The organism is Amycolatopsis sp. NPDC114478 (genome assembly GCF_055633805.1).
On the sequence record NZ_JBVKDO010000010.1, the window covers coordinates 112796 to 170466 of the forward strand.

At 69.8% G+C, this 57671-nt stretch carries 50 protein-coding genes and 3 pseudogenes (2 of these 53 running past the window's edge); 34 read left to right on the forward strand and 19 right to left on the reverse strand.

Annotated features, from left to right (window positions below):
- Together ACZ7OH_RS26700 and ACZ7OH_RS26705 are read right to left on the reverse strand one after the other, a co-directional pair.
- Positions 1–805: the 5' portion of an alpha/beta fold hydrolase gene (locus tag ACZ7OH_RS26700; RefSeq protein ID WP_470283286.1), read on the reverse strand. The gene continues 41 nt to the left of window position 1, outside the view; 805 of the gene's 846 nt are visible here — the first part of the coding sequence; it begins with the start codon at positions 803–805; the stop codon falls past the left edge of the window.
- Positions 802–1800 (reverse strand): VOC family protein, encoded by a 999-nt coding sequence (locus tag ACZ7OH_RS26705; protein ID WP_470283287.1) that lies wholly within the window; start codon positions 1798–1800, stop codon positions 802–804. The genes ACZ7OH_RS26700 and ACZ7OH_RS26705 overlap by 4 nt, the downstream gene beginning before the upstream one ends.
- Before the next feature lie 220 nt (positions 1801–2020).
- Here ACZ7OH_RS26705 and ACZ7OH_RS26710 point away from each other — a divergent pair, with 220 nt between their 5' ends.
- Both ACZ7OH_RS26710 and ACZ7OH_RS26715 read left to right on the forward strand, forming a co-directional pair.
- Positions 2021–3619: an FAD-dependent oxidoreductase gene (locus ACZ7OH_RS26710; RefSeq protein WP_470283288.1), complete on the forward strand. Its 1599-nt coding sequence runs from the start codon at positions 2021–2023 to the stop codon at positions 3617–3619.
- Between the two features lie 25 nt (positions 3620–3644).
- A complete protein-coding gene (locus ACZ7OH_RS26715; protein ID WP_470283289.1) occupies positions 3645–4376 on the forward strand; it encodes a hypothetical protein in 732 nt (243 codons plus the stop codon).
- Here the strand turns inward: ACZ7OH_RS26715 and ACZ7OH_RS26720 are convergent.
- Complete coding sequence (locus ACZ7OH_RS26720; RefSeq protein WP_470283290.1) at positions 4373–6022, reverse strand: thiolase C-terminal domain-containing protein; 1650 nt, start codon at positions 6020–6022, stop codon at positions 4373–4375. The two genes, ACZ7OH_RS26715 and ACZ7OH_RS26720, sit on opposite strands and share 4 nt — an antisense overlap.
- Before the next feature lie 119 nt (positions 6023–6141).
- Between ACZ7OH_RS26720 and ACZ7OH_RS26725 the strand changes: the two genes are divergently transcribed.
- Genes ACZ7OH_RS26725 through ACZ7OH_RS26770 form a run of 10 tightly spaced genes read left to right on the forward strand, consistent with a single transcriptional unit; the run spans position 6142 to position 15181 of the window.
- Positions 6142–7290, forward strand: coding sequence for an amidohydrolase family protein (locus ACZ7OH_RS26725; protein WP_470283291.1), 1149 nt, complete (start codon positions 6142–6144; stop codon positions 7288–7290).
- Positions 7287–7487, forward strand: a complete 201-nt coding sequence (locus ACZ7OH_RS26730; RefSeq protein WP_470283292.1) for a hypothetical protein — start codon at positions 7287–7289, stop codon at positions 7485–7487. The genes ACZ7OH_RS26725 and ACZ7OH_RS26730 overlap by 4 nt, the downstream gene beginning before the upstream one ends.
- Positions 7484–8302 (forward strand): mycofactocin-coupled SDR family oxidoreductase, encoded by an 819-nt coding sequence (locus ACZ7OH_RS26735; protein ID WP_470283293.1) that lies wholly within the window; start codon positions 7484–7486, stop codon positions 8300–8302. The genes ACZ7OH_RS26730 and ACZ7OH_RS26735 overlap by 4 nt, the downstream gene beginning before the upstream one ends.
- Entirely contained in the window at positions 8299–9078 is a 780-nt protein-coding gene (locus ACZ7OH_RS26740) for an NAD(P)-dependent oxidoreductase (protein ID WP_470283294.1), read from the forward strand. The genes ACZ7OH_RS26735 and ACZ7OH_RS26740 overlap by 4 nt, the downstream gene beginning before the upstream one ends.
- Positions 9075–9263 (forward strand): ferredoxin, encoded by a 189-nt coding sequence (locus tag ACZ7OH_RS26745; RefSeq protein ID WP_470283295.1) that lies wholly within the window; start codon positions 9075–9077, stop codon positions 9261–9263. Before ACZ7OH_RS26740 ends, ACZ7OH_RS26745 begins: the two co-directional genes overlap by 4 nt.
- A 17-nt stretch (positions 9264–9280) precedes the next feature.
- A complete protein-coding gene (locus ACZ7OH_RS26750) occupies positions 9281–10513 on the forward strand; it encodes a CaiB/BaiF CoA transferase family protein (protein WP_470283296.1) in 1233 nt (410 codons plus the stop codon).
- Between the two features lie 12 nt (positions 10514–10525).
- Entirely contained in the window at positions 10526–11725 is a 1200-nt protein-coding gene (locus tag ACZ7OH_RS26755) for a cytochrome P450 (RefSeq protein WP_470283297.1), read from the forward strand.
- Complete coding sequence (locus ACZ7OH_RS26760; RefSeq protein WP_470283298.1) at positions 11719–12810, forward strand: acyl-CoA dehydrogenase family protein; 1092 nt, start codon at positions 11719–11721, stop codon at positions 12808–12810. The genes ACZ7OH_RS26755 and ACZ7OH_RS26760 overlap by 7 nt, the downstream gene beginning before the upstream one ends.
- A complete protein-coding gene (locus ACZ7OH_RS26765) occupies positions 12807–13967 on the forward strand; it encodes an acyl-CoA dehydrogenase family protein (RefSeq protein WP_470283299.1) in 1161 nt (386 codons plus the stop codon). Before ACZ7OH_RS26760 ends, ACZ7OH_RS26765 begins: the two co-directional genes overlap by 4 nt.
- A complete protein-coding gene (locus tag ACZ7OH_RS26770; RefSeq protein WP_470283300.1) occupies positions 13964–15181 on the forward strand; it encodes an FAS1-like dehydratase domain-containing protein in 1218 nt (405 codons plus the stop codon). The genes ACZ7OH_RS26765 and ACZ7OH_RS26770 overlap by 4 nt, the downstream gene beginning before the upstream one ends.
- Here ACZ7OH_RS26770 and ACZ7OH_RS26775 read toward each other — a convergent pair.
- The 3 genes from ACZ7OH_RS26775 to ACZ7OH_RS26785 form a co-directional block, all read right to left on the reverse strand.
- Positions 15178–16638, reverse strand: a complete 1461-nt coding sequence (locus ACZ7OH_RS26775) for a FadR/GntR family transcriptional regulator (RefSeq protein ID WP_470283301.1) — start codon at positions 16636–16638, stop codon at positions 15178–15180. The two genes, ACZ7OH_RS26770 and ACZ7OH_RS26775, sit on opposite strands and share 4 nt — an antisense overlap.
- 101 nt (positions 16639–16739) lie before the next feature.
- Positions 16740–17504 carry an SDR family NAD(P)-dependent oxidoreductase gene (locus tag ACZ7OH_RS26780; RefSeq protein ID WP_470283302.1) on the reverse strand — a complete coding sequence of 255 codons (765 nt, stop codon included), beginning with the start codon at positions 17502–17504 and terminating at the stop codon, positions 16740–16742.
- 16 nt (positions 17505–17520) lie between these two features.
- The gene (locus tag ACZ7OH_RS26785; RefSeq protein WP_470283303.1) at positions 17521–18636 is read right to left on the reverse strand and encodes an acyl-CoA dehydrogenase family protein; all 1116 of its coding nucleotides are present in this window, start codon (positions 18634–18636) and stop codon (positions 17521–17523) included.
- A 95-nt stretch (positions 18637–18731) separates the two neighbouring features.
- On the opposite strand from ACZ7OH_RS26785, the gene ACZ7OH_RS26790 reads away from it, so the two are divergent.
- The 5 genes and pseudogenes from ACZ7OH_RS26790 (at position 18732) to ACZ7OH_RS26810 (ending at position 22877) form a co-directional block, all read left to right on the forward strand.
- A complete protein-coding gene (locus ACZ7OH_RS26790; RefSeq protein WP_470283304.1) occupies positions 18732–19901 on the forward strand; it encodes an acyl-CoA dehydrogenase family protein in 1170 nt (389 codons plus the stop codon).
- A gap of 20 nt (positions 19902–19921) precedes the next feature.
- A pseudogene (locus tag ACZ7OH_RS26795) lies at positions 19922–20140 on the forward strand (SDR family oxidoreductase); the annotation flags it as partial.
- Positions 20130–20957, forward strand: a complete 828-nt coding sequence (locus tag ACZ7OH_RS26800) for an MFS transporter (protein WP_470283305.1) — start codon at positions 20130–20132, stop codon at positions 20955–20957. The pseudogene ACZ7OH_RS26795 and the gene ACZ7OH_RS26800, both read left to right, overlap by 11 nt.
- 25 nt (positions 20958–20982) lie before the next feature.
- Entirely contained in the window at positions 20983–21993 is a 1011-nt protein-coding gene (locus tag ACZ7OH_RS26805; RefSeq protein ID WP_470283306.1) for an SDR family NAD(P)-dependent oxidoreductase, read from the forward strand.
- A gap of 11 nt (positions 21994–22004) precedes the next feature.
- On the forward strand, positions 22005–22877 hold the full coding sequence (locus tag ACZ7OH_RS26810; protein ID WP_470283307.1) for an alpha/beta hydrolase: 873 nt from the start codon (positions 22005–22007) through the stop codon (positions 22875–22877).
- Between the two features lie 297 nt (positions 22878–23174).
- Here the strand turns inward: ACZ7OH_RS26810 and ACZ7OH_RS26815 are convergent.
- The 4 genes and pseudogenes from ACZ7OH_RS26815 to ACZ7OH_RS26830 form a co-directional block, all read right to left on the reverse strand.
- Positions 23175–23672, reverse strand: a pseudogene (locus ACZ7OH_RS26815) (hypothetical protein); the annotation flags it as partial.
- A 148-nt stretch (positions 23673–23820) separates the two neighbouring features.
- A complete protein-coding gene (locus tag ACZ7OH_RS26820) occupies positions 23821–24243 on the reverse strand; it encodes an enediyne antibiotic chromoprotein (protein WP_470283308.1) in 423 nt (140 codons plus the stop codon).
- A gap of 176 nt (positions 24244–24419) precedes the next feature.
- On the reverse strand, positions 24420–25154 hold the full coding sequence (locus ACZ7OH_RS26825; RefSeq protein ID WP_470283309.1) for a class I SAM-dependent methyltransferase: 735 nt from the start codon (positions 25152–25154) through the stop codon (positions 24420–24422).
- Complete coding sequence (locus ACZ7OH_RS26830; protein WP_470283310.1) at positions 25151–26308, reverse strand: glycosyltransferase family 4 protein; 1158 nt, start codon at positions 26306–26308, stop codon at positions 25151–25153. Before ACZ7OH_RS26830 ends, ACZ7OH_RS26825 begins: the two co-directional genes overlap by 4 nt.
- 496 nt (positions 26309–26804) lie before the next feature.
- Between ACZ7OH_RS26830 and pgfA the strand changes: the two genes are divergently transcribed.
- The 7 genes from pgfA to ACZ7OH_RS26865 all read left to right on the forward strand — a co-directional run bounded on the left by pgfA (position 26805) and on the right by ACZ7OH_RS26865 (position 36022).
- Positions 26805–27806: a cell envelope lipid trafficking protein PgfA gene (gene pgfA / locus ACZ7OH_RS26835; protein WP_470283311.1), complete on the forward strand. Its 1002-nt coding sequence runs from the start codon at positions 26805–26807 to the stop codon at positions 27804–27806.
- Positions 27803–28552 carry a class I SAM-dependent methyltransferase gene (locus tag ACZ7OH_RS26840; protein WP_470283312.1) on the forward strand — a complete coding sequence of 250 codons (750 nt, stop codon included), beginning with the start codon at positions 27803–27805 and terminating at the stop codon, positions 28550–28552. Before pgfA ends, ACZ7OH_RS26840 begins: the two co-directional genes overlap by 4 nt.
- A 116-nt stretch (positions 28553–28668) precedes the next feature.
- Positions 28669–32769, forward strand: a complete 4101-nt coding sequence (locus ACZ7OH_RS26845) for an alpha-(1->3)-arabinofuranosyltransferase domain-containing protein (protein WP_470283313.1) — start codon at positions 28669–28671, stop codon at positions 32767–32769.
- 137 nt (positions 32770–32906) lie between these two features.
- Entirely contained in the window at positions 32907–34046 is a 1140-nt protein-coding gene (locus tag ACZ7OH_RS26850; protein WP_470283314.1) for a condensation domain-containing protein, read from the forward strand.
- The gene (locus ACZ7OH_RS26855; RefSeq protein ID WP_470283315.1) at positions 34043–34303 is read left to right on the forward strand and encodes a Trm112 family protein; all 261 of its coding nucleotides are present in this window, start codon (positions 34043–34045) and stop codon (positions 34301–34303) included. The genes ACZ7OH_RS26850 and ACZ7OH_RS26855 overlap by 4 nt, the downstream gene beginning before the upstream one ends.
- A gap of 639 nt (positions 34304–34942) precedes the next feature.
- Complete coding sequence (locus ACZ7OH_RS26860; RefSeq protein ID WP_470283316.1) at positions 34943–35596, forward strand: hypothetical protein; 654 nt, start codon at positions 34943–34945, stop codon at positions 35594–35596.
- A 15-nt stretch (positions 35597–35611) separates the two neighbouring features.
- Entirely contained in the window at positions 35612–36022 is a 411-nt protein-coding gene (locus ACZ7OH_RS26865) for a bacterial transcriptional activator domain-containing protein (protein WP_470283476.1), read from the forward strand.
- Positions 36023–36113: 91 nt separating this feature from the next.
- On the opposite strand, the gene ACZ7OH_RS26870 is transcribed toward ACZ7OH_RS26865, so the two are convergent.
- Positions 36114–37478: a sensor histidine kinase gene (locus ACZ7OH_RS26870; protein ID WP_470283317.1), complete on the reverse strand. Its 1365-nt coding sequence runs from the start codon at positions 37476–37478 to the stop codon at positions 36114–36116.
- A complete protein-coding gene (locus ACZ7OH_RS26875) occupies positions 37475–38170 on the reverse strand; it encodes a response regulator transcription factor (protein WP_470283318.1) in 696 nt (231 codons plus the stop codon). Before ACZ7OH_RS26875 ends, ACZ7OH_RS26870 begins: the two co-directional genes overlap by 4 nt.
- A gap of 184 nt (positions 38171–38354) precedes the next feature.
- On the opposite strand from ACZ7OH_RS26875, the gene ACZ7OH_RS26880 reads away from it, so the two are divergent.
- Together ACZ7OH_RS26880 and ACZ7OH_RS26885 are read left to right on the forward strand one after the other, a co-directional pair.
- Positions 38355–39608: a bifunctional glycosyltransferase family 2/GtrA family protein gene (locus ACZ7OH_RS26880; RefSeq protein ID WP_470283319.1), complete on the forward strand. Its 1254-nt coding sequence runs from the start codon at positions 38355–38357 to the stop codon at positions 39606–39608.
- Positions 39609–39658: 50 nt separating this feature from the next.
- Entirely contained in the window at positions 39659–41701 is a 2043-nt protein-coding gene (locus ACZ7OH_RS26885) for an ArnT family glycosyltransferase (protein ID WP_470283320.1), read from the forward strand.
- A 526-nt stretch (positions 41702–42227) separates the two neighbouring features.
- Here ACZ7OH_RS26885 and ACZ7OH_RS26890 read toward each other — a convergent pair.
- Genes ACZ7OH_RS26890 through ACZ7OH_RS26915 form a run of 6 tightly spaced genes read right to left on the reverse strand, consistent with a single transcriptional unit; the run spans position 42228 to position 47664 of the window.
- The gene (locus tag ACZ7OH_RS26890) at positions 42228–42875 is read right to left on the reverse strand and encodes a TetR/AcrR family transcriptional regulator (protein ID WP_470283321.1); all 648 of its coding nucleotides are present in this window, start codon (positions 42873–42875) and stop codon (positions 42228–42230) included.
- A 35-nt stretch (positions 42876–42910) separates the two neighbouring features.
- The gene (locus ACZ7OH_RS26895) at positions 42911–43585 is read right to left on the reverse strand and encodes a TetR/AcrR family transcriptional regulator (protein ID WP_470283322.1); all 675 of its coding nucleotides are present in this window, start codon (positions 43583–43585) and stop codon (positions 42911–42913) included.
- Positions 43586–43611: 26 nt separating this feature from the next.
- Complete coding sequence (locus tag ACZ7OH_RS26900) at positions 43612–44814, reverse strand: MFS transporter (RefSeq protein WP_470283323.1); 1203 nt, start codon at positions 44812–44814, stop codon at positions 43612–43614.
- A gap of 5 nt (positions 44815–44819) precedes the next feature.
- Complete coding sequence (locus ACZ7OH_RS26905) at positions 44820–45416, reverse strand: NADPH-dependent FMN reductase (RefSeq protein ID WP_470283324.1); 597 nt, start codon at positions 45414–45416, stop codon at positions 44820–44822.
- Between the two features lie 10 nt (positions 45417–45426).
- On the reverse strand, positions 45427–46413 hold the full coding sequence (locus tag ACZ7OH_RS26910; RefSeq protein WP_470283325.1) for an alpha/beta hydrolase fold domain-containing protein: 987 nt from the start codon (positions 46411–46413) through the stop codon (positions 45427–45429).
- A gap of 33 nt (positions 46414–46446) precedes the next feature.
- Positions 46447–47664, reverse strand: a complete 1218-nt coding sequence (locus ACZ7OH_RS26915) for an acyl-CoA dehydrogenase family protein (RefSeq protein WP_470283326.1) — start codon at positions 47662–47664, stop codon at positions 46447–46449.
- 390 nt (positions 47665–48054) lie between these two features.
- Here ACZ7OH_RS26915 and ACZ7OH_RS26920 point away from each other — a divergent pair, with 390 nt between their 5' ends.
- From ACZ7OH_RS26920 to ACZ7OH_RS26935, 4 genes and pseudogenes are all read left to right on the forward strand, one after another.
- Complete coding sequence (locus ACZ7OH_RS26920) at positions 48055–49512, forward strand: MFS transporter (RefSeq protein WP_470283327.1); 1458 nt, start codon at positions 48055–48057, stop codon at positions 49510–49512.
- A gap of 100 nt (positions 49513–49612) precedes the next feature.
- Positions 49613–50857, forward strand: coding sequence for a bifunctional 3,4-dihydroxy-2-butanone-4-phosphate synthase/GTP cyclohydrolase II (locus tag ACZ7OH_RS26925; protein WP_470283328.1), 1245 nt, complete (start codon positions 49613–49615; stop codon positions 50855–50857).
- Positions 50858–50890: 33 nt separating this feature from the next.
- Positions 50891–51685: a helix-turn-helix transcriptional regulator gene (locus ACZ7OH_RS26930; protein WP_470283329.1), complete on the forward strand. Its 795-nt coding sequence runs from the start codon at positions 50891–50893 to the stop codon at positions 51683–51685.
- A gap of 126 nt (positions 51686–51811) precedes the next feature.
- Positions 51812–52805: pseudogene (locus ACZ7OH_RS26935) on the forward strand (IS481 family transposase).
- A 35-nt stretch (positions 52806–52840) separates the two neighbouring features.
- On the opposite strand, the gene ACZ7OH_RS26940 reads toward ACZ7OH_RS26935, so the two are convergent.
- On the reverse strand, positions 52841–54541 hold the full coding sequence (locus ACZ7OH_RS26940) for an AMP-binding protein (protein ID WP_470283330.1): 1701 nt from the start codon (positions 54539–54541) through the stop codon (positions 52841–52843).
- Between the two features lie 213 nt (positions 54542–54754).
- On the opposite strand from ACZ7OH_RS26940, the gene ACZ7OH_RS26945 reads away from it, so the two are divergent.
- The 4 genes from ACZ7OH_RS26945 to ACZ7OH_RS26960 all read left to right on the forward strand — a co-directional run.
- Complete coding sequence (locus tag ACZ7OH_RS26945; protein ID WP_470283331.1) at positions 54755–55471, forward strand: SDR family oxidoreductase; 717 nt, start codon at positions 54755–54757, stop codon at positions 55469–55471.
- Between the two features lie 164 nt (positions 55472–55635).
- Positions 55636–55941: an alpha/beta hydrolase fold domain-containing protein gene (locus ACZ7OH_RS26950; RefSeq protein ID WP_470283332.1), complete on the forward strand. Its 306-nt coding sequence runs from the start codon at positions 55636–55638 to the stop codon at positions 55939–55941.
- A 227-nt stretch (positions 55942–56168) separates the two neighbouring features.
- Complete coding sequence (locus tag ACZ7OH_RS26955; RefSeq protein WP_470283333.1) at positions 56169–56876, forward strand: hypothetical protein; 708 nt, start codon at positions 56169–56171, stop codon at positions 56874–56876.
- Positions 56877–57003: 127 nt separating this feature from the next.
- Positions 57004–57671: the 5' portion of an MlaE family ABC transporter permease gene (locus ACZ7OH_RS26960; protein ID WP_285458409.1), read on the forward strand. The gene runs 190 nt beyond the window's last position; only the first 668 of its 858 coding nucleotides appear in the window; its start codon is at positions 57004–57006; its stop codon lies beyond the right edge, outside the window.

A 57671-nucleotide genomic window follows, 5' to 3' on the forward strand; every position in this document is an offset into this window, starting at 1 on the left:
GCTCGAAATCGGTTTTGCGCTCCACTTGCACCCAGTGCCCGCAGCAGGCGAAGGTGTGCAGTTCGACGTCGGGCAGCCAGCGGGTCGCGAAGTGCGCCTGGTCGTAGGGCAGCATCCGGTCGTCACGGCCCCAGAGCAGCAGGGTCGGCGTGCGCACGGTGGCCGCGCGCGTCCACAAGGGCGGGTGCTCGGCTTGGCGGCGAGGATCGAACATCGACCCGAAGATGATCTTCATCCGCTGGATGGCGTCGCCGCTGGTGGCGTTGCGCAGCCGTTCGTCGACCAGGTCGTCGGTCACCCGGCTCTGGTCGAACACCATCGTCCGGATCCATTCGCTCATCCGGTCACGAGTGGGATCCTCCAGGAACTCGAACAGCCGCTTGAAGCCTTCGCTCGGTTCGGCCTGGAAGAGCCCGGTCGACAATCCGCCGGAGCCCATGAGGGCCATCCGCCGCACGCGGTCGGGGGCCTGCACCGCCAGCTCGGCGGCGACCGCGCCGCCCATGGAGTTGCCGATGAAGACCGCGGACTCGATGCCCAGCTCGTCCAGCAGCCGCAGGATCCACCTGGCCGCGACGACGGGGTAGGGCGCATCGAGTTCGGGCAGCTCGGTGCCGCCGAAGCCGGGGAGGTCCGGGGCGATGGTGCGGAACCGCTCGGCGAACACCGGCAGGTTGTCCCGGAAGTTCGACCACGCGGTGACGCCCGGGCCCGAACCGTGGAGCAGCAGCAGCGGCTCGCCCTCCCCGGCCTCGTGGTAGGCGAAGGTGAGCCCCTCGATCACCTTCGTGGCGGGGGTGCTCATGGGACCAGCCCCGCCGACGGGGAGGTGGACAGGAATGCGCCGCCCGGGCCGACGTCGAGGACGTCGCCGTACCAGGTCTGCCCGTACTGCAGCTCGGGCAGCTTCCACTCGAGGGCTTCCCACGCCGGGTCGAAGATCAGGTAACCGCCCGAGTACAGCTCGATCCGGTGCCCGGAGCCGGGGTCGTGGATGTAGAGGTACATCGCCTGGCCGATGCCGTGTTTGCCGGGGCCGTGGCCGTAGGCGATGTCGAGGTCGCGGATCTGGTCGGCCGCGGTGAGGATGTCGTGGAAGTTCTCGACGTTGAACGCGACGTGGTGGAACTGACCGGGTTGGTCCTCGGCGGCGACGCCGATCGCGACGTCGTGGACCTGCGGGGTCACCGACAGCCACGAGGCCAGGATGATGTCCGGGGCCTGGGGCAGCCGGGCGAACTCGCGGCGCTTGAAGCCCAGTCCCGTCTGCAGCCAGCCTTCGGCCTCGTTCACGGTCGCGGCGCTGGTCTGCAGGTTGATGTGATCGAGCCGGCGCACGCCGAGACCGCGCCGGCGTGAGCTGTTGCTGAGGATCTTCGACCGGATGGACTCGTCGGCCACGGGCTTCTCGATGTCGTAATACAGCTCGAACGGGTGCTCGCTGCCGGGAACGAGGAACCGGACGGCCTCGCCCCGGCCGGTCTCGTGGCCCACGGCCAGCTCGACCGTCTGCAGCCCCTCGTTCTCCAGCTGCTTCTGGAACAGCTCGACGTCCTGCTTGCGCTTGACCCGGAAGCCGTAGGAGTTGACCCGGGCCTCTTCCTGCTGGGTCAGCACCAGGGAGTGGTGCACCAGCTCCTGGTAGCCGCGCAGGTAGGCGACGCCGTCGGCCTGCGCGACGACCTCCATGCCGAGCAGGTCGCGGAAGAACCAGAGCGAGCGCTCGAGGTCGGGGGTGCCGAGGTCGATGGTGCCCGCGTGGGCGATCTGCGGCCCCGGGTCGTAGTCGGGCTGGGCCATGGGGACTCTCCTTCGAGCCGATGGGGATGCGCCGAGCGCCATTATGGGCGACCTTACCTGAGAAGAGTATCCCCAAATGAGCATTGACAGTGTCACCGTGACAGCGCACGATCCCTGTGCTGGCTGGGAAAACGTGTTTGTCACGGAGTGACAATCCGGAGCGGTCGAGCGTATTGCCTAATGAGGATACCTATTTGCCCAGCGGATCAGGAGGTGGTCGATGACCGCGAACGAAGACACCTACGACATCGTCTTCGTCGGGTCCGGAGGTGCCGGCCTCGTCGGCGCCTACGTGGCGGCGTCGCGCGGGCTGCGCACACTGGTGCTCGAGAAGACCGGGCTCGTCGGCGGCACTACCGCCTATTCGGGAGCCGGGCTGTGGTTCCCGGGTTCGGCCCCGATCGCGCGGGCCGGCATCGAGGACGACGTCGAGAAAGCGCGCACATACCTGCGCGCCGTCGTCGGCGACGGCTCGCGGGAAGGGCTTCAGGACGCCTACCTCGAAGCCGGTGCGCAGCTCGTCGACGAGCTGGAGAAGAACCAGTGGTTCCAGTCGTTCGTGCACGGGCCGGTGCCGGACTACTTCCCGGCGGCCCCGGGGGCCTCGGTGTACGGCCGGACGATCTTCCCACCGGAGGTCGCCGTCGCCGAGCTCGGTGAGCACGCCCCGCTGGTGCGCGGCCCGATCCCCGCCGAGCGGTGGGGTGTCGACCAGGGGCCCGTTCTCAACGGCGGCCGGGCGCTGATCGCCCGCGCACTGGCGGCGTTCCTGGAAACCGGCAACGGCGTCCTGCACGTCGAAACGGCGTTGGAGAGCCTGCTGCGCGAAGGTGACCGGGTCGTCGGCGTGGTGGCGACCCAGGGCGGGGAACGGCGGACGTTCCGCGCCACCCGAGGCGTCCTCCTGGCGGCCGGCGGCTTCGAGCGCAACGCCGATCTGCGCGCCGAGTACCAGCCGATCCCGCTGACCGGCGAATGGTCCAACGGCGCTCCGGGCAACACCGGCGACGCGCTGCTGGCGGGCATCGCCGCCGGCGCGGACACCGATCTGCTCGACGAGTCGTGGTACGTCCCCGGCCTGGTGCAGCCGGACGGCCTCCCGGTGTTCCAGAGCGGCTTGCGCGGCGGGATCTGGGTGAACGCCGCGGGGGAGCGGTTCATGAACGAGGCCCGCCCATACGACCAGGCGGGCCACGAGCTGGCCCGCCTGCACGCCGAGTCGGGCGTCCCGCACGTGCCCGCGCACTGGATCCTGGATCAGAGGCAAGTCGACCGGGACAGTTTCGGCGGTCCGCCCGACCAGCCGATCGCCCCGGAGTGGTTCTCGTCGGGGGCGTTGAAGAAGGCTGACACCCTGGAGGAGCTGGCGGAGCTGGCCGGCGTCCCGTTCGGGGCGCTCAGCCGGACCGTCGAGAAGTTCAACGGCTACGCGCGCGCCGGTGTCGACGAGCAGTTCCACCGCGGGGAGACGCCGTGGGACCGGATGTTCCACCACATCGTGCCGTTCCCGTTCCTGCCCGAACAGGCTTATCCGGCGAAACCGTCCCCGGACTGGCCCAACCCGATCCTGCTTCCCCTGGACACGCCACCGTTCTACCTCGCGACGATCGTGCTGTCCGACATCGGCACCAAGGGGGGCCTCAAGACGGACGAGAACGCGCGAGTGCTGCGGCCGGACGGTTCGCCGATCGAGGGTCTCTACGCCGCGGGCAACACGGCCGCACCGATGTCGGGCCGCGTCTACCCCGGTGCGGGCACGCCCATCGGCTCGGGACTCGCGTTCGCCTACCGGGCCGTGCTGGACATCGTTTCCGCCTGACTGGACGGATCAAAGGAGATCCTCTGTGGACGACAAAGTGAAGTTCCGGCTCTACCGGCTTTCGGTGTGGTGCGGGGTGATCGTCCTGGTGGCGTTCACCGTCGCGTTCACCGTGGTGGGCCGGCTGACGCCGCCCATCCCGCCGACGGCCACCGCGGAGCAGGTGACGGGATACCTGGCGACGAACCGCACGGGCGTCCTTTGGGCGGTGGTCATCATGGGTGTCTTCGCTCCGCTGTTCTACCCGTTCGCCGTGGTCACCAGCCTGCAGATGCGGCGCATCGAAGGTGGCTGGGGCCTGCTGTCGATGGTGCAGCTGACGACCGCGGTGGTCGCCCCGACCGGCTGGCTCTACCCGCTCGCGGTGTACGCCACCGCGGCCTTCCGGCCCAACCGTGACCCGCAGCTGGTGCTGCTGCTGAGCGACCAGTTCTGGCTCACCTACGTCGGGGTGGCGGTGATCTTCGTGCTGAACGTCGCGGTGATCGGCCTGTCGGCGTTCGTCGGCCGCCGTCCGAACCCGGTATTCCCGCGCTGGTTCGGCTGGCTCAACTTCGCCGCGGCGGTCTGCCTGCTGCCCGGGGTCTTCGTGTACGTGTCGCCGGACGGTCCGTTCGCGTGGAACGGCGTGTTCGCGATGATCATTCCGGCAGTGGCGTTCCTGGTGTGGAAGATCGCCATGATCGTGGTGCTGTTCCGAGCGGTGAAGTCCGAGGAGCGGGAAAGCCTGGCGGCGGCTGTGCTCGTGCCGGCCTAAGCCCCACGCAGGAGGAGGGCGCCGGACGGCGCTCCGCCGCCGGCGGTGACCACTGCCGTCCGTGCGCTCTCCACCTGACGTCCGTGCGCCTCGCCGCGCAACTGCAGCATCGCCTCGCGGACGAAGCCGTAACCGTGTAACCGGCCGGCCGAAAGCTGCCCGCCGTGGGGGTTCAGCGGCAGAGCGCCGTCCAGTGCGATCGTCTTGCCGCCGTCGACGAAGCCGGTCGCCTCGCCGGGGCCGCAGAACCCGAGGTTCTCCAGCCAGGACACGGCGTTGAACGTGAACCCGTCGTAGAGCAGTGCGAGGTCGACGTCCGCCGTGGTCAGGTCCGTGCGGGTCCACAGGTGGGCCGCCGGGCCGCGGGACTGGGGGACGTGCGTCAGCGTGTCCTGGTCCCAGCTGAGCCGCTCCAGGATCGCCGTGCCGACGGCTTCGACCAGAACCGGCGGTTTCGGTCGGTCGGCAGCGGTTTCGATCGCGGAGACAATGACGGCGACCGCGCCGTCACAGGGCACGTCACAGTCGTAGAGCCCGAAGGGCGTTGTGACGGTACGAGCGGCGAAGTAGTCGTCCATCGTAAAGGGATCCCGGTACAGCGCCTCGGGATTGCGGGCTGCCCCGGCCCGGGCGGTGACGGCGATCGCGCCGAGCACTTCGCGGCCGACGCCGTAACGATGCAGGTAGTGGGAAGCGTGACAGCCGATCCATTGCGCGGGGGACACGGCACCGAACGGTGCTCGCCACTCCAACATCCCGGTGGCCCGGCTGCTGGGGGTATCCCACGCACCGGATCGGACGAGCGCCGCGTGCGAGGACTCCCAGACCGTGCGGAAGCACAGCACGTGCCGGCACAGCCCGCTCGCGACCGCGAGCATGGCGGCAATGATCGAGCCGATCTGGCCCGGCACCTCGCTGCCGCCGTTCACCCAGGTCGGGCGCAGCTGCAGCGCTTCGGTCAACGCGGTGATCCCGCCTTCGCTCAGACCGGTCGGATTCGGTCCGGGGTAGGTCGACAAGCCGTCGATCTCGTCCAGGTCCAGGCCGGCGTCGGCCGCGGCGGACAGGCATGCCTCGACCGTCAGCGAGATCGGATCCACCATGAGCCGTCGTCCGACCTGCGACTGGCCGACGCCGGTCAGGGCGACTGCGTCCTCGAACTTGCGAAGGGTGGCCATCGGGCGAAGCGAGGTGCGGACCCCGCGTGGTTCGGGAACCGGGCCTGGCTGCGCGGCGTCGGGATCCGGTTCGAACAGGGGCAGGTGAATGTCCCGGTGTTGCTCGAACCGGACTCGCACCGGCATGCCGATGTACACGTCCTCCGGCTCGCAGCCGACGATGTTGGTCGTCAGCCGGGCCCGGTCGTCCTCGGCGAGCGCGACGATCGCGACGACGTACGGCGGCGGGAAGCCTGGCAGCCACGCCTGGTGCGTGACGCTGAAGCCGACGACGACGCCCTTTCCCGAGGTGGGTTCCAGCGCCACGGTCCGACAACGGCATTCGGGGCAGACGGGTCCTGGGGGGTGGAACCAGCGATCGCAGGCATCGCAATGGGCGATCCGCAGCACGCCGTCCGCGCCCGAACGCCAGAACGCGGCGCTCGCGAGTGTCGGCTGTGGCAGTGGCCTAGAGATCGTCGAAGTCACCTAAAGAGGATACTTAATATCTCTTCTCTGCGCGCTTTGGGTCTTGAAAACCGAGTACATCTCGGTGCATGCTGAGAAACAGGTATACACAATGCGCCGGTTGATGAGGGAGCGCGACGATGCCGTTGCAGCCGTGGATGAAGTTGCTGTCGACCGACGACCACCTGATCGAGCCCCCGCGTCTGTGGGCCGACCGGTTGCCGGCCAAGTTCCGCGAGGCCGGTCCCCGGAGTGTGGAGCGACCGCGGCGTGACGGAGCCGCGCCCGCCGAGGTCTGGTGCTACGAGGACCGGATCTACCCCTACATCGGGCTGAACGCCGTCGCGGGCAAGAAGCCCGAAGAGTTCGGCATGGAGCCGACCCGTTACGACGAGATGATCCCGGGGTGCTACGACCCGAAGGCGCGGCTGCGCGACATGGACCTCGACGGCGTGTGGGGTGCGCTGTGCTTCCCGTCGTTCCCGCGGTTCGCCGGCACGGTCTTTCTGGAAGGACAGGACAAAGAGCTCGCGCTCCTGTGCGTGCGGGCGTGGAACGACTTCGTGTTCGACGAGTGGTGTGCGCCGGCGCCGGACCGGCTGATCCCGCTGGTCATCCTGCCGCTGTGGGACGTGCAGGCGTGCGTCGCCGAAATCCACCGCACTGCGGCCCGGGGCGCGAAAGCCATCTCCTTCCCGGAAAACCCGGTACCGCTGGGACTGCCGTCGTTCCACACCGACCACTGGGACCCGGTCTTCTCCGCGGCCGAAGAAGCCGATCTGCCGATCTGCCTGCACTTCGGCACCTCGGGCAGCGCGCCCAAGACCGCACCGGAAGCTCCCTTCGCGGTGACGATCGCCTTGTTCGGCTGCAATTCGATGTACGCGGCGGCGGACCTGCTCTTCTCCCCGGTGCTGCACAAGCACCCACGGCTGAAGATCGGGCTGTCCGAAGGCGGTATCGGCTGGGTGCCCTACCTGCTGGAGCGGATCGACACCACCTGGGAACGGCACCGCTTCTACCAGAACGTCAACCAGGAGGTCCGCCCGTCGGAGCTGTTCCGCGAGCACTTCCACGGCTGCTTCATCGACGACCGGTTCGGGGTGAAGTCGCGCCACGACATCGGCGTCGACCTGATCACCTGGGAGTGCGACTACCCGCATTCCGACTCCTACTGGCCGAAGAGCCGCGCCTACGCCGCCGAGGTGCTGGCCGACGTCCCGGACGACGAAGTGCACCGGATCGTCGAGCTGAACACTCGCCGCCTCTACAACTTCCCCGCCGCATGAGCCGCCGCCCCGAATCCGAGCGGTCCGACTGGACCGACCTCGACCTGCTGACCCGCGACGAAGCCGCCGGGCGCCTCGAGGAGGAGATCACCGACGTCGAGAGCAAACTCGGCGACGCCGGTCCGGCCGAGCGGGAACTGCTCGAGGTGCGGCTGCGCGCGTTGCGTGACGCGGTCGCGGAACTGGCGGGCTCATGAGCACCGGCAGGGTCGCGGGCAAGGTCGCCCTCGTCACCGGCGCGGCCCGCGGCCAAGGCCGCTCCCACGCGGTCCGGCTGGCCGAAGAAGGCGCCGACGTCGTCGTGACCGACGTGTGCCACGACATCTCCGGCGCCGTGCGGTACCCGCTCGGGTCGAAGGACGAGCTCGAAGAAACGGCCGAGCTCGTCCGGGCCACGGGCCGCCGATGCGTTGTTCTCCAAGCCGATGTCCGCGCCATCGCCGAGGTCCGGGCGGCCGTCGACGCCGCCCACGCCGAACTCGGCCGGCTCGACGTCGTCGTCGCCAACGCCGGGGTCACCAGCATGGGCAGCGCCTGGGAACTGTCCGAAGAGGAATGGGACGTGGTGATCGACGTCAACCTCAAGGGCGCGTGGAACACAGCGCGCGCGACGATTCCCCGGATGATCGAGGCAGGCGCCGGCGGTTCGATCGTGCTGACCAGCTCGGCCGCGGGCATCCGCGGCCACGTTCCCTACGCGCACTACGTGGCCAGCAAACACGGAGTCGTCGGCCTGATGAAGGCGCTGTCGAACGAGCTCGCGAAACACTCGATCCGGGTGAACAGCGTGCACCCCACCGGGGTCAGCGGCACGGGGATGGCGCCCACCGCGGCTTTCGAGGACCTCGCCGGTCGCGAGCCGCTGTTCGGCATGGGCGTGATGAACCCCCTCGCGCCGCTCGTCGAACCGCGGGACGTCTCGAATGCCGTGCTGTTCCTGGCCTCGGACGAAGCCCGGTACGTCACCGGTCTGCAGTTCACCGTCGACGCGGGCGGGACGAACAAACCGTGATCGGGTTCGTCGGTGCGGGACACCTCGGCGAGCCGATGGTGGAGCGGCTCCTGGGCGCCGGGCACGAGGTCCGCGTGTACGCGCGGCGGGAGGAAGTCCGCGAACGGCTCTCGGCCGCCGGGGCCGAACCGGCCGACAGCGCGCGCGGGCTGCGTGGCTGCGACATCGTCGTCAGCTGCCTGTACAGCGACGCGCAGGCGCTCGAAGTGCTCCCCGAGATCATGGCCCGGGACATGCTGGTCATCTCGCACACGACCGGGCGGCCGGAAACCCTCGCCGCGCTCGCCGGACACGGTGCCGCGGTCGTCGACGCGGCCTTCAGCGGGACAGCGGAGGCGGTCCGCGCCGGGCGCCTCACCGTGTACCTCGGCGGCGAACCGGACCACGTCGCCAGCGCCCGCGAAGTCGTCGCCGCATACGCCGACCCGGTCATCGAGACGGGACCGCGCGGCTCGGCGATGCGCGTGAAGCTGCTCAACAACCTGCTGTTCGCCGCGATTTCCCAGGTCACACTGCGCGGGCTCGAGACGGCGCGTGCATCGGGCATCGACGAGAACGTGCTGCTGGACGTCTTGGCCGTCAGCAGCGGCGGCAGCAAAGCGGCGCAGTACATCGCCGCACGTGGCGGAGCCGAGAAGTACGCCGCCGCGGTGACCCCGTTCCTGCGCAAGGACCTGGCCGCTTGCCAGGACACCGTCGCCGGCCTCGCGGAACTGTTGACCGTCGCCCACATGGGTCCGCTGGACCTGCACGAAGAGAACGGAGTTCCCCGATGAACGTCACAGTCGACACCCGGCTGTGCTCCGGCCACGCCCGATGCGCGGCGACCGCGCCGGAGGTGTTCGAACTCGACGACGACGGCTACGCACTGCCGCTCGAGAACGACGTGCCGGCCGACAAGCTCACCCAAGCGCGTGAAGGCGCGTACGCGTGCCCCGAGCGCGCGATCACCGTCGACTGAACGAGGAGGTGACCCGGGTGCACCGGCCGATGGAAGGCGTGCGCGTCCTGGAAGTCGCGCAGTTCACCTTCGTTCCCGCCGCGGGCGCGGTGCTCGCGGACTGGGGCGCCGACGTCATCAAGATCGAGCACGCCGAGCGCGGCGACGCGCAACGCGGGCTTTCCCGCGTGCTCGGCCAGGCGACGGCGGCCGAAGGCTCGACGTTCCTGCCGCTCATGGAAGGCCCGAACCGGGGGAAGCGCAGCGTGGGGCTGGCTCTGGAGAAACCGTCGTCGAGGCGGGTGTTCGAAGAGCTGGTCAAGTCTAGTGACGTCTTCCTCACCAACTTCCTCCCGGACGCCCGCGCCAAGCTCAAGATCGAGCTGGACGACGTGCGCGCGCTGAACCCGGACATCGTCTACGTCCGTGGCAGCGGATTCGGCCAACGGGGGCCGGAAGCAGGCAAGGGCGGCTACGATAGCACGGCCTTCTGGGCGCGCGGCGGCAGCGCGGCCGGGGTGACACCACCCGGTGCCGACCGGACTCCGCGGATGCCGGCCGGGGCGTACGGCGACGTGATCGGCGGGATGACGATCGCAGGTGGCATCGCGGCGGCGCTCTACTCACGCCAGGCCACCGGCAAGCCGTCCGTGGTCGACGTCTCGCTGCTCGGCGTCGGGGCCTGGGCCACCCAGCTCACGGTCAACCAGGCGTTGCTCAAGGGCGGCCCGCTGCCACCGCGGGAACACCCCAAGCACGGCTCGGCGACCAATCCGCTGATCGGCGGCTACCGGACCGCCGACGGGAAGTGGCTGGAGCTGGCGATGCTCCAGCCCGGCCGCTACTGGCCGGAGTTCTGCCGCCTCGCCGGCCGGGAGGAGCTCGTGACCGACGAGCGCTTCTCGGACGTCGAGAAGATCATGGCCAACGCCGTCGAGGCCGCGGAAGTCATCGCGGACATCATCAGCGAGCGGACGTTCGCCGAGTGGACCGACGTCCTGTCCCGGGGGGAAGGCCAGTGGGCCGCCGTGCAGGGCCCGTGGGAGGTCGCCCAGGACCCGTCGCTGCGCGCGAACGGCCTCATCGTCCCCGTCGTCGATGCCGAAGGACGCGAGCGGGAGCTGGTGGCCAGTCCGGTCCAGTTCGAGCAGACCCCGGTGACGTTCACCCGGGCGCCCCAGTTCGCAGAGCACACCGACGAGGTCCTGCGGGAGCTCGGGCTCACCGACGACGAGCTCATCCAGCTGAAGATCGACGGCGCCGTCACCTGAGAGGACCCTGTCTTGAGCACGACGTTCGAACCCGAGGGCACCTACGAAGGGGTACCCGTCTACCACTACGACAACACCGCCGGTGGTGCGGTCTTGAGCCACCACGAGCGCTGGGACGCCGTCGCCGCGACCCACTCGGGTTTTCGCAGTGACGTCTCCAAGGGGTACTGGGTCGTCACCGACGGCACGGCGGTCCAGGAGTCGCTGCAGGACTGGCGCACCTTCTCCAGCAAGTCGGTGACGGCACTGGATCCCGAACCGAAGTTCCTGTGGATCCCGGAGATGCTCGACCCGCCGGTGCACACCCAGTGGCGGCGGTTGCTCGGCCGCGAGTTCTCGCCCAAGGCGGTCGCCGCGCGGGAGCCGGAGATCCGGCAGGTCGCCGTCGAGACGATCGAGCGGTTCGCCGGGCTCGGGACCGCCGACGTGCTCGACGAGTTCGCCCGCCGCTTCCCGACCGTCATCTTCCTGCGCCTGATGGGACTTCCCGAGCAGGACCTCGACATGTTCCTGGGATGGGTGCACGAGATGCTGCACCTGTCCTACGAGCAGGACCCCGACCGCAGCCGCCAGCTGGCCGCCATCACCGAGGTGTCGGCTTACTTCGACGAGCAGATCGCGGCGCGCCGTGCGGCACCTCGCGCCGACCTGCTGTCCCGGGCGATGACGTGGGACATCGACGGCGAGCCGGTCAGCGACCGGGACCTGCACGCCTTCTGCCTGCTGATGTTCTCGGCCGGCCTGGACACCGTGCCGATCTCGGTCGGCTGGGCGCTGTACCACTTCGCCACCCACCCGGACCACCGCCGGGCCATCCTGGCCGACAGCTCGGCCATCCCCACCAGCGTAGAGGAGATCCTCCGTGTGTACTCATTCGTGATCCCGGCTCGCAAGGCCACCAGGGATGTCGAAGTCGGCGGCTGCCCGGTCAAGGCGGGCGAGATGGTGATGCTGCCGCTCGTGGTCACCAACCGCGACCCGGACCGCTACGACGATCCGGCGGAGGTGGACCTCGACCGCAAGACCAGCAACCACATCGCGTTCGGGTCGGGGCCGCACCGCTGCCTCGGGTCGCACCTGGCCCGGCTCGAGCTGAACGTCGCGATCGAGGAGTGGCACGCCCGCATCCCCGACTACCGGATCGCGCCCGGACAGGACCTCGAGCAGACCGGCAACATGTACGGCATCAAGTCGCTGCGTCTCGAATGGTGAACGAGCACGACGAGCTGCGCGCCTCGGTCCGCCGGTTCCTGACCGACAAGTCACCTGGCGAGGCCGTGCGCCGCTGGATGGCCTCCGAGGACGGCTTCGACCCGGCGGTGTGGCGGGTGACGGCGGAGCAGCTCGGACTCACCGGCCTCGCTGTACCCGAGGAGTACGGCGGCGCGGGCGGCGGTCCGGCCGAGCTGGGCGTCGTGCTGGAGGAGACCGGGCGGGCGTTGCTGCCGTCGCCGTTCTTCGCGACGGTGGCACTCGCCGGGCAAGCGCTGGCCGAAGCCGGGCCGGACGCGGCGAGATGGCTGCCCGGGATCGCTGACGGCTCGCTGACCGCGACTCTCGCCGTTGCAGAGGAGAGTGGTTCGTGGCGACCGGAGGACGTCGGAGCGACCGTGACCGCCGGGCACTTGTCCGGCACGAAGATGTTCGTGATCGACGGCGACTCGGCCGCGCTGGTCCTGGTCGTCGCACGCGACGAAACAGGTCTCGGCCTGTTCGCCGTCGAGGGCGTCACACCGCAGGTGACCCGGAGTCGCCTCGACACCCTCGACCCGACGCGGCGGCTGGGCAGGCTCGACTTCGACAGCGCCCCAGCGGTGCGCATCGGGCCGCCGGATGAGGCCTTCGTGCGTCGCGCGCTTGATCTCGCGGTGGTCGCCCTGGCCGCCGAACAAGTCGGCGGCGCGCAAGCCTGCCTGGACGCCGCGGTCGAGTACGCGAAGGTCCGCGTCCAGTTCGGCCGGCCGATAGGCACCTTCCAGGCGATCAAGCACAAGTGCGCGGACATGCTGCTGCGCGTCGAATCCGCCCGCTCGGCGGCCCGCCACGCTGCGGCCGTGGCGGTCGGGGCCCCGGCCGAACTCCCGGTGGCCGCCGCACTGGCTGCGACGTACTGCGCCGAGACCTACACGCACGCGGCCAAGGAGAACATCCAAATCCACGGCGGTACCGGCTACACCTGGGAGCACGACGCCCACCTGCACCTGCGGCGGGCCAAGTCCTCGGAGCAGCTGTTCGGCGCACCGGCGGCCCACCGGGCCCGGCTGGCAACCCTGACCAGGATCGGAGGGCCGGCGTGACCGACGAGTTCCGGGCCGGCTTGCGGGAATTCCTCGTCACGAACCACCCCGGCCGCCGCCCGAAGGACCCCGTCGAACGGCTCGCCTGGCAGAAGCACTGGCTGGCCACTCTGTTCGACGCCGGGTACGCGGGTCCGAGCTGGCCGCGCGCCTACGGCGGTATGGAGCTGAGTTTCGCCGAGCAGGTGGTCTACCAGGAGGAGTACGCCAGGGCGCGGGTACCTGGCCCGCTCGGCACCGGCGTGGGGATCGCGGCTCCGACCATCCTCAAGTACGGCACGGCCGAGCAGAAGGAGCGATATCTCCGACCGATGCTCCGCGGAGACACGGTGTGGGCGCAGGGGTATTCCGAGCCGGACGCCGGCTCGGACCTGCCCGCCCTGCGCACCACGGCACGCCGGGACGGTGAGCACTACGTCGTCAACGGCCAGAAAGTGTGGAACAGTGCCGCCGACATCGCGGACATCCTGTTCACCCTGGTCCGCACCGGACCGCCGGAATCGCGCCAGGACGGGATCAGCTACCTGCTGATCGACGCCCATACCTCGGGCGTGGTGGTCCGTCCGCTGCGTGACCTGACCGGGGACGCACACTTCTGCGAGATCTTCTTCACCGACGTGCACGTCCCGGTGGCCGACCGCGTCGGGGAGGAGAACGGCGGCTGGCCGCTGGTCCGCACCAGCCTGGGCCACGAGCGAGCGGCCGGGGCGATGAACCAGGCGGCTCGCTACCGCCGTGTGCTCGACGAGCTGGTCGAGCTGGCCCGGGACCGGGGAGCTCTGGCGGACCCGCTCGTGCGCGACCGGCTGGCCGACTTCGAAGTCCGGGTGCGGATCATGCGCTACACCGGGATGCGCACCATTACCGACATCCTGGAACGGGGCGAGCCGGGGCCGGCGTCGTCGACGTCCCGGTTGTTCATCGTCACCTTCGAACAAGATCTGCACGAGTTCGCCCTCGACCTGCTCGGGCCGTACGGAGTCCTCGGGCGGAACGACCCGCACGCGGTCCAGAGAGGACGGTGGGTGTGGGGATTCCTGCGCACCCGCGCTTCGACGATCGGCGCGGGTACCGCCGAAATCCAGCGCAACACGATCGCCGAACAGGTGCTGGGCCTGCCGCGTGATCCTGCGATGCCCGGCAAGGAGCCGCGTTGACGACCACCGGATACGGCGTGCTGACCGACGAGGCCATCGAGCGGTCCCGGCAGCGGCTGGGCGTCCCGCGGCCCCAGCGCACACCCCCGCACAACTACGAGGTGACCTGGGACGGCGTCCGGCACTTCGCGTACGGCTACGGCGACGACAACCCGCTGTACTGCGATCCGGACCATCGTTCCCGCTGGGGTTCGCTGATCGCGCCCCCGACGTTCCTCTACACGATGGGCGAGGATGCCGCCCCGCCGCCGGACGACGAGACCAGGCAGCTGCTGAAGGGTGATCCGTTCGCCGGTCTGGGCTCCTACCAGGCGGTCATGGAGTTCGAGTGGTGGCGGCCGCTGCGGCTGGGCGACCGGTGCCGGGTGCTGCAGACCCAGGTCGGCGTCCAGCCGAAGCCGAGCAGTTTCGGTGGCCGGACCGCGCACGTGACCCAGGACTACCTGTACACGAACGGCGCGGGGGAGATGCACGCCGTCCGCCGGGGCACGTGGATCAACGCCGAACGGCACACGTCGAAGAAGCGGGCAAAGGAGACGCTGGTCCAGGAGCCTTACACGCCTGCACAGATAGCCGAGATCGATGCGGCGTACGCGGCCGAAGCCCGGCGAGGCACCGTTGCGCGCTATTGGGAAGACGTTTCCCCCGGAGACGTGCTGCCGCCCAAGGTGAAGGGGCCGCTGACCACGACCGACGTGATCGTCTGGCACCTCGGCTGGGGCATGCAGCTCACCCCGCCGGGCGCGTTCAAGATCGCCGCAGATGTCCGCCGCAAGGCGCCCGGCCTCTACCCGCCGAACGGGCTCGGCATCCCGGACACGGTCCAGCGCCTGCACTGGGAGCCGGCACGGGCGACCGAACTGGGCCTGCCGGGCCCGTATGACTACGGCGGTATGCGGGAGACGTGGCTGTGCCATCTGCTCACCGATTGGATCGGCGACGACGGCTGGCTGTGGAAGCTGCGCTGCGAGCACCGCAAGTTCAACTACCTCGGCGACACGACGTGGGTGCGCGGCGAGGTGACGGCCAAGCCTTCACCCGGCGTGGTGGAGGTCGCGATCCGTTGCGAGAACCAGCGCGGCGAGGTGACTACTCCGGGCACGGCGGTCGTGCTGCTGCCGACGCGGGAGCGAGCGGTCGAGCTGCCTGAGCCGCCCGCGCCCGACCTGTACGGCATGGTTGCGCACGAACTGGCGCGGTTCGACGTCGGCTAGTGCCACCAGGGGATGAGTGCTTCCAGGTGGCGCCGCATGCGGTGCCGCGCCACCCCCGCGTCGCCCTGGCGGATCGCGTCGAAGATCCGCTGGTGCACGTACTGGACCTCCTTCGCGGCCGCGTCGCCGGGCAGTGGCCGCTCCTGGCCGGACGCGTGCCGCCTGAACAGCTCCGTGATGATCCGCAGGAACAGCGACAGCACCGGGTTGCCGGCCAGGTCGGCCAGCTCGGCGTGGAACAGGTCTGCCTTGCCCGGTTCGTCCGGCGGCCCCTCGGTCGGCCACCGGACGGCGACGTCGAGGCGTTCGGCGACTTCGTCGTCGTAGCGCTCGGCGACCCGGCCGACTGTGCCCAGTTCGATCGCGTTGCGGACGATCCGCAGGTCGTCGGAGCGCACCCCCTGGTACTCGAGGAACAACGCCATCGTGTCGATGCTGGCCTGCGGCTCGGGTTCGGTGACGACGAGGCCGCCGCCCGGGCCCCGGCGCATCCGGGCCACCGAGTGGTACTCGAGCAGCCGCACCGCTTCACGCAGCACCGCCCGGCTGATGCCGTAGCGTTCGAGCAGGTCGGCTTCCGAACCGAGCGTGGTGCCGATCTCCCAGCCCTGCGCGGCGATGTCATCGTGGATGCGTGCGGCCACGACCTCGGCGAGCTTGGCCCGGGGCCCTTCGACCAGCTCGGGCTCGATTACGGCGCTCGAGGTTCGCGGCCGCTGAACCCGGTGGCCTTCGATCCACGAGCCGACCCACTCGAGGTGTTCGGTCAGCATCGTCTGGGCCCGCGCGGCGTCCCCGGCGATCACCGCGTCCGCGACGGTGCGGTGCGCATCGAAGGACTCTTCCCGCGCAGCTTGGAGCTCGACCTTGGTCACGCGCCGGGACGTATGCGCGTAACGGGCGGTGAGCCGGTTGAGGATGTCGATGAACAGGTACAGCACCGCGTTGCCGGACAGCTCGCCGAGCAGCGGGTGCACGGCGTCCTGGGCCTCGAAGCCGACCGGGCTCTCGCGTGAGTCCTCTTCCGCGATCACCGTCCGCAGGGTTTCGATGCCGTCCTCGGTGATCCGGTCCGCGGCCAGCCCCGCCGCGATCGGTTCCAGCAGCAGGCGCGCTTCGAGCAGGTCTCCGATGGTCGTGCCGACGTACTCGAGGTAGATCACCATCGACCGGGTCGCGGGCCCGGCGTCGGGAGCGCACACGAGCAGTCCACCGTTCGGGCCGCGGCGCATGCGCGCAACTTGGTGGTGTTCGACCAGACGCACGGCTTCTCGCAGCACCGCGCGGCTCACTCCGAACCGCTCGCGCAGGTCCTGTTCGGACCCCAGGGTCTCGCCGACCGGCCACCCCCGGCGGATGACGTCGGCCTCGATGCGGTGGGCGATCCGCGTCGCGAGCGTGCCGACCTTCGCGTCGGTTTCGTCGCCGGCGGGCTCCAGGTCGACGGCGGGCGCCATACAGCCAACTCCTCAGCAGGACAGTTCCGTATCCTCAGTCTAGTCGGACCGCAGTCGGCGGCCGTCACCATGCCGCGCCAGAAGGCGGTTGGGGATACTGTTCACCGCGGCGCGAACCGCTGCCCCGCATCAAGACGCAGGCACTGGCCGTTGAGCATCGGGTTGTCGACGATGGCCAGCACGAGCTTCGCGTACTCCTCGGGCCGCCCCATGCGCTTCGGGAACGCGGCGTCCTTCACCAGGGCGGACTTCACTTCGGGGTCGATCTTGGCCACCGCTCCGGTTTCGAACAGGCTGGGCGCGATCGCCAGCACCCGGATCCCCAGCGACCCCAGGTCCCGCGCCATCGTCAGGCACATGCCGGCGATCGCCGCCTTCGCCGCGCTGTAGGCCACCTGCCCGATCTGGCCCTCGAACGCCGCGATGGAGGCGGTGTTGACCATGACGCCGCGCTCCCCGTCGGGAGCTTCGGGCTCGTTGCGGCTCATGTGCGCCGCGGCGAGCCGGCTGATGTTGAACGTCGCGACGGCGTTGAGGTCGAGGACCCGGCGGAAGGTCTCGAGGTCGTGTGGCCCATCCTTCCCGAGCGTGCGCCGCGCGACACCGCCGCCCGCGGTCGTCACCGCTACGTGCAGACCCCCGAGGTCCGCGACCGCAGCGGCCAGGGCTGCCTCGGTACCCGCGAAGTCGGTGACGTCGGTGGCGTGGAACCGGCCACCGATCGCGGTCGCGACGTCGGCTCCGTCCGACTCCGGCCGGTCGAGCACCACGACCTCGGCTCCGCGCGCGGCCAGGAGTTCGGCGCTGGCCCGCCCCATCCCGGACGCGCCGCCGACCACCACGGCTTTCCTGCCCTTGATCTCCATCGTTCGTCCTCCTCGCTCAGGCCGGTACGCGCCCCGGCCGGATCAGGTCGCACAGCCGGTCCCGGTGCAGCGCGGCGTCCCCGTGGAGCACGGCGTCGGTCTGTGCGCGACGCAGGTACAGGTGCAGGTCGTGGTCCCAGGTGAACCCGATCCCGCCGTGCAGCTGTAGGGCCTCCCCGGCGACTTCTCCGGCGGCGGCGCTTGAGTACGACGCGGCAACGCACGCCGCTCGCTCCGCGTCCGGGCTGCCGGCGTCCGCGGTCATCGCGGCGTGGTAGGTGGCGGCTCGGATGCCGTGAACGGCCATCGCCATCGTCGCGCACTTGTGCTTGAGAGCCTGGAAGGAACCGAGGGGGCGGTCGAACTGGACCCGCACCCGCAGGTGGCCGACGGTCATGGCGAGCAGCCGGTCCAGCGCTCCCAGGGTGTCGGCCGCCGTCAACACGGCCGCGTCGTCCAGAAGGCGCCGCAGGTCGGCCGGCTCCGCGACGAGCCGACGTCGCGACGGCACCCGGACACCGTCGAGCCGCACCTCGTAGAACGCGCGAGTCAGGTCCAGCACGCGTTGCCGCCGGACCGAGACGCCGGGCGTGTCGCGGTCGACCAGGAACGAGGCGACTGCGTCGCCCTCGCGTGCGGTGACCAGCAACCAGCGCGCTCCACCGGCGTCCGGTACGGCGGTCTTGACGCCGTCGAGGATCACGTCGTGCCCGGCGCTCCGGGCGGTGGTACCCGCGACGCCGTCCGGTGTCCACGGTGAGCCGGGTTCGGCGAAGGCCCAGGTGGCACACGCGGTGCCGGCAGCCACTGCCGGGAGTGTCTCGGCCCGCAAAGACGGCGAACCGGTTCGGGCGAGCGCGAGCCCGACGAGGGCCGTGGAGACGAACGGTCCGCGCGTCACGGCGCGGCCGATCTCCTCGGCCAGCAAAGCGAGTTCGACGAGCCCGAGGCCGGATCCGCCGAACTCGACCGGCACCGCCAGACCGGGCCAGCCTTGCGCGACCGTCAGCGCCCAGAGCGCCGGGTCGACGTCGGCCTCCATCGTCTGCGCACGGGCGGGCGCGTGGTCGGCGAGCAGCTCCCGAGCCGCGTCCCGCACCATCGCCTGCTCTTCGCTGAGCTCGTAGTCCACGTGATTAAGGTATCCTCTTTTGGATTATTGGTCGAGTATTTGGCTATTGTCGGCCACGGTTACGGTAGTTGAGTCGACTCTTCACGGGAGCATGGATGCGACTGGAGCCCTCACCCGAACTCGAAGCCTTCCGGCGGAAGGTGCGGTCCTTCGTCTCTGAACACGCGCCCGGCCGCAAGGCACACGCCGGGGTACGCGCCCCCGCACCCGACCTGGTCCCGGCGCTCCGCGCGTGGACCAGGAAGCTGTACGACGCCGGCTTCCTCGGGATCACGTGGCCTGCCGAGTACGGCGGACGCCCGGACGCCCACCCGCTCGAGCCGTTCGTCGTCGCCGAGGAGATCGCCCGCGCGCGCACGTGGCTGCCCATCGGCGCCGCGCTGCTCGCGGCGTCGGCGGTGATCGACTTCGGTACCGACGAACAGCGCGAGCGCTTCCTGCCGCGGATCCGCAGCGGCGCGGACATCTGGTGCCAGCTGTTCAGCGAACCCGGGGCGGGCAGCGATTTGGCCGCCCTGCAGACCCGCGCGCGCCGCGACGGCGACTGCTTCGTCGTCGACGGGCAGAAGGTGTGGACGACCAACGGCCAGTACGCGGATCTCGGCTACCTGCTCGCCCGAACCGACCCCACCGCGCCGAAACACCGCGGCATCACGGCGTTCGCGGTGGACATGCGTGCCCCCGGGGTGGACATCCGGCCGCTGCGGGAGATCACCGGGACCACCGACTTCAACGAGGTCTTTCTCGACGGGGTGCGGATCCCGGCGGCCGACGTGATCGGCGAGGTGAACGGCGGCTGGCGGGTCGCCATGAGCAGCCTCGGCCATGAGCGCTCGGGGGTCGCGGCGCGAGGGGTCGAGCTGTTCGCCGCGCTCGACGATTTGCTCGACCTCGCCGGGGAGCGTTCGGTTTTCGGCGATTCCGCGACGCGGCAGACCATCGGGGAACTGGCCACTCGAACCCACGTCAACGCCGCGATGAACGGCCTGGCCCAGTCACGGATGCTGCGCGGGACCGAGCAACCGGTGGACGCTTTGCTCGGCAAGATCTTCTTCAGCGAGCTGAACCACGACCTGACGGCTTTCGGTGTCCGGCTCCAAGGCACCGACGGGCTCGCCGTCGAAGGCGATCCCGGGGTGATCGCGGGTGGCTGGTGGCAGGACGCGCACCTCTACTCGCGGGCCTACACGATCGCCGGCGGCGCCAACGAGGTGCTCCGGACCCAGATCGCCGAGCGCGGCCTCGGACTGCCGAAACACCCTTGATCCTGATTGGAAGGACGTCGATGTCCTCCTCCCTCTCCGGCCGCACCATCCTGATGTCCGGCGGCAGCCGCGGCATCGGCCTGGCCATCGCCGTGCGCGCGGCCTGTGACGGCGCGAACGTGGCGTTCATCGCCAAGACCGACAAGCCCGACCCGCGGCTGCCCGGCACGATCCACACGGCCGCTGCCGAGATCGAGGCGGCCGGCGGACAGGTTCTGCGCGGCGTACATGACGGTCGTGGCGCCGGTGGTCTACTTCTTCATCCCCGATGCCGAACGCCCTCGGGAAAAGGCGGCAAGAGCACGGATCGACGTGCTCGGACTCGTCGCCTTCGTGCTGGCCGAGTACCGGGTCGAAAACCCGATGATCGACATGAGGCTGCTCGGTGGTCATGCGCTCGGTACCACGATGGTGGTGTCACTCTTGGCCGGCGTCATCCCGATCTCCTGGAGCTACGTTGTTCCCCAGCTGCTGGAAACAGCACCGCACCTCGGAATCGACTACGGCTTCGGCCTGAGCGCCACGATGGTCGGAGTGGTGACGCTCTCCAACGGCATCTTCAGCATGGCCTGCGGCCTGCTGGGAGGATACCTGGCGAAACGCCTCTCGCCGCGTACGGTGATGGCGTTGTGCTGCGCGACGGGAGTGGCCGGGACAGTACCGATCGGGTTGTGGCACGACCGGTTGTGGCATTTCGTCGTTTTCGGCTTGGTGCTCGGTTTCTCCCACGGGTTCTACTACGCGGCGGGACCGAATCTCGTGATCGAGGCGGTGCCGCCGGAGATGACCGGCGTGAACACCGGGTTGCAGTCCTTCACGGGTGCTTTCGCGGGATCGGTGATGCCGGTCGTCATCGCTGCGGTGCTGTCGGCGAACGTCATCGGCCGATCCGCCGGACCGGTCTACTCCTCGGACGGCTACGCCTGCGTGTTCTTGCTTCTGGCCGCTTCGGGGCTGGTTGCCTTCGTGGTGACGCTGTTCATGCGGCACGGAAGGCAGCCCGCGACTGGGGGAGCGCTTAAGGAAGGGTACACGACTTCTAAGTCAAGCAATTGACTTAGAAGTCGTGTACCCTGCGATCATGAACCAGCCGGCACAGCTGACCGCGGACACTCCCCTCGGCGAATGGGTGAGCCACCCCGACGGTGGTCCGCTCATCCGGGCGTTGCTCGCCGAAGCGGGAGTCGACGAGACCGCGCTCGGGCCGGTCCGTCTGCTGCCGCTCGGGCAGCTCGTCACTCTCAGCCAGGGCAGGCTTGCCCAGGAAGTGGTCGACGGTCTCGTCGCCCAGGTCAACGGCGGAGTCGTGCCGGAGCCCGGAGCCGGCCGCGCCGGCTGGCGAGAGCAGATCACCCCCGGTCGTTTCGAAGGCCGGACGGTGATCGTGACCGGTTCCGCGTCCGGCATCGGACGAGCTACCGCGAGCCGGATCGTGCGGGAAGGGGGCCGGGTCGTCGCCGTCGACGTCTCGTCGGACCGGCTGAACGCTTTCGCCGCGGACTCTCCTGGAGTGGAGCCGGTGTCCGCGGACATCACCGACCCGGCGGGCATCGAGCGAATCCTCGCTCTCGCGGGAACCCGCGTCGACGGACTCGCCAACGTCGCCGGTATCGCTGATGACTTCTCGCCGGCGCACGAGGTGAGCGACGAGCAGTGGCGCCGCGTTTTCTCGGTCAACGTCGACGGCACCTTCCGGCTCATCCGAGCGGTCGTCCCGGCGATGCTCGACGCCGGATCGGGTTCGATCGTGAACATCGCGTCCGAGGCCGCTTTGCGCGGCTCTGCCGCCGGGATCGCCTACACCGCATCGAAGCACGCGGTGGTCGGCATGACCCGAAGCTGTGCGGTCATGTACGGCCCGAGCGGAATCCGGGTCAACGCCGTGGCGCCAGGAGGCGTGGCGACGGGGATCGCCCAGAGCGCGGAGCCGTCCGAATTCGGCCGGAGCCGGCTCCGGGAATTCCTCGGCCTCATCCCGCCGATCGCCACAGCCGAGCAGCTGGCCGCGTCGATCACCTTTCTGCTCAGCGACGACGGCGTGAACGTCAACGGGGCCGTGCTGCCATCCGACGGTGGCTGGTCGGCCCAATGAAACTCTCCACAGTGGCGACCGACCTCCGTGGGGCGGTTCGCCGGATGCCGCGCCTGCCGCTGGAGCGGGCGTGGGCGCTGCGGCTCGTCCGGGCCGCAACGACTCGGATGAAACCGGTCGAAGCTCACGACGTCGACGTGGAAGTCGGTCCTGGCCGGCGGGTCTATCGCCTGCGCGAGCAGCGGTCCGACCTGACGCTGGTGTGGGTCCACGGCGGCGGCCTGGTCATCGGGTCCGCGATCCAGAACGAACGGTTCTGCGTCGAGACGGTGCGGGAGTTCGGGGGCACCGTGGTGTCGGTCGAGTACCGCCTGGCGCCGGACGCCCCGTACCCGGCGGCGCTCGAAGACTGTTACGCCGCTTGGGCGTGGGCGCGTGACCACGCAGCAGACCCGGAGCGAATCGTTGTCGGTGGGCAAAGCGCGGGCGGTGGGCTTGCGGCAGCACTGGTCCAGCGTCTCTGCGACGTCGAAGAGTCACCCCTGGCGCAATGGTTGTTCTGTCCGATGCTCGACGATCGCACCGCAGCCCGCCGCGACCTCGACGGGGTGCGCCACCGTGTCTGGGACAACCGCCTGAATCGCTTCGGCTGGCGCTCCTATCTCGGCGTGGAGCCCGGAGCCGACACAGTGCCGCTGTACTCGGCACCTGGCCGGCGGGAAAGCCTGGCCGGATTGCCGCCGGCCTGGATCGGTGTCGGCGACATCGACCTGTTCCACGACGAAGACGTCGAATACGCTCGGCGACTTCGCGCCGCGGGTGTCGAGACAACGGTGCATGTCGTGCCTGGTGCGCCGCACGGATTCGAGACGTGGGCGACCGACACTGACCTGGTCCGGCAGTACCTCGCCACCGCGAGGTCTTGGCTGAGCGACTTCGCTTGATCTGCCTGCTAGGAAGCAGGGAAAGCCTTGATCAAGTTTTCTTTGAGCGACGGGAGATCGAGCGGAGGTCGGTAGCACTCCCGGATGCGCTCGGCCGCCGCCGGGACGCCCATCGCGAGAAGCCGGCCCGGTGAGATCAGGAAATGTCGATCGGGGTCGGCGAAAGCCGAGTAGTAGTCCCGGAACTTGTACATCCCCCCCGACGAACTGGTTGGCGCTCAACCGGGTGTGCCCGTTCGGCACCCCCAGTGAGTCGGCCACGATCAGGCCGTGCAGGCTGGACGACAGGACCGTTTCGCAAGAGGCGATCTCTTCGACGACCCGGCGAGGGTCGGCGGTCGCATCGATGATGCGCACCCCTGCCTGTGCGCGAAGCCAGCCCAGTTCGGCGACCTCTGCGTCCAGGAAGTGGGGGACTACGCCCAGCAAGTTCTTCTTGGGCGGTGTCACTTCGAGCAAGGTGTCGGCCAGGAGGCCGGGATCGCCGACCGTCACGCCGGCGCGGCCGCTCTCCAGTCGCGCCCGGGACCGGGTGCCGCGCACCGCGGCCACCGCGAAGTCCTGGTCGGTGATGAGGTCGTCCTCTTCGCGCATGAAGCCCGCACCCCACAGCACGGGCCGGTTGGCGAACTTCATGCCGAGCGCCAGTTCGATGATCGATCCGGCCGCGACGATCTCGCACGAGTGGGGTGACGCCCATTCGCACGTGCGGCCGAATATCTCCCGCACGAGGTATTGGCTGATCTCGTCGCCGAAGTTCCGCTTCGGACTATTTTCCAGGCGCCACCAGTACATACGCGTCGGCTTGACCGTCGTGTGCAAGACCCCAAGGCTGTTGTTCGGCGCCGGAAAGGATTTTTCGGTGCGATGGCCGCAGTGGTGGGAAGCGCAGTCTGCGTGAATCTTTCGGGGCCCGGCGATGACTCACGCAGACCGCGCCGGCTCAACCGAAGCTGATTGCCGCGTTGGCGTAGTTGAAGCTGCTGTCCAGAGCGATCAGGGAGCAGCCCGGCTTTGTCGTGCAGTCGACCGGCCCCGATGAAGCGCCCGTGAGGGGGTTCACGCCGTCGAAGCCGGAGTGGACGGTGTAGCCGGCGACTGCCGTGCCGGTGTCGTCGGTGGTGCTGGTGCCTTGGTTCGCGGTGTCGCAGGCGATGTCGGTTTCGCTGTTCACGCACTGCAAGATGGTGACCGCTTCCCCGGCGGGGAACCCGCTTGCGGTGACCGATACGGCCTGGCCGTCAGTCAGGCCGGTGGCCGGGTCGACCGATAGCGCCGGGGACGCCGCGAGGGCCGTGCCGGTGCAGGAGAGAAGGGCGCCGATTGCGATGACCGCCGTTGCGGTGAATCGGAGGGAACTCTTCATGACGTGCTCACCTTTCGTCGGGGGGCCGGTTCGGGTGATTGCATCGAGAGAAATAGTTGCGCTGTGCGCAGTCGTATGTTGCCAGCACGTTTCCGGACTGTCAATTGATTTCCAACCAGGCGTGGATTCGGGTCGTCGACTGGGGGAAAATTGATAATTGGTGCCAATTTTGCCGTTCAGCTCTGAAGTGTCGCGCGCACAAGGAGGATCGACGCCGCAGTCGGCCACGCGCAGAACAGTCGATCAAGACCGCTCAGCAGCCTCGGCACGTCGTGGTAACAGGCTCCGGACACCTCGATTCGGACGAAACCGTTCGCGGCGAGGAACCCGACGAGCGCACGCCGGGTGAACATTCTCAGGTGCCCCACCACCGCACGGCCGGGGCGGCCGTGGACTCTTCGCAGACTCACCTCGGAAAACACCGGCTGCACGCCCGCGGCCAGCAATGCGCGGTTGTACCAGGCGGCCAGGTTCGGGGTGGACAGCAGCAAGGTCCCGCCCGGCCGCAGTACCCGGCGGACTTCGCCCAGGGCGAAATCGGTGTCGACCAGGTGCTCGATCAGCTCGCTCATGACGACGACGTCCATCGTGGCCGGGCCGAAGGGGAGGCCCGGAGCGTCGACTCCGGCGCCGACGACGTCGAATCTGTGCCTCCGGGCGAGGCTCAGTGCTCGAAGGGACCAATCGGCACCGATCACGTGATGGCCGCGGGCGACGGCGGCGACCAGGGCTGTCGCGGCTCCGTCGCCGCAGCCGACGTCCAGGATCCGTCGCTCGGGCTCGGCGCCGTCGAGGACCTCGGCCAGCAGGCGTGCTTGCCGCCGCGCTCGGTCCGGGCCGGAGCTGATCGGTACGGCGGGCCTCTCGTAGAAGCCGTGCAATGGGCCGGGGAGGCGTTGCCCGGCCGTCACTGTGGAACCGTCCCCGAGATCGCTTCCTCGACGACGGACTCGAACCGGTCGACGGCCGAGCTCCAGCGCAACCTCGAGGCGAAATTCCTGGCTGCGGCGCCCATTCGCTGCCGGCGAGCGGTGTCCAGTGCCAGAGAGGCCCAAGCCGCCGCGAACTCGCCGCCGGTGCGGGCGAGCACTCCCGTCTGCCCGGCGAGAACCGAGTCGCGCAGGCCGGGTACGTCGAATGCGACAGTCGGCGTGGCTTGGGCCGCGGCTTCGGCCACGACGATGCCCCATCCTTCGACGAGCGCGGGATGCACCAGCAGCCAGGCCGCGGCCAGCAACCGCTGCTTGTCCAGCTCCGGGAGGTAGCCGGTGATGGTGACACCGGCGCCGGCCAGACGCTCGAGCCGGGCGCGATCGGGACCGTCGCCGGCGATCACCAGTTCGCCGCCGGTCACCAGGCGGACCCGTTCCCACAGCCGGAGCAGCAGGTCCAGCCGCTTGTACTCGGCGAGGCGGCCGAGTGCGAGGAACAGCGGAGTGGGGGAGCGCGGATACCGCCGGCCCGGTGGCTCGACCCCGTTGCGGAGGATGCGGATGCGATCGGGGCGGACGCCGATGGCGGCCAGGGCGGCCGCGCTCGACTCGGAGACGGTGAGGAACAGGTTGCCGGCGTGGACGCGTGGCATCAAGACCCCTTCGGTGTACCGGCCGATGGCGGCGAGCGGCGGTGGGTACCGCAACAACCACAGGTCCGTGTGTACGTGGTTGACGAGGCACACCGCCGGCTTGTTCGACCACAGTGGCGTCAGGTAGGGCAGGCCGTTGCAGACTTCGACCACGACGTCGCATCGGTCGGCGAGCCGCCGGTAGGCCAGTGGGGCGAGGACGAACTGACTGAGTTTCCCGCCGGTGCGGACCACCCGGTAAGGCCGGGTCTCGGCCGTGCCGCCGCACAGCAATGTCACTTCGTGGCCCCGGGCCGCCATGCCGCGCGCCAGCCGGTCCACGAGCACCTCGGAACCCCCGGCCCGGGAGTGGGACAGGTCTCGGCCGGCGACGATGACGACACGCCGCCGTGTCCGCGGCGACGACGGTGCGAGGATCGAAGCTGGACGTCCGACTGTGGATGATTTGTCCGAATTTGCGACGAGCGCTGACTCGACCATGTTCCCTCATCTATTCACGGTGTCCGGATCGGCGTTGTCACCGAAGCAGTAAAAAAAGTCCGGATCGACGTTGTTCTCCGCCGGAAATGCCAATCCGTGCGGCGCTCGGCGGACTCGATCAGAGGCTTCCGTAGGTGAATAGCGGCGCATTCACGGGCTTGGGTGATCCGTTCGCGGACGTCACCACGAGCAGAGATGTTGCCAGCGCCAACAGGCATCCGAGCAGGGCGGCGAGCACTGCTCGCGTCGGCCATCGCGTCATCGGAACATGATCCTTTCGGAGTGGGTAGTTCTCGAAAACCCGCGCGGATTCGCGCCGGTGGTATTTCCGGATCCACCTGAACATCCGCCTTGACATCGTGTCAAGGCGCGACCTAAATTGCATCCACTCAAGCTGTGGCCGCCGAGCCCGATCAGGGCACCGGAATCTCGAGGCGGCAACCGTCCCCCGCGACCACGAGGTCGTGCAGCCATGTCAGCGACGACAGGAAGTGCGATGTTGCGCCGTTTCCGATGCGCGGCCGGGCACCCGCGGACCGCCTTCACCCTGGTCCTCCTCGGAGCGTTCTGTCTCGCCATGGCACCCCTCGTGCCCTGGTACGTGCTTCCCCGGCTCGAACAGTCCCCGGCGGACATCAACGCCACCAGCACCCAGATCGCCACCGGCAGCGTCTTCGACGGCACCGGGCTGAAGGGACCGAGCAAGTTCACCATCACTGTCCGGCTGGTCGGGCAAGTCGACGCCGGCCGACCGGACGGAGTCGCGGTCTGGGACATCTCGACCCAGGTCGACACCCCGGACACGGCCGCCTTCCACGACCCCCGGATGGCGATGAACTGGATGGTCGAGCGCTACGTGTTCGACCGGCACACGAACCTGCCGGTGCACTGCTGCGGCGAGACCTCCGCTCACGAAGGCAATGCCTACCTGAAGTTCCCCTTCCACGTCACCAAAGGCACCTACCAGTACTGGAACCCCTTCGTTAAGAAGGCGCACCCGGTCACCTACGCCGGCGACGTGACCCTCGAAGGCCACACGCTGTACAAGTTCGTCGGCAGCGTCCCGCCGACCAAGATCGGCACCCTCGACGTGCCGGGCGCACTCGCCGGTCTGAAGGAGCAGCCGGGAATGGCGCACCTGGACACCTACTACCGCGACGACGGCGGCGAGATGCTCGTCGACCCCGTATCGGGCAGCCCGATCTCGGTCACCCAGCGGTCGACGACCACGGCCCGGTTGCCCGGCGGCACCACCGACCTGCTGACACTGTCCACCTTGACGGTCGCGCCGTCCCCCGAGGCCGTGCACGCCACATTGGCTCAGGCTGTCGAAGGTGACCAGCTGCTGGAAATGGCCGGGACGGACGTGCCGGTGGTCTTGCTGGTGACCGGGATCGTCCTCGCGGCGCTGGGTGTTGTGCAGACCGTCCGCGGTGCGCGCCGGACCCGGGCCGCCGACCGCGTCGAGCGGCCGGATCCAGTGGCGGCCCGCTCGTGACGAGCCTGCCTGAGCGCACCTCGCGGCAGACCGGCCTGCGGCGCTCTCTCTCGTTGTACCGCGCGTTCCGCGAAGAACAGACGCGACCCGAGCGGTTCTACGCTCTGCTCGCGGAAGACACCGCTCACCAACTGTCGGAGTACACGTCGCTCGCGGGATACACGGTGCTGGACGTGGGCGGCGGCGCCGGCTTTTTCGGCACCGCCATGCGGGCACGGGGAGCCGAGTACTACCTCGTCGAGCCCGACCGGCGCGAGCTGGCCGCGGTCGGGACCGCGGCACCGGGCACGATCATCGCCGACGGCTACTGGCTGCCGTTCGGTGACAGCACGGTCGACCTCTGCTTCTCCTCCAACGTACTGGAACACGTGCCGGACGCGGGCGACTTCCTCGACGAGATGGTCCGGGTCACCAAGCCAGGCGGGATCGTCTACGTCTCGTTCACGAACTGGCTTTCGCCGTGGGGCGGTCACGAGACATCGCCGTGGCACTACCTGGGCGGTGGGTACGCCGCGCGGCGCTACACCCGCAGGCGGGGCCGTCCGCCCAAAAACCTTTTCCGGCACACGTTGTTCCCGCTCCACATCGGACAGGTGTTGAAGCTGGTGTCCGGGCGGCGCGACACGGACCTGCTCGACGCGCGGCCGCGGTACTACCCACGTCCGGCCCGGATCCTGCTGCGCGTCCCCGGATTGCGTGAACTGCTCACCTGGAACCTCGTACTGGTCCTCCGAAAGACGAAGTGAGAGCGCGTGCGATGACCATGCCGACTACGCCGCTGAGCGCGGTGATCGAACCCGATGACCCCTCGAAGCGGCCGCCGAGAGCAGGCGCGACGGTACCGATTGGCGACGCTTCGCGTGTGGCGAGCCGGTGGTGGCTGATCGGCGTCTGGGCGCTGATGTTCGTCCTGTTCGCGGCGGGCAGCCCGGGGAAGGCGACGTTCGACACGAAGCTCGGGGTGAACGTCGACCCGGCCGGGTTCTACGCGCAGCTCGGGCACCTGTGGAATCCCTTGCAGTGGTTCGGCGGTGTCCAGAACCAGGCCATCGGCTACGCGTTTCCGATGGGTGCGTTCTCGTGGCTCGGCCAGGTGGTGCACCTGCCCGTCTGGCTCACCGAACGGTTGTGGATGTCCCTCCTGGTGGCGGCCGGGTTCTGGGGCCTGGTCCGGCTCGCCGAGACGCTGCGGGTCGGGAACCCGGCGACCCGGTTGCTCGCCGGCGCCGTGTTCGCGCTGTGGCCGACCTACACCATCCTGGTCGGCTCGACTTCCGCCGCGGTGCTTCCCGGCCTGCTCGCCGCGTGGGCGGTGCGGCCCCTGGTTCGTGGTGCCCGCGCAGGGTCCGTCCCGCTCGCCGCTTGCCGGTCGGGCGTCGCGGTGCTGTTCATGGGTGGCGTCAACGCCGCCTCCACGATCGCGGCCCTGGTGCTCCCCGTGTGCTTCCTCCTCACGCGCAAACGGGACCGGCGGCTTCTGTCGCTCGCGCTCTGGTGGGTGTTCGCGGTGGTGCTGGCCACGGCGTGGTGGGCGCTCCCGCTGGTGCTGCAGGCCGCGTACGGCTTCGACTTCCTGCCGTTCATCGAGCAGGCCGCCAACACCACCCAGACCACGTCGGCGGTCGCTGTCCTGCGGGGTAGCGGTAACTGGGTGGCCTATCTGCACTTCGGCAACGCTTGGCTCGCGGCCGGTTGGGCGGTGGTGTCCACGCCGCTGCTCATCGGCGCGTCCGCCGTCGCGGCGGCCGTGGGACTGGCCGGACTCGCCCGGCGCGATCTGCCGGAGGGCAAGTGGTTGCGGCTGTCCGCCGGGCTCGCCGCGCTCGTGCTGCTGGCCGGGTACGCCGGGCCGGCGGGCGGCTTGTTCGGCACCGCGGTGCAGCACTGGCTCGACGGCGCGCTCGCGCCCTTCCGCAACGTCTACAAGTTCGAGCCGGTGCTCGCGGTGGCCACGACCCTCGGCATCACCCACGCCCTGGTCCGGCGGCCGGTGGGCCGACGGGTGCGAGCCCGCCGCGCCGTGGTGGGCCGGGTCTTCGCAGTTCTGGTGGCCGCGGCTGTCCTCGTCGGACTCTGCCAGCCGTACCTGACCGGGCGAGTGCTGCAGTCCGGCTCGTTCGCCGCCCTGCCGTCCTACTGGCGCGACACCGCGGACTTCCTGGCCGAGCGTTCCCCGAACTCGCCGGCTCTGGTGACCCCGGCCGATTCCCACGGCACCTACACCTGGGGCGCCCCGGTCGACGAACCCCTCGAAGCCTTGGCGAAGTCGCCGTGGGTCCAGCGCACACTCGTCCCGTATTCCGGTGCGGGTTCGCAGGCGATGGTGCAGGCCGCCGAAGACGCCTTGGAATCAGGCAGTCCGCAACCGGGACTCGCGGCGTACCTCGCGCGTGCCGGCGTGCACTACGTCGTCGTCCGCAACGACCTGGACCCGACTCAGCTGGACTACGTTTCGCCGGACGTGGTCCACGAAACACTGCTGCTGTCCGGCTTCACGCGCGCTGCCTCGTTCGGGCCTGAGACCACCGGTGGCTACGCCGGCTCCGGGGAGTCACCGACCGCGGCCGCGCTGCTGCGCCAGTACCCGGCCGTCGAAATCTTCGAGGCTCGAGGCACGGCGGCCGACGGCCCGGCGGTGGCGCGGCCGGCGGATTCCGCGGTGCAGGTCGACGGTGATCCGGGTTCGCTGCTGCAGCTGGCCAACCAAGGGGTTCTCGGCGACCGGGCGGTTGTCATGAACGGCGACGCCGGTCGGGTCGATCGGCCCGCCACCGAGGTGCTCACCGACGGGATGCGGCGGCAGGACACGGCGTTCGGCCTGATCCGGGACAACCGGTCCTACACCTACACCGCCGGGGAGACCAATCCGCCGGACGATCCGCATGGTGCGGGCGGTGCGGAACCCCGGCAGCTGGTACCGGACTACGCGGACGGGCATCAGACCGTCGCCGAGCTGGGCGGTGCCGCCGCGGTGACCGCGTCGTCCTACGGGTCGTGGCTGTGGCGGACGCCCCAGTACGACCCGGTGAACGCCTTCGACGGCGACCCGGCGACGGCGTGGACGTCGGGAACACCCGCCGGGGCGACGGGGCAATGGCTGCGCATCGACTTCCAACACCCCACGGACCTCCCGGCCGCGGTGCCGGTCCGGCTGCTCGACGACAGCACGCTCCGACCGCTGATCCAGCGCGCCGTGGTCACCACCGACACCGGGAGCGCCACGACCGAGTTGGCCGCCACCGGGACCCTGCAACCGCTACGCGTGCCCGCCGGACGCGCGTCGTGGCTGCGCATCACCATCGGCCGCACCGCCGGCGGCGTGGCCGGGCTGGGTGCGGGCATCCGGGACATCGCGATTCCAGGGGTGAAGGTGACCCGGTACCTGCACGCCGCCGGGGCCGGTACCCCCGCCGTCATCTCCTTCCACCGGGACGCGACATCGCCGTCGCCGCTCGGCGGTGGTCAGCCGGAGCCGCATCTCGCGCGGACGTTCGACACGGGCTCGGCCGAGAATGTGGTCGCGACGGCGACGGCGGTCGCCACCCCCGGAGCCGCCCTGGACGCGCTGCTCGAACGCACCCCCGCGGCGAAGCCCGCGGTACAGGCCTCGGCCAGCTCGAGCTGGGGCGCGCTGCCGCAGTTCCGCGCGGCGAACCTGGTCGACGGCAACTGGCGGACGCCGTGGGTGGCCGGAGGCCCGGACCCGGTCGTCCACCTGAGCTGGTCCGGGGCGCGGAAGATCGACGAACTGGCGATCGTGCCGGCGAGCGGCGTCACCGCGACACCCACCAAGATCCGGATCACCGGTACCGACGGCACCCGCGAGGTCGCCGTACCCAACACCAGCACGACGCCCGTCCCGTCCACAGGCGACGTGAAGTTCCCGGCCCTGACGACCGACCACCTGGACATCAGCTTCCCGGAGCTGTCAGCGGCCCCGACGGGCGACGCAACGCTCGGCCCGGTCACGCCGCCGGTGGTGGGCGTGGCGGAGCTGTACGTCCCGGCGCTGGCCGATCTGATCACTGCGGGCCGGGAGACCGACACACCGGTCGACCTGCCCTGCGGCGAGGGGCCGGAACTGGTGGTCGACGGCCACACCTACCCGACCTCGGCGAAGACCACGAGCACGGACCTCACGGACTTCCGGTCGATCGTCCTCGGCGTCTGCGCGGACGAGGGCACCCTGCCGCTCGCCGCCGGGCGGCACGTGCTGTCTTCGGCGGGCGGTCCCGGGCCACTGGTGATGACGGATCTGACCCTCAGCACCGTCGCAGCGGCGGCCCGGAAGGATGCCTCTGAGTCCGCCGGACGCAGTGTGGGTGTGCTCTCTTGGGGACCGGAGCGCCGTCAGGTCGACGTCGGCGCGGGCACGACGTCGTACCTGCAGGTGCACGAGGCGTTCAACAGCGGGTGGACGGCGAGCCTCGACGGCAAGCCGCTCACCCCGGTGGAACTCGACGGGTGGCAGCAGGGGTTCGTTCTGCCGGAGGGATCCGGCGGAACCGTGACGCTGTCCTTCCCACCCGGCACGGTGTACCGCGTGACCCTCGTCGTCGCGAGCGCCGCGGCGGTGGGGCTGGTCCTGGCCGCGCTGGTGGAGGGAATCCGACGCCGCCGGCAGGCTCCGGCGCGGATTGTGGACACCGAAGCCGAGGCGGGCCGGAGTGGTGTGTGGGCGGCTCTCGTCGCCGTCACCGCGCTGCTCGTCGTAGTAGGCGGGTTCGCCGCCGTGCTCGTGCCGATCCTCGCCGCTCTGGCGTATGTCAAGCCGCGGTGGATGCCGATCGTCGCCGCTGTCGCGATGCTCGGTGCGGGCACGTTCGCCGTCGCCGGCGTCGGGCGGCACGGGGTGGCACTCGGCGACGGCTCGTTCGGCGGTCCGGCCCAGGTACTCGCGCTCGCCGCGCTCGCGGCCGCACTCACACCGCACTTGCCTCGCCGTGGGAGCGTGCGGTCTTGAGCGGTGGCGTGGTCCGGGTGCCGTTCACACTCGTCGACGAGCTCGGGTGCTGGCTGGACCGGCCGGACGAGCCGAACTGCGTCCTCCTCGAGGCGGAAGTCGTCGGCCGGCTGGACTCGGCGCGGCTGCGGGAGGCGGTGGCGGCGGCGCTCGCGGCCCATCCGCTCGCCCGGGCTCGCCGGGCTCCGCATCGCGGCTGGCACCGCCGGCTGGAGTGGGAGATCCCGGACCGGCCGGACACGGCGCTCCGGCTGATCCGATGGCGGACGCCGGAGGAGCTGGCCGGGCTGCGGGAATCGATCTTGTCCGGTGCGCCGCCGCTGGAGTCCACCGTGGTCGAAGTTCGGCACGCGGTGGGCCCGAGCCGGGACGTCGTGTTCCTCAGCGCGCACCACGCGGCGCTGGACGGCATGTCGTGCCTGCGCCTGCTGCGGTCCGTGGCGCGCCGGTACGCCGGCCGGCCGGACCCGGTGCCGGCCGATCCGCTGGCTGTGCGCCTACCGCAGTCCAGCGATAACCGGTCGCCGAGGAACCGGCTGCGGCGCCCGGCGCGAGTCGCGGCTGATCGCGACCGGCCCCGGCCCGGGTACGGGTGCGCACACGTCGTCGTACCCTGCCGCTCCTCCGCGCCGGGGCCGCAAACGGTCAACGAGGTCCTGATCGCCGCGCTGGCCATGACGATCTCCGCGTGGAACCAAGCACACGCCGTCGCGGGCGGGAAGCTGCGCATCACGATGCCGATCAATGCCCGAGAGCCGGGGCCGGACGATGAGCCGCTGGGCAACCTCTGTCGACTGGCCGGCATCGACGTCGACGTCCGCGACAGTCCACAGCAAACACTCCGCGACGTCGCCAGGCAGACTGTGCGGGCCAAGAACCGCGGCGGGCCGCAGCTCGACCCGGTGACGTCGGCGTTGGCGTCGGCCTGGGGCCCGATCGATGCGCGGTCGCGGGTGGTACGCCTCTCCCACCGGCTTGGCGCACGTCGGTTCAGCGACACCTCGCTGGTGTCGAACCTCGGTATCACCCGCGAGCCGCTGGATTTCGGCCCCGGCACCCGGATCGACGGCATGTGGTTTTCGACGCCGGCGCCGATGCCTCGCGGTTTGTCCCTCGGCGTGATCACCGTGCGGCGCGAGTTGCACGTCTGCTTCCGCTACCGGCTCGCGCTCTTCGACGAAGCAGCGGCGAACCGCTTCGTGCGTTTGTTCGGCACGGCCTTGACGACCATCGGTGACCCGCGCCTGGGCGCGCTTTCCACGAAGGAACCCCGGTGACCCTCGACGAACGCCTCCTCCGCGTGCTGGCCTGCCCGATCGACAAGGGCGCTCTGCTCTACTTCGCGGCCGACGAACTCCTGTACAACCCCCGGATCCGTCGCCTCTACCACGTGGAGTCGGGTATCCCGTTGATGCGCGCCGACCAGGCCCAGCCGGTCGACGAGAACCGGCACGCTCAGCTGTTGTCGCGGGCCCGGGCAGAGGCCCTGGTGTCGTTGGACGCGCCGATCACGCAGTTCGGCTGGGCGGAGTGATCGTCGAGACGCGAACCGCGCTCCCACAGAGTCGAGGAATCATTTGGTGGCTCGCGGACGAGTGCGGCTGGAGTACTGCGCTGGACGGCCGCCGCCGTAGCCGTCCTTTTCGGACAGTCGATCCGCGGCAGCCTCGCGTCCCGTAACGCGGTTCCGCTTCGGGCCGGAACCTCAGCTCAGCGCCAGCCCTGAATTCCCGCGCCGTCCTGGTAGAGCGGGTTCCCTGCGTCGTGGGTGGGGAGACACCCACGACGATCTTGACCCGGATGTCCGCCCGTTCCACCTCTGTCGCTGCGCAACGCATCCCAATTGTGGGAAAGGCACCTCGCCAGTGCCGAAGTCCGGCACGCAGGTGAGTGAGCGTGTGCCGTAGGTCGCGGACGTGCCGCACACGGCCGGTGTCGACCTGGATGTCGGGACTGGCCGTCGAAGGAGGAAGGCAGCGTCCGGCCAGCTCGGTGTGCGGCCGGATCTCGCCTTCGAGGTGCAGCCGTAGGACTGGTCGACGTACGCGGCGCATCGCTCGTCGGGGCAAGTCGTCGACGTGATCGTGTCGGAGCGCGATGGTGTGCAGGTCGCGGGCCGGGCGCCGGCCGGCGGTGTCGCGATCGTCGCCCTGCCGAAGGGCGGGTGACCGGCATGCTGATCGCGTTCGCGTCCCTGCAGGGCAGCCCGGGCGTGTCGACCGCGGTGTCGGCGTTGACCTGGGTCTGGCCCCGGCACGCCGTGATGGCCGAGTGCGACCCGACCGGCGCCCAGGCGCTGGACGTCTTCGACCCCGACGGCAGCTACGGCCGGCCGAGCGCCTTCGAAGTCCTCGCTCAGGCCCGTTCGATGCCGCTGCATCGGGCGATGTCAAGCCAGCTGCTGGTGCTGCCCGACGGCACAGCGCGCCACCACCTGCTGCCGAGACCGCAATCGCCGCGGGAAGCCGAAAGCCTGGACTGGCGACGCCTCACCGACCTGTTCGTCGAGCTGGAGACCGTCGACGTGCTCGCCGACTGCGGCCGCGTCCGAGCGGGAGGCGCACCGTATGCGGTGATCACCGGCGCAGCGCTCAACCGGCTGACCGAGCTGGCAGCGTTCCTCAGCCTCCACCCTGGGGTGACTGCGGACGAGATTTCCCGCCAGCTCGGCACGGACACCAACCCTTGGTCCGCGGCGACCCGCCAGGGCTACATCTCACGGCTGCGCACCTGGCTCGGCCGGGACGCCGACGGCGAGCTGTACCTGCCGAACGTCGACGCGAGACGAGGTGGTTATCGGTTCTCGGACTCCTTCGAGACCGACTGAGACCGATTTCGAGACCTGTCTCGGCGTGGTCTTGCGGACCCCGAGACATCGATTGACCAGCTGAAGCAAGCCATGGACCTGGTCTCGGGCCTGCCCCTGAGCAACGTGCCGGCGGACCGATACGCCTGGAGCTCGTGGATCCAGCGCGAGATGATCGACGCGATCGTCGAGGTGGCCCACGCGCTGGCTGCTGCCTGCCAGAAGCTCGGCGACGTTACGGCGGCCCGCCGCGCGGTCGTCCGCGGGCTGCAGGCGGACCCCGTCAGCGAGCTGCTCTACCGCGACCTACTCCGTGTCGAATACCGAGCAGGCAATGTCGCTGCGGTGCGTGAGATCGCGGACAAGCTGAGTTCGATCGCCGCTTCGCTCCAGATCGAGGTGGACGACGACACTACCGAGCTGGTCACCGGCATGCTTGCCAACTGATACGCACTGGTCCAGCGGGTCGATCTATGGGGTTGTGCGCTGGTGGTGATGCTATTCCCGGCACCAGTGACACGTCACGCGGCCAGTCCGATCAGGCGAGGGGCAGCTCGACGCGGACGCAGGAACCTTCGCCGTCCGCCGGGGTCGCGAACCGGACGGTTCCGCCGTGCGCGGTCACGGTGTCGGCCACGATGGCCAAGCCGAGCCCGGAGCCGGGAACGGCACGGTCGCCGGGGGCGCGCCAGAACCGCTCGAACGCCTGCGTCCAGTGCTCCTCGGCGAGGCCGTGCCCCTGGTCGCCGACCGTGATCCACCCCGGTTCCGACCGCACCCGCACCGTCGAACCGGCGGGGGAGAACTTGACCGCGTTGTCGAGCAGGTTGAGCACGGTCCGCTCCAGGGCTCCGGCGTCGCCGGTGACCGTCCAGGGACGGCAGGCGACGTCGAAGTGGTGATCCCGCGCACGGCTGCGGGCCCGGCGGACCGCGCGGTCGATCACCCGGTGCACCTCGACCTTTTCGCGCTCCGCTTCACGCTCGTCGCGGGCGAGGACGACCAGTTCGGCGACCAGCTCGCTGAATTCGCCCGCTTGGACCTGGAGCCGGTCGATGATCTCCGTGCGCTGCCCGGCTGGGATCGGCCGGCCGGTCCGTTCGCTGTGGGCCAGCAGATCGATGTTGGTCCGCAGGCTGGTCAGCGGGGTACGCAGCTCGTGGGCGGCGTCGGCGACCAGGTCACGTTGCCGCCGTCGCGACTCCTGCAAAGCGGCGATCATCGCGGTGAACGCGCGGCCCAGCCGGCCGACCTCGTCGTCGCCGGAGAGCGGGGTCGGGAGGTGGAGGTGCTCGGTGCGGGCGATCTCCTCCGCGGTCGCGGTCAAGCGCGTCACCGGCGCGACCGCGCGCCGCGTGAGCAGCAGGCTCGCGGCGGCGGCCAGCACGCCGCTCAGCAGGGACACCACCACCAGCTTGTCGCGGAGCCGGGTGAGGATGTCCTCGATCTCGGCCAGGCTCCGGCTCACCACCAGCACGTTCCCCTCCCCGATCGGCTGCAGCAGCACCCGGACGGACGCGCCCGACCGCGTCGATCCATCGCGCAACGTCGTCTTCTGCACCTCCCGGTCCTGGGCGGAGGTGACGATCTGATCCACACCGGACGGTGCGCAGGAGCCACCGCCCGCCCGGAGCAACTGGAGGTCTTCGCGGAAGCGCTGTACTCCCTGATCCGAAGACGCTGTGCGGCACAGCCAGTCCGGGGTGAGAGGGGGGACGTCCGGCGGCGGCTGGGCTCCGGCCGGCGGCACGAGGTCGAGCAGTGCCTGGTCGAGCTGCGCGTGCAGCCGGTCCCGGGTCGTCATCCACGTGATCGTGCTGATCCCGGCGATCGCCACCGCCACGATGCATGCCGTGGTCAGCGTGAACCTTGCCCGCAGGGACAGCCGGCGTGACCGGGTCATGAGCCCGAGCGCAGGACGAAGCCGACGCCGCGGACGTTGTGCAACAGGCGGCTTCGGCCGCCGGCTTCGGTCTTGCGGCGCAGGTGTCCGATGTAGACGTCGAGGTTGTTCGAGCCGGGGTCGTGGTCCCACACGGCCCGCTGCAGGTGCGCTCTGCTCAGCACCTTGCCCGGCGCGTCGAGGAAGACCGCCAGCAGATCGAATTCGGTGGGAGTCAAGGTGATCGGTTCCCCGGCTCTGGTCACTTCGCGAGTCAGAGGATCCAGCCGGAGGTCTTCGCACCGGGCAGGTCGTTCCGTCTGCCCGTGCTCGACGGGACCGCGGTTCAGCTTGAGGAGGGCGCGCACCCTGGCCAGCAGCTCCTCCAGCGCGAACGGTTTGACGAGGTAGTCGTCGGCGCCGGCGTCCAATCCCATCACCTTGTCGCCGAGACCGTCCCGGGCGGTGAGCATGAGCACCGGCAGGCGATCGCCAGCCGCGCGCAGCCTGCGGCACGTTTCCATCCCGTCCACCTCCGGCATCATCAGGTCGAGGATCGCGAGGTCGGGGCGCGAGCCGAGCTGGTCGGTCAGCAGCAGCCGCAATGCTTCGGCCCCGTCCCGGGCCGTTTCCACTTCGTAGCCTTCGAACTCCAGGCTTCGCCGAAGGCTCTCCCGGACGTCCGGGTCGTCGTCCACGACGAGCAGCCGCATATCGCACCTCCGGGGTCTCCGCCGGGAAAGCTACCTCGGCCCGCCCAGCCCGACCGGGTGAGAACCGGGCTTTCATGATCTTCTCAGCAAAATTCCAGGCGGCTTTCACCCGCCATGCGCCATCTTCGGATGACCGGACACAGCGCGTTGTTTCCTGCCCGAGCCAACACGAACGGAGAAGGACTTGTCGGCGAGCGCGACCCGAGGGCACCCCGTCGAACATCGGGATACCGAACCGTTCCGAACCGCCACCGTGGACATCATGATTCCGGTGTACAACGAGCAGCGGGCACTGCCCGGTTGCGTCCGGGTGCTGCACGCGTTCCTGTCCGAGCAGTTCCCCTTCGCCTGGCGGATCGTCATCGTCGACAATGCCAGCACCGACGCCACTCTCGAGGTGGCTCACGCGCTGTCCGAGGAGCTGGACCGCGTCGAAGTCCGGCACCTCGACCGCAAGGGCCGCGGCCTCGCGCTCCGCGAAACCTGGCAGGCCAGCAGCGCCGAGATCGTCGTCTACATGGACGTGGACCTGTCCACCGGCCTGAACGCCCTCCTACCCTTGGTCGCACCACTGGTCAACGGGCATTCCGACCTCGCCATCGGTTCGCGGCTGGCGGCGGGCGCGCGCACGGTGCGCGGCCCGAAGCGGGAGTTCGTTTCCCGGTGCTACAACGGCTTGATCAGGCTCACCCACGGGGCCCGGTTTTCCGACGCGCAGTGCGGTTTCAAGGCCGCCCGCACCGTGGTCGTCCGCAAGCTGCTGGCCCAGGTGGCGGACGAGGCCTGGTTCTTCGACACCGAACTGCTGCTCCTGGCCGAACACAACGGCCTGCGCGTGCACGAGGTCCCGGTCGACTGGGTGGAGGACACCGACAGCCGGGTCGACATCGCGGGCACCGCGATCGCCGACATTCGCGGGCTGATCCGGGTGGCTCGCGCGAAGGCATCCGGTGCCGCGCGGGTGCCGGACCTGCCCAGGCGGCCCGAACCGCGCGCCGCGCACCCCGATGCCGTCTTGGGGCGCGCCGAGGGAGCGCTGTCGTGGCAGATGCTGTCCTTCGCCGCGATCGGCGTGCTCTCGACCGTGGCGAACCTCGCGCTCTACGGGCTGTTCCGGCTGTGGTGGCCGTCGCTGCCGGCCAACCTCGCCGCGCTGACCGTCACCACGCTGTTCAACACGGAGGCCAACCGCAGGTTCACCTTCACCGAGGCAGGGAAGACGGGCGGCCGGGTCCATCTACAGGGGCTCGTGGTCTTCGGGCTCTACTACGCCTTCACCTCCGCCGCTCTGCTCGCTTTGGAGTGGCTCGAACCGCATCCGGCCCGGTGGCTGGAACTGGCGGTGCTCCTGGTGGCGTCGGTCCTCGGCACCGCGGGGCGGTTCCTGCTGTTGCGCACCTGGGTCTTCACCACCGAACGAAAGGACGAGAACAAGTGAGCGTCGTCGCCGGGGCAGCAGCCCCATCACCGGCGGTACCAGGCTTCCGGATGGGCGGACGCCGGCAGGGCTGGGCGCTCGCGACGATCTGCGTGGTGGCCGCTTTGCTGTACGCGTGGAAGATCGGCGACGGCCAGCTGGGGAACAACTACTACTCGGCTGCCGTGAAGTCGATGACGAGCGGCTTCACGAACTTCCTGTTCGGGTCCTTCGACTCCTACGGCGTGTTCACGGTCGACAAGCCGCCGATGTCGCTGTGGCCGCAGGCGATTTCGGTACTGGTGTTCGGTTTTCACGGCTGGGCCCTGCTCCTGCCGCAGGTGATCGAGGGCGTCGCCGCGGTGTTCCTGCTGCACCGGACCGTCCGGCTGTGGGCCGGGGAGAACGCGGCGCTGCTCGCCGCGCTCGTTCTCGCGTTCACCCCGATCACGGTGGCGATCAACCGCGACAACAACCCGGATACCCTACTGGTCCTGCTGCTCGTCGCGGCCGCTTACGCCTTCACGCGCTCAGTCCAGGCGCCGGCCGGCCGAGGACGAACTGCCTGGCTGCTCTGGTGTGCGTTCTTCGTCGGCTGCGGTTTCGTCACCAAGATGATGCAGGCGTGGATCGTCGTGCCGGGGATCGCGGTGGCCTACTTCGCCGGCACCGACGCTCCCGTCAAGCGGAGGCTCCTGGACCTGCTCGCCGCGGGCGGGGTGCTGACCGTCTCGTCGTTCTGGTGGGTGGCGCTGCACGACTGGTGGCCGGGCGACAAGCCGTACATGGGCGGCAGCTCCGACGGGTCGGCCTGGGACCTGATCTTCGGGTACAACGGTTTCGGCCGGGTGTTCGGCGGCGACAACAACCCGTCCACGGGCGGCGGCTTCCCCGGCCGGCTGCCGGGTGATCTCCCGGCCGGCCTGAGCCTGCCGTCCGGCTTCGGCGCCGCGTTCTCCGGCGGCGAAACGGGGTTGGGCCGGATGTTCGGCGCCGGCGTCGGCGAGCAGATTTCGTGGCTGCTTCCGCTGTCCCTGCTCGTGCTGGCGGTGGTCGCCGTCGCCTGGATCCGCCGGACGCGGGCCAAGCTGCCGGCCGAACCGGCGCAGCGTGCGGGCTGGCTGCTCTGGGGCAGCTGGCTGCTGGTCACCGCGCTGGTGTTCAGCTACGCGCAGGGCATCTGGCACCCGTACTACACGACCATGCTGGCGCCGGCGATCGCCGCGATCTCGGGTGCCGGGCTCGTTCGGTTCTGGCGCGTCTACCGGAACGGCGACGGTCTCGGGTGGTTGCTGCTGCCGCTGGCGGTCGCGCTGACCGCGGCCTGGGCGTTCGTGCTGGCTTCCCGGTCCGCTTCCTGGCACGGCTGGGCGCGCTGGGCGGTGCTGGTCGTGGCCGCGCTCGCGGTGGGCGGACTGGTGCTCGGTCGGCTTTCCCCATCGTGGCGTGCTTCGCTCGGCCGGTCCGCGCTGGTGGCCGGCCTGGCCGCGGTCCTGCTCGTGCCGGGCGTCTGGTCGGCCGGGACCGTGGTCCAGGCGGCGTCGTTCGGGGGGATACCCGCGGCCGGCCCCGCGAGCGGCGGGTTCGGCGGAATGCCCGCGATGCCCGCCGGTATGCCGGGGATGGGGCGGCCCGGTACGGGCGAAGGGTCAGCGGCCATGGGTGATCCGTCCTCGGGCCGGTTGACCCCCGACCAGCGGCGAATCCTCGACTACGCGAAGCAGCACGGCGACGGTGCGGCGATCACGCTGGCCGTCAACAGCCCGGCCTTGACTTCGGCGAGCTACGTCATCGGCAGTGACGACACGGTGATCGGCATGGGCGGTTTCATGGGCGCCGACGACGCACCGTCCGTCGGCCAGCTCGCGGGCTGGGTTGCCCAAGACAAGCTCAAGTTCGTTCTGAGCAGCGCCGGCGGAGCCGTCGCCCCATTCGCCGGCGGTGGGTTCGGCGGCATGGGCGCCGCGATGGGGCAGCGGCAGCAGTGGATCGAGCAGCACTGCACGCCGGTCGACCCGGTGGCCTACGGCGGCTCGGCCAGGCCCGTCACGCAGGATTCGTCCCCGATGGCCATGATGGGCGGCCCCCAGACCCTGTACGACTGCCGTGCCTGACTGCTCGTGTAGTGCCTCGCGCAGCGGGGACCAAGGTTCCGGGGGCGAGCGGCCACGCCGCGGTGAAAGCCGGTGCCGGTTCCGGGGCAGGCCGGATCCGATCGCGGTGGCCGGCGTTCTGTTCGACTCGCTTGCTGCCGTGCTCGGATCGGGTGCCGCAGACCTGGTGATGAAGACGATCGTCGACAGTCGGCCGCTACCGCTCTTGAGCTCCTACGCGCAAGATGGCCTGTGATCGCCAGTCACCCGCGTCTCGATCCGCCACTCAGCCCGGCTGCGCCATCGAACATCTGAGCACGCCCATTTGAATAATGCACCCTTGAATATGCGCACCACCTCGACTGAGGCCACCTTGCGAGGAGTGCGGTTGACGATTTGCGCATTCAGGGCGACACCTGCCATCACCAGTCAGAGCGGTGATGCACTAACCCGACCAGGGCGACGGGGCTAGCCGGCGCCGGGACCCGTGTCTGGCGGGTGCTCGCCATGGCGAGCACCCGCCGGGCTGACGAAGGGTCGCGAACGGTCAGGATCCGTCGGGATCGTCGTCCTCGCTCGTGAGGTACGCGGTTGCCATCTTGGAAACCTCGGTGGCCCAGCGGCTCCACGAGGCTCCGTCGGGCCAGACGTGCAGCGACAGGGTGCGGTGAATGCAGGCACCGGTGATCGTGTGGGCGGCGGTGACCAAGGCGGTCATCTGATCCGAGCGACGGACGTCGTCGAGGTGGCGAGTGGCGGCGTTGAGGAAAAGCCGCTCCAGGGTGGCGAGGGCGCGGACGCCGCGTTCGGCGACGTCCTTGTTGCGCTCGCCACCGATCACGTAGGGGATGACGTGCGCGCCGGCGGAGAAACCGTCGGCGAGGGCACGGGTGAAGGTGGCGACGACGTCGGCGAGGCCCCCGTCGGCGGCGCCCAACGCGACGGCCAGCTCCTGTTCCATGCTGGTGAGCAGCCGGTCTTTGACGGCGATGAGGAGCTGGTCCTTGCCGGCGAAACGGCTGTAGATGGAGCCGACGGACACACCGGCGCGTTGGGCGACGGCAGCCATTGTGAATTCGTCGGACCCGGTCGTGGCCAGCACCTGCTCGGCCGCGGTTAGCACCCTCTGTAATGCCGCCCGGCTCCGCGCCTGTTGCGGGGGGTGGAAGCCGAGCGGGCTCTTGTCGGATCCCACGGTGCCGAGGATACCGGGCGCCTCGGCGGCGCAGGTCATGACGGGGGAGTCGCACCCCCGCGCAGGTAGCCGAGGCACAGGGTGATGACTTCGTCTCTGGCCTGGTCGTGGGAGGCCGGTACGTCGCTGCCGGGCAGGGCGGCAAGTGCGCTCAATGCGACGTGGGAGACCATGGCCAGGGCGAGCTGTGGGTCGGGATGGCGGATTTCGCCGGCGTCACGCAGTGCGGCGGCGCGGAACGACGCGAGCAGCCTGGTCCGGGTGAGCAGTCCTCTCGCGTCGAGCTCGTCGTCGCTGTCGCCGGCTCCGAGGGGGCGGGCGGCGGTGCGCAGGTCGGTTCCGGCGAGGCACGTGATCAGCTCCCGGACGGTGTGCTCGAGCCCCTTGCCGTGATCACGCAGCCGTTCGGCGACGTCGTGCTCCAGGCGGGTGAGCAACTGGTCCTTGACGGCGAGCACGAGTCCCTGCTTACCGTTGAAGCGGCTGTAAAGGCCACCGATGGAGATTCCCGATTCTTCGGAGATGGCGGCCATGGTGAAGCCACCAGGGCCGTCGCGGGTCCAGACGGTCTCGGCCGCGGTGAGTATCTGCGCCATCGAGCGCCGGCTGCGGTCCTGGCGAGGCGGGGTGAGCAGGTCGTTGGGCAGTCCGGGCAGCCAGCTGCCGATCGAGTCGTCGTCGTCCGCGCCGTCGCGCTGTCCCGTCGACATCCGTTCTTCCTTTCGCTGCGGAGGAACTATGCGGAATCCGGCAACCGGCCGAGCAGGAAGCTCGCGCCGAGGGCCACCACGCACAGGCCGGCCATGGTGTAGAAGCCGATGTCGAAGGAGCCGGTCGCGTCCTTGACCGCGCCGAGGGTGTAGGCGAACGTGAGGCCGCCGAGGTTCGCGCACATGTTCGAGAACCCGCTCGTGACACCGGCGACGCGCGCGCCGAGCTTGCGGATCGGCACTTCGAACAGCGGTCCGAAGTAGATCTGCACGAAGATCGCCTGGAACGCGACCAGCACGATCACCAGCGGGAGCGTCTGCGTCAGGGGCAGGGCAACGAGCGTGCAAGCCAGCACGGCGACGGCGATCCCGATGATCAGCAGGGGGCGGTTGAGCCGGTCGGAGAGGTAACCGCCGAAGAAGTTGGCGGGTGCGGTGATCGCCGCGGCCAGTGCGATGATCAGGCCCGCCGTTTGCAAGGACGCGCCTTTGGCCACGACGAGGTAGGTCGGGAGCCAGAACATGATGCCCTGCACCACGGCGAGACGGACGAACTGCACGACCCCGCACAGCCACAGAACCCGTTGACGCAACAGGGAAATCAGTTCGCTCAGCCGCAGCGGCGCGGCGGTGCTGACGGTGGGGCCTTCATTGCCCAGTCGCCAGTAGAGCACCATCATCAACACGCCGAAGATCGCGAAGATGAAGAACAGCGTCCGCCAGCCGAGCGGTCCGACCAGGATCGGGCCGAGGGAGTTGAGGAAGATGTTGGAGGAGAAACCGCCGGCGACGTAGAGGCCCATCGCGGTGGCTCGCCGGCTGGGGGAGAACTGCGCCGACATCAGGAGCATGCCGGGTGCGAACATCAGGGCGCGGAAGATCCCCGAGACCGCCTGGTTGGCCACCAGCGGCCAGTACGCCGACAGCAGTGGAAAAGTGAACGCCAGCAGGTTGGTGCCGAGCGTTCCGAGCAGGAAGAGCCTCTTGGGGCCGAAGCGGTCGGCGAGGTAGCCGGCGGGCAGCTGCATCACCGCGTAGGTCGCGATGGAGGCCGCGGCGAGGGTACCGGCCTGGGCGAAGCTCAGGCCGAGGTCGGCGCGGATCAACGGCAGGAACAACGCGATCCCGGCGTAGGCCAGAGCCTGCGAGCTCTGGCACACCACGATGAGGGTCGCGCTCACGCCGCGTCGCTTGAGCTTCGGCTGCGCGGGCTGGTCGGTCACCGTCACGGCCGTCACCCGGCCAGACCGGCGACGGCCGCGTCGGCCGGAGGCGCGGCGACGAGACGGCTGAGGTGGGTGACCTCGCGGGCCACCGTCTGCAACTGGGAGAGCACCCGCTCGGCCGGGGGCCGGCCGGGGCCGAAGGGTGATTCCGCCGCGTTGATCGCGACACCGAGCGGGGTCGGCCAGCCGCGCAGGGCGTGCACGATCGTGCGCAACGCCTGGAGGGTGGTGACCGCGGCCTGCCAGCCGTAGGCGGTGGTGACGCAGCCAATCGCGCGGCCGGACAGGTAGGGCCGGGTGTCTTCGCGGAGTTCCTCGACGTAGTCCAGCGCGTTCTTCACCAGCCCGGAGACCGAGCCGTGGTAGCCGGGCGAGGAGATGATCACGCCGTCGGCTTCGCGCAGCGCGGTGATCAACCGGTGGGTCGCGGGGGTGGCCGGACGGGTGGGGTCGTACATCGGCAGCGCGGCGAGCGCGCCCGCACCGAACAGCTCGGTACGGGCTCCGCTCTCTTCCGCGGCGTCCAGTGCGACACGCAGCGCGGACTCGCTGGACGAGCCCTCCCGCAGCGTTCCGCCCAGACCGATGATGAACGGGGAGAACATGACAGACCTCCTAGGACTTCTCGGCCGGGTCGCCCGCGGCGCCGAGCACGCGCTCGAGGAACCCCAGCACGCGGGCCCGCATGGCCGGGGACTCGAATTCGGGCCCGCCGTGCCCGGCGCCGGGGACGTCGACGAACGTGACATCCGCGCCGGCCGCGCGCAGTGCCTCGTAGAGGCGCAGGCTCTGCCCCTGGCCGAGGCGCATGTCGGTGTCGCCGTGGCAGATCAGCGTCGGCGGTGCTCCGGCGTGGGCGCGGCCGGTCGGCGCCGCGGCCTGGGCCGCGGCCGGGTTCTCGCGGGGGACGTAGCCGAGGAACCGGCTTTCCGTGGACTCGGGGGTTCCGGGCAGCTCCACCGGGCCGTCGGGGTGGGCGTCCTCGGCCCAGGTCGTCCAGTCGCTCGGACCGTAGAAGTCGACGACGGCGGCCAGATCACTGGACACGTCGGTGCACGTGCCGACGGTGCCTTCCAGCTCGGGGTCACCGTTGGTGAGCCCCGCCATCGTCACCAGGAACGCGCCCGCCGACGAGCCCCAGCCGGCGATGCGGTCCGTGCGCAGGCCGTAGGTGGCGCCGTTCGCCCGGACCCAGCGGATGGCGGCCTTGAGGTCGTGCAGCGCCGCCGGGTACACGGCTTCGTCGCGAAGCCGATAGCTGACGGAGACCACGGCGTAGCCGGCTTCCGGCAGCGAGTGCCAGGGGCCCATCTCCTTCACCCCGGCCATCCAGCCGCCGGGGTGTGCGTAGACCACCACCGGATGCGGGCCCGGACGGTCGGCGGGCACGTGCACGTCGAGCAGCAGCGGCCGGAAGCCCAGCACGACGGCGTAGATCAGGTCGCGATACGTGATCGCCCCGGGCAGCAGGCGTTGCGGCTGCGGCGTGCGCAGTCCTTGCGGGGCGCCGTCGAGCATGTTCACACCGGACAGCTGTGCGGTCAGCTCGGCCGGTGGCAGGTTGCGTCCCGCGAGCGCCGCGGGCGGCTGGGTGCTGGTCATTCTTCGTCTCTCCGCTCGGAGGGGTCGGTGGGCTCAGACGCGCAGCATCGCGGCCATCGGCGGCTCCTTGCCGGACAGGTACCAGTCGCCGAGCCAGACTTCCTTGGCGTCGGTGGAGTCGTGGGTGGCGAAGGTGCGGGCGTTGCGCCAGAAGCGGTCGAACCGGTATTTGGCGGCGGTGCTGCGCGCGCCGGTCAGGTCGAAGATCCCCTGGGTGACGTTGAGCGCGGCCCGCACGCACGCGACCTTCACCGCGAGTGCCTCGATGAATAGTTCGGTGGCATCGGCCCCGGGTGCGAGCCGTTCGAGGTTGCCCGCCGAGCGCAGCACGAAGGCGCGGGCACTGTCGAGGTCGACGGCGAACTCGCCGATGCGCCGGCGGATCAGCGCGTCTTCGCCCGCGCTGGCGAACTCGGGCAGGCTCGGGCGGTCGAGCTTGCGCACGTAGTCCAGGCTCGCGTCGAACGCGCCGAGCCCCGGCCCGAGCAGGATGACCGAGTGGAGCAGGAAGACGTACGGCAGCAGTGCGCCTTCGGGCAGTCCGCCGCGGTAGAAGTAGCCTTCGGGCACGAACACGTCGTCGTAGACGATGGTCTGGCTGTGGGTCCCCTTCTGGCCCATCACGTCCCAGTCGTGCTTCATGGTCACGTTCGGCTGATCGAGCGGGACGAGCGCGTGGTACCGGCCGTCTTCGCCTTCCATCGCCAAGCCGACGTTCGCCCAGCCGCCGCCACCGCTGTTGGTGTTGAACGTCTTGGTCCCGGTCACGATGATGCCGCCGTCGACGCGCCGGCCGGTCACCGGTCCGGAGGCGCCGGTTTCGGCGTTGGACGCGCAGAAGCGGACGCCTTCATCGCGGATCAGCCGCGCGAACTCCGCCTTCGTGGTCTCCGGCAAGCCGTTCGACTCGGCGAAGATCTCCAGTGTCACCAAGGACTGCACGACAAAGTTCATCCCCACGGACGAGTCGCCGGTCACGAGGTCGATCAGGATCTCGAAGAACTCCTCGGTGTGCTCGGTGGGCTTGGCGTCGCTGATACCACCGAAGCGCCGGGGGAGGTTGAACGTGAAGATGCCCTCCTCCCACACCCGTCGCATGCCGGACGTGGTGTCGGTGTTCTCGGCGTCGACCCGCGCGGCGCTCTCCGGCAGCTCCGCTCGCAGGGCCTTCGCGGCCCGGGCCAGCTCGGCGATCCGATCCGCGACCCGGTCTTCGCGCAGCTCGGTGAGCTCGTCTTGCTCGACGCTCATGATTCTCTCCTGTCACTGGAATGCCCGGCCGGCCACCGAATCGTGTCGGGACATCGGCCTTCACCAAGAAGCGAATGTGAATTCGTATTTGTGTATAGCCCTGGGTTCACCGCTGTGTCAACGGTCACTTTCCGTCGCAGGTCAAGCGCCTGCAGAGTCGATAGAAGATCTTGCGGAGCTCTCTTGACAACGGGGTGATTGTCGCCACACCATACTCGAATCCAAGTTCGTGTTCGCGTCTCACGGTCTCAGCCGAACGGACTTGACCAGCACAAGCGTGCGCACTGTGGCGCATGAGGAGGTTGCTGTGACTGCTCGAACTCCAGCCCCTGTCCGCTCTGGCCCTTCGTCTCACTCCGGCTCGGCCGCCGGGTGCGGAGGGGAGGCACGATGACCCGCACGTCCGAACCACGACGCGAGCCCGTCACCCGTGAACTGATGGCCAGGATCGAATCCCTGCCGATGTCACGCTGGCACTACGGGATGATCGTGCTCACCGGGGCCGCGCTGATCTTCGACACCGCCGACGCGGGCTTGGCGTCCGCGGCTCAGGTCGGTGTGCGCGACTCGTTCCACGTCGGGCAGATCGAGCTGGGCCTCCTCGTGTCCGCGGCGTTCATCGGCGCCACCGCCAGCGCCGCCCTGATCGGGTTCCTCGCGGACCGGTTCGGACGCCGTCGGATGATCGCGTTGTCCATCCTGGTGTTCAGCCTGGCCACCGCGGCCGCGGCGTTGTCGCAGAACTTCACCACGCTGCTGGTCTTCCGCGTGGTCGCGGGGGTCGGCTACGGCGGGCTGCTGCCGCTGGCGTGGGCGTTCGGCAGCGAGTTCGCGCCGGCGGTGCGCCGCGGGAGAACACTGTCGTGGCTGAACGCGTTCTACGGCGCGGGCGGCGCCGTGGCCTACCTGATCGGCCTGGGGATCATGGTGCCGCTGGGGTGGCGGTGGGGTTTCGCCGCCTTCCTGGTCCCGGCGCTGCTCGCGTTCGTGGTCCTGCGGTTCATGCCCGAGGGCGTGCCGTTCCTGGTGCGCCGCGGCCGGGTGGCGGAAGCTCGCGCCGAAGTCGAACGGATCGAGACGCGGGTCCTCCGCGGCCGGCCGCGGCCCCCAACTGGGGTCGGAAGTGCGGAGAACGGAGCCGCCGGCGAGGAGCGGGCGGCGAGCACGATCTCGTCGCTGGCCGCCACCAAGCAGCTCTTCTCGCGCGGCAACCGGCTGCGGACGGTCTCGATCATCCTGGCCTGGCCGGTCCCCGTCATCTTCGTCAACGGCGCGATCAGCTTCTACCCGTTGATCTTCGTCCGCGAGTTCCACCTGCCGCTCGCGCAGGTGCTGGCGTTCCTGACGTTCTCGGCGTTCCTGACCGTCGTCGGCCGGTTCCTGGCCGGTTTGGTGCTGGACCCGATCCGGCGGCTGTCGCCGAGCGGCTTGAAGATGTACCTCGCCCTCGGGGTCGTCCTGCTCGGCGGGGTGCCGGCGGTCATCCTGATGACGCACCCGGGCGCGGGCCTGCTCCTGCTGCTGTTGTGCGCCCTGTACCTGCTTCAGGGCCTGTGGGCGGGCGGCGCGATGACCTACGTGCCGACCGTCATGCCCCTGGCCATCAGGAACGCCGGCCTGGGCGTGTTCAGCGCCCTGACCAACGTCGCCCAGATCATCGGCCCGATCGTGGTCGGCGCGATCCTCGAGTTCAGCGGCCTGACCACCATCGCCGAACTGACACTCATCGTCACGATCGTCTGCGCGCTGTTCGTCGCCGTGTTCGGGCACCGCGAGAGGCTCGCGACTGTTCGGCTCGACGTGCCGGCCGCCGCGGGGAACGAACGCGGCGCGGAAACCGTCCAGTGACGTCCGATCACACCGCAGGGTTGCTCGCCGTGCTCCCGAGCACGGCGAGCAACCCTGCGGTTTCCCGTTGTGCACGAACGATGTCCCGAAAGGACCGGTCATGAGCAGTCCCACTCCCGCCGAGGCGGTGCAGCAGGCCGTGGCCACGCTGGCTGCAGGCGGCATGATCGTCGTCAGCGACGCGGCCGACCGGGAGGACGAAAGCGATCTGGTCGTGGCCGCTGAGCTGGTCACCGACGAGCAGATGGCCTTCCTGGTCCGCCACACCACCGGGATCGTCTGCGTGCCGATGCCGGCCGCGCGCGCCGACGATCTCCGGCTGCCGCCGATGGTCCGCGAAAACACCGACGCCCACGGCACGGCGTTCACCGTGAGCGTCGACGCGGCCGGCACCGGCACCGGCGTGTCGGCGGCCGACCGTGCCCGCACCGCACGGGCCCTCGCCGATCCGCGGTCGCGCCCTGAACAGCTGCGGCGGCCCGGCCACCTGTTCCCGCTGCGCGCCCGCGACGGCGGCGTGCTCGTGCGCGCGGGCCATACCGAAGCCGCGGTCGATCTCCTGCGCGCCGCCGGGCTGTCCGGTACCGGCGTGATCAGCGAGCTCGTCGCCGACGACGGCTCGATGCTGCGCGGCGCGGGCCTGGCCGCGTTCGCCCGCCGCCACGGCTTGCCGACGCTGGCGATCGACGACCTCGTGCGGCACCGCCGCGGCACCGAACGCCTCGTCGAATCCTTCGCGAGCTCGACCATGCCCACCGAGTTCGGCACTTTCCGCGCGGTTGCCTACCGCAACACCGTCGACGGCGGCGAGCACCTCGCACTGGTCATGGGCGACGTCGCCGCCGCCGGCCGTACCGACGGCGGCGTCCTCGTCCGCGTGCACAGCGAGTGCCTCACCGGGGACATCCTCGGCTCGCTGCGTTGTGACTGCGGCCTCCAGCTCGAGCAGGCTCTGCGCGCCATCGCGGCCGAAGGCTGCGGCGTTGTGGTGTATCTGCGCGGACATGAAGGCCGGGGCATCGGGCTCGGCCACAAGATTCGCGCCTACGCCCTGCAGGAGCAAGGTCTGGACACTGTCGACGCCAACACCAGCCAGGGCCTGCCTGTGGATTCGCGCAGCTACGGCGTCGGCGCCCAGATCCTCACTGAGCTCGGTGTCCGCAACATCCGCCTCGTCACGGGCAACCCCGCCAAGTACCGTGGCCTCGACGGATACGGCCTGAACGTCGTCGGCCGCGTGACGATGCCGACCGCGGCGAATCCCCACAACGTCCGCTACCTGCGGACCAAGCGGGATCGGCTGGGCCACGTGGTGGACTGGGAGAAAGCGGCGGGATCCGAATAGGACGTTTCGGCGAAGACCCCGACAGGAGGATAGATGGGCCTCTACCCGTCCAGTCTGATCGAAGACCGGCTGCCCGAACGAGTGCGCGCGTTGCAGCGGCTCAGCGGCGTGCCCGTCGCGTTCGCCGGAGTCACCCGCGGCGGCGTCGGTCGGCGCGAGCTGGTGCTCGACCGGCTGGCGGGCACGCTGGGCACCTCGTTGCATGGCCTGGTCGTGCGGTCCGGTCGCGGCCTCGGCGGCACCGTGCTGCGTGACGGCACGCCCCACCGCGTCAACGACTACGCCACCACCGCCACGATCACCCACGACTACGACCGGGTCGTCGTGCACGAAGAACACCTCACCTCGATCCTCGCCGTCCCGGTCACCGTGCGTGGCACCGTCCACTGTGTCCTCTACGGTGCCGTCCGCGACCACCGGCCACTCGGCGACCGCGCGCTGCGTGCGGCCACCGTGCTGGCCGAGCAGTTCCAGCGCGACCTCGAACACACCCTCGCACCCGAACCCGCGCCCGACGCGCTGGCCGAACTCGCCACGATCGTGCAGGACGTCGCCGATCCCGCCCTGCGCGCACGGCTGGCGCGGGTGCACCACGCGCTCAGCGCCGGGGCTCCCGAAGCGTCAGGCGCACCGAAGGTGACGCTGACGCCGCGGGAAGTCGACACCCTCCGCCTGGTCGCCCTCGGCGCCACCAACCTCGAGATCGCGGCCCGGCTGGGGCTCACCCCCGAAACGGTCAAGGCCTACCTGCGCACCGCCATGCGCAAGCTCGGCGTGCACACCCGTACGGCGGCCGTGCACGCGGCACGCCGTGCGGGCGTCCTCTAGTTGTGATGTCCAGGGACGTTGTCCCGAGTTGAGGTGACCCGGCGACGGCCTGTCCCGCTGACAGGTGAAGGCCTCCGGATGTGAAGTGGAGCTGTCTAGGAACCACATCACCCACCGGAGGCCTTCATGTCCCACCCTAACGCCACCCTGACCCCACGCACCCGCCTGCGACTGGCGCGCCTGATCGTCGAAGAGGGCTGGACCTGCACCGCAGCGGCCAAGATGTTCATGGTCGCCGCCAAGACCGCCGCGAAGTGCGCTCACCGCTACCGCACCGAAGGCGTGGCGGGGATGACCGACCGCAGCTGCCGTCCGCACCGCAGCCCGACCCGCACCCCCGAGCACCTGGTCCGGGCGATCGTGCGGTTGCGGTGGCGCCAGCGGCTGGGCCCGGTCCAGATCGGCGGCCGGCTCGACCTGCCCGCATCCACGGTGCACGCGGTGCTGACCCGCTGCCGGATCAACCGCCTGTCCCGCCTCGACCGGGTCACCGGCGAACCCCTGCGCCGCTACGAACACGACCATCCCGGATCGCTGATCCATGTCGATGTCACCAAGTTCGGCAACATCCCCGACGGCGGCGGACACCGCTACGTCGGCCGGCGACAAGGCGACCGCAACAAGCGAGCCACCCCCGGGGCTGCCCCGCGGCGCCGACCGCAACCCCCGCACCGGCACCGCGTTCGTCCACACCGTCCTCGACGACTGCTCCCGCGTCGCCTACGCCGAGATCCACACCGACGAAACCGCCGTCACCGCCACCGCGGTCCTGCGCCGGGCAGTGGCCTGGTTCACCGCCCGCGGCGTCAACGTCGAGCGGGTGCTCTCGGACAACGGCTCGGCCTACCGCTCGCATGCCTGGCGCGAGGCTTGCGCCGAGCTGGGGATCGTCCCGAAACGGACCCGGCCTTACCGGCCGCAGACCAACGGCAAGATCGAGCGGTTCCATCGCACGTTGGCCGAGGGCTGGGCCTACGCCCGCTTCTACCCGTCCGAGACCCTGCGGCGGGCGGCGTTACCGGGGTGGCTGCACTTCTACAATCATCACCGTCCCCACAGCTCAACCGGCGGCAAGCCGCCGGTCACCCGGCTGACCAACCTTCTTGGACATCACATCTAGTCCGGCACGGGTGATGGCCGAGCGCCGGCGCTCCCTCAGCCTTTCAGCTCGGGGAACTGGTCGTCGCGCCATTCCGCGGTCTCGCCGCCGTTCTCGGCCAGCCGGGTCTCGCGCCCGCGCAGCTCCACACGGCGGATCTTGCCCGACAGCGTCTTGGGCAGCTCGGCGAACTCGATCCGCCGCACCCGCTGGTAGGGGTTCAGCCGCTCGCGGGCGTGGCGCAGGATCGACAGCGCCGTCTCTTTTGTCGGCTCACGGCCGGGTGCCAGCGCGATGTAGGCCTTCGGCACCGCCAGCCGCACCGGGTCCGGCGCGGGAACCACGGCCGCCTCGGCCACCGCCGGGTGCTCGACCAGCACCGACTCCAGCTCGAACGGGCTGATCTTGTAGTCGCTGGCCTTGAACACGTCGTCGGTGCGCCCGACGTAGAAGATGTAGCCCTCTTCGTCCACCGACGCAACGTCGCCCGTGTGGTAGTAGCCGCCGGCCATCGCCTCGCCGGTGCGTTCGGGGTCGTTCTGGTACCCCTTCATCAGCGCCCGCGGATTCCGGGACAGATCCAGGCAGATCTCGCCCTCGCCCGGCGCCGCCAGCGGCGTACCGGTGGCCGGGTCGACCAGGACCACCGGCACCCCCGGCAGCGGACGGCCCATCGACCCGGGCTTGACCTCCGCGCCGGGGGTGTTGGCGACCTGCGCCGTGGTCTCGGTCTGGCCGAACCCGTCGCGCAAGCTCAAGCCCCACGCTCGGCGCACCTGGTCGATCACCTCCGGGTTGAGCGGTTCACCGGCGCCGATGGCCTCACGCAGGCCCTCGGGCCGTTCGCCGAGCTCGGCCTTGATCAGCATCCGCCACACCGTCGGCGGCGCGCAGAAGCTGTTCACCCGGCGCTCGCGCAGCTGTCCGAGCAGAGCCGCGGCGTCGAATCGGGTGTAGTTGTAGATGAAGATCGTCGCCTCCGCGATCCACGGCGCGAAGAAGCACGACCACGCGTGCTTGGCCCAGCCGGGTGAGGAGATGTTCAGGTGGACGTCGCCGGGCCGGACGCCGAGAAAGTACATCGTCGGCAGGTGCCCGACGGGGTAGGACACCTGCGTGTGCTCCACCAGCTTCGGCCGCGACGTGGTGCCGGAGGTGAAATACAGCAACGCCGGGTCGTCGAGGGCCGTCCCGGGATGCTGCACCGCCTCCCATTCCCGCAGCGCGGCCTCCCGCAGATCCGCCCAGCCCTCCGCCGGGCCGACGCTGATGCGCGTGACGCCACCGGGCACCCCGTCGAGCAGGTGGGTGTCGCCGGCGTTGCAGATGACGTGGCGCGTGCCGCTGCGCGCGACCCGGTCGGCCAGGTCATCGGAGTTGATCGCGGTGGTCGTCGGCAACAGCACCGCGCCCAGCTTCATGACCGCCAGCATCGACTCCCACAGCTCGACCTGGTTGCCGAGCATGAGCACCACGGGATCACCCTTCGCGACCCCGAGCGCGGCCAGCCACGCCGCCAGCCGATCGGACGCCCGCGCCATCTCGTCGAAGCTGCGCTCGACCGACGTGCCGTCCTCCTCGACGATCACCAGGGCCGGCTGGTCGTTGCCTCGCGCGATCGCGTCGAACCAGTCCACCGCCCAGTTGAACCGGTCGCCGAGCTCCGGCCACCGGAACTCGGCCACCGCCCGTTCGTGTTGGCCCCGCAACGCCAGCAGCTGGTCTCGGCTGGTTCGGTACGCCTCGGTCGCATCCACAGTGGACTCCTCCTCCTTCCGGGGCCGGCACGCCCCGATCCGGCCGCGCCGATCGCGCCACCGCCCTGGACTCGCCGACAGGTCTTCCCGCGCAGCATCGAGCCGGGAGGGCCCGGTGAATACCCGCATTCGGGGGTAGGAACGGTCACCCCCGTTGCCGATCGTGGTCGGCGCGATCCTGGCCCGCTCGAGCGAAACGTGGAGTGATGCATCGTGAACGACCTCGATGGACAGCGTGTTGTCGTCGTCGGTGGCGGCTCGAGGCTCGGGCGCGCGATCGCCCTCGCGGCCGCGGAGGCGGGAGCCGATCTCGTCGTCGCCGGGCGATCCGACGACACGGTGCGCGAGGTGGCCGAACTGGCCCCCACCCAGGCCGAAGCCCTTCGCATCGACCTGAGCCGGCCCGACACGATCACCCGGTTCGGTGAGCGAGTCGGCTCCTTCGACCACCTGATCTCCACCGTGTCCATGCACGCGGCCGGTCCGCTGGCCGACCTCGACGACGCCGACATCGAACGCGCCGTCGACGCCAAGATCCTCGGCCCGCTGCGTCTCGTCCGAGCCACCGCGCCGTCGATTCGGCCGGGTGGTTCCTACACCTTCTTCTCCGGTCAGGCCGCTTGGCGCCCGACGCCCGGAGGCGTGGTCACGGCGGCGGTCAACGGCGGGCTGGCGTTCCTCGTCGAGGCGCTCGCCGTGGAACTCGCGCCGGTGCGCGTCAACGCCGTCGCGCCGGGCGTCGTCGACTCCGGCGCTCTCGACCGCCTCGGTGACCGCAAGGCCGCGATTCTCGCCGACGTGACCGCTCGCAACCCGGTCGGCCGGGTGGGCACGCCCGACGACGTAGTCCCGGCGACGCTGATGCTGCTCACCAACGGTTACATGACCGGCACGACCGTCCATGTCGATGGCGGCGGCAAGCTGGTGTGAAGCGGTGACGCCCAGTGCCCCATTCCGAACAGTAGGCGGGCCCGCTTGGTTACCGGCCGCCGGCGCTCGACCTGCACCTGCCCGACCGGCCGGTCGCAGGCCGGTCCCCTCGCGGTCTACGCCCATCCGGGCGGGTTCTTCCTTGGCTCGCGGCGGATGGGACCGTGGCGGTTCCTGCTGGACGCCGGGATCGCCGGGCCTCGGGGTCCTGCCGGCTCAGCGGAGAGGCGCCGTTCCCGACGCCCGTGCACGACGTCGCGGCCGCGGTGCGCCGGGTGCGGGCCCACGCCGGTGAACACGGCCTGGACCCGGACTCGGTCGTCAGGTTCGGGGCCGGCGCCGGTGTCTACCTGATCTCCGCCGTCGCTACTTTCTGCGGCGAGTCGGTCTTGTCCTCATTCCGCCGCGCCGACCGGCGTGCCTGCGGGCATACGAACTGGGTGGGCAGGACGACGTGGGCAGGCTCGTAGCCCCACGGATGTCGAACGAGGAGCGCCGGCAAGACCGCGCAGTACGGACATCAAGTGACAGAGGCGGCGGTGATCACCTCGGTTGGAGTAGCCTTCTAGGTGGAATAGCCACACAAAGTGGCTTTCCGAACCTGCCGGCTCCGCGGCCGCTCGGCTCAACTCGACGTTGGCCCACGAGTGCCAGCATTGGCCCATATGGCCCAGTGTCGGCCGGACATACTTCCGCAGTGTTCATTGTCGAACCCCGGAAGCCAGCGACGCCGGGAACCTATGACCGGCGGACCGCCGGCGAGCTTTTGATGCTACGCGCAGCCCTGGACGCCGACCGCCTTTCGTCCGTTGTGGACGCCCACCGCGAATCGCCGTCGGATCCCTACATCCAGCGCCACAACCTCGCGGCCGCAAGCGGAAGGCCTCCCGCGGGTCCGCAACGCGAATTTCCTTCGCGACCGAGCACGTCGGACGAGACCTCGTCCAGGTCGGGGCAACCAGTGAAAGGTGGGATCTCCATGACGCGTCCTGGTGACAACGCCACCGCTCCGGCCCGGCTGTCCTGGGTGGACCGGATCGACGCACCCGTCGCGGTCCGGAGTGCGTCGACCGGGTTCAGCGTTCTCCTCATCGGCGGGCTCGCTCAACCACTGGCCGTGACTTGGGTGCCGCTCCTGGGTTACGCGTGGCTTCCGCTCGTCGCTGTGGTGGCGTTTTTCGTCGCCGCGAGGCGAATCGGCAAGGCCAGCCTGCCCGCGGCTCACGGTGCCGTCGCCGCGCTGTGCAGTTATCTGCTCGCACTTCCGATGTCCTTGCTCGTGCCGGCAGGCCGCGATCCTCTCCAAATCGGGCTCACAGCGGCTACGGCTGTGGTGGTCGGCGCCGCGGTCGGCTTCTTTCGTGGACGCATGAGTGGCACGGAGATGGCCAGGACTTCACAGTGATAGCAACGCTTTCCGTGCCTCACGCACGAGATGCGGCGATCGCAGCGTGGCGGAATCGTGTGAGCCTCGTTCCACAGATGAGTCCCGCCACACGGAATTGACTCGAAGCCCACCAAGGAGTGCACCGATGACGACGCACGCAGCGGCACCGCCGAGGTCGAAAGACCGGGAGCGGCGGAAGGCGAGCCGGCGATCCGGCCTGGGCTCCGCGGTCGCGCGTCCGCTGGAGCAGGCCGGCGAAATGGTGCGGCTGATGGGCGACGTGCTGTACTCCGCCCTCCGGCACCCAGTTGGCTACTGGGGCGAAGTTCGTGAGCAGATGTTCCAGACGCTGAAGCTGTGCTGGATCCCGATGATCATCTCGACCACGGCCTTCGGCCTCGGGGCCCCGGGGCTGCAGGGCGGGAACATCTTCTCCCTCTTCGGTATCCCCGAACGGCTCGGCTCGTTCTTCATCATGGCGAGCGTCCGCGAGTTCGCGCCCTGGATCAACGCGATGGTCGTGGCCGGCGTGATGGGCACGGCGATCACCGCGGACCTCGGTGCCCGCCGCATCCGTGAAGAGATCGACGCGATGGAGGTCCTGGGCGTCGATCCGATCCGGACGCTCATCGTGCCGCGGGTGGTCGCGATGACGTTGATCACGGGGCTGATGGACCTGGTGGCGCTGGCTTTCGGTGTCGTGGGCGGGTACATCGCGGCTGTGCCGATCCTCAAGGCGAACAGCAGCGCGTTCTTCGGCAGCTTCTTCGACAACGCGACAACGACCGACATCTGGGCGAGCGTGATCAAGAC

What these genes read in the sequence shown, in the direction of transcription:
- ACZ7OH_RS26875 (WP_470283318.1), bottom strand. Translation starts at nt 38,170, where the DNA reads ATGCGGCTGCTCGTCGTGGACGACGACCCGGACGTCCGGGAGAGCCTT.
- ACZ7OH_RS26705 (WP_470283287.1), bottom strand. Translation starts at nt 1,800, where the DNA reads ATGGCCCAGCCCGACTACGACCCGGGGCCGCAGATCGCCCACGCGGGC.
- ACZ7OH_RS26830 (WP_470283310.1), bottom strand. Translation starts at nt 26,308, where the DNA reads ATGGTCGAGTCAGCGCTCGTCGCAAATTCGGACAAATCATCCACAGTC.
- ACZ7OH_RS26735 (WP_470283293.1), top strand. Translation starts at nt 7,484, where the DNA reads ATGAGCACCGGCAGGGTCGCGGGCAAGGTCGCCCTCGTCACCGGCGCG.
- ACZ7OH_RS26885 (WP_470283320.1), top strand. Translation starts at nt 39,659, where the DNA reads ATGGGCGGACGCCGGCAGGGCTGGGCGCTCGCGACGATCTGCGTGGTG.
- ACZ7OH_RS26760 (WP_470283298.1), top strand. Translation starts at nt 11,719, where the DNA reads ATGGTGAACGAGCACGACGAGCTGCGCGCCTCGGTCCGCCGGTTCCTG.
- ACZ7OH_RS26790 (WP_470283304.1), top strand. Translation starts at nt 18,732, where the DNA reads ATGCGACTGGAGCCCTCACCCGAACTCGAAGCCTTCCGGCGGAAGGTG.
- ACZ7OH_RS26730 (WP_470283292.1), top strand. Translation starts at nt 7,287, where the DNA reads ATGAGCCGCCGCCCCGAATCCGAGCGGTCCGACTGGACCGACCTCGAC.
- ACZ7OH_RS26710 (WP_470283288.1), top strand. Translation starts at nt 2,021, where the DNA reads ATGACCGCGAACGAAGACACCTACGACATCGTCTTCGTCGGGTCCGGA.
- ACZ7OH_RS26780 (WP_470283302.1), bottom strand. Translation starts at nt 17,504, where the DNA reads ATGGAGATCAAGGGCAGGAAAGCCGTGGTGGTCGGCGGCGCGTCCGGG.
- ACZ7OH_RS26930 (WP_470283329.1), top strand. Translation starts at nt 50,891, where the DNA reads ATGGGCCTCTACCCGTCCAGTCTGATCGAAGACCGGCTGCCCGAACGA.
- ACZ7OH_RS26920 (WP_470283327.1), top strand. Translation starts at nt 48,055, where the DNA reads ATGACCCGCACGTCCGAACCACGACGCGAGCCCGTCACCCGTGAACTG.
- ACZ7OH_RS26745 (WP_470283295.1), top strand. Translation starts at nt 9,075, where the DNA reads ATGAACGTCACAGTCGACACCCGGCTGTGCTCCGGCCACGCCCGATGC.
- ACZ7OH_RS26910 (WP_470283325.1), bottom strand. Translation starts at nt 46,413, where the DNA reads ATGACCAGCACCCAGCCGCCCGCGGCGCTCGCGGGACGCAACCTGCCA.
- ACZ7OH_RS26895 (WP_470283322.1), bottom strand. Translation starts at nt 43,585, where the DNA reads ATGTCGACGGGACAGCGCGACGGCGCGGACGACGACGACTCGATCGGC.
- ACZ7OH_RS26870 (WP_470283317.1), bottom strand. Translation starts at nt 37,478, where the DNA reads ATGACCCGGTCACGCCGGCTGTCCCTGCGGGCAAGGTTCACGCTGACC.
- ACZ7OH_RS26805 (WP_470283306.1), top strand. Translation starts at nt 20,983, where the DNA reads ATGAACCAGCCGGCACAGCTGACCGCGGACACTCCCCTCGGCGAATGG.
- ACZ7OH_RS26775 (WP_470283301.1), bottom strand. Translation starts at nt 16,638, where the DNA reads ATGGCGCCCGCCGTCGACCTGGAGCCCGCCGGCGACGAAACCGACGCG.
- ACZ7OH_RS26925 (WP_470283328.1), top strand. Translation starts at nt 49,613, where the DNA reads ATGAGCAGTCCCACTCCCGCCGAGGCGGTGCAGCAGGCCGTGGCCACG.
- pgfA (WP_470283311.1), top strand. Translation starts at nt 26,805, where the DNA reads ATGTTGCGCCGTTTCCGATGCGCGGCCGGGCACCCGCGGACCGCCTTC.
- ACZ7OH_RS26725 (WP_470283291.1), top strand. Translation starts at nt 6,142, where the DNA reads ATGCCGTTGCAGCCGTGGATGAAGTTGCTGTCGACCGACGACCACCTG.
- ACZ7OH_RS26860 (WP_470283316.1), top strand. Translation starts at nt 34,943, where the DNA reads ATGCTGATCGCGTTCGCGTCCCTGCAGGGCAGCCCGGGCGTGTCGACC.
- ACZ7OH_RS26905 (WP_470283324.1), bottom strand. Translation starts at nt 45,416, where the DNA reads ATGTTCTCCCCGTTCATCATCGGTCTGGGCGGAACGCTGCGGGAGGGC.
- ACZ7OH_RS26800 (WP_470283305.1), top strand. Translation starts at nt 20,130, where the DNA reads ATGACGGTCGTGGCGCCGGTGGTCTACTTCTTCATCCCCGATGCCGAA.
- ACZ7OH_RS26915 (WP_470283326.1), bottom strand. Translation starts at nt 47,664, where the DNA reads ATGAGCGTCGAGCAAGACGAGCTCACCGAGCTGCGCGAAGACCGGGTC.
- ACZ7OH_RS26820 (WP_470283308.1), bottom strand. Translation starts at nt 24,243, where the DNA reads ATGAAGAGTTCCCTCCGATTCACCGCAACGGCGGTCATCGCAATCGGC.